Origin of the sequence: Nocardiopsis sp. NPDC006832, assembly GCF_040635885.1 — a bacterium.
Taxonomy (GTDB): Bacteria; Actinomycetota; Actinomycetes; order Streptosporangiales; family Streptosporangiaceae; genus Nocardiopsis.
In genome coordinates, this window is the sequence record NZ_JBEYLC010000026.1 from 1 (window position 1) to 57671 (window position 57671).

The 57671-nt window shown below is 69.6% G+C and carries 48 protein-coding genes and 2 pseudogenes; 32 read left to right on the top strand and 18 right to left on the bottom strand.

Translation table 11 applies throughout. The features are described 5' to 3' along the window. Window positions 1–234 precede the first annotated feature (234 nt). On the bottom strand, window positions 235–426 hold the full coding sequence (locus ABZ717_RS14270) for a hypothetical protein (protein WP_358509714.1): 192 nt from the start codon (window positions 424–426) through the stop codon (window positions 235–237). 421 nt (window positions 427–847) lie between these two features. Here ABZ717_RS14270 and ABZ717_RS14275 point away from each other — a divergent pair, with 421 nt between their 5' ends. Next, window positions 848–1972: a calcium:proton antiporter gene (locus ABZ717_RS14275; RefSeq protein WP_358509533.1), complete on the top strand. Its 1125-nt coding sequence runs from the start codon at window positions 848–850 to the stop codon at window positions 1970–1972. A gap of 7 nt (window positions 1973–1979) precedes the next feature. Here the strand turns inward: ABZ717_RS14275 and ABZ717_RS14280 are convergent, their stop codons facing one another. Continuing rightward, window positions 1980–2828 carry an SGNH/GDSL hydrolase family protein gene (locus ABZ717_RS14280; RefSeq protein WP_358509536.1) on the bottom strand — a complete coding sequence of 283 codons (849 nt, stop codon included), beginning with the start codon at window positions 2826–2828 and terminating at the stop codon, window positions 1980–1982. Between the two features lie 112 nt (window positions 2829–2940). On the opposite strand from ABZ717_RS14280, the gene ABZ717_RS14285 reads away from it, so the two are divergent. Genes ABZ717_RS14285 through ABZ717_RS14295 form a run of 3 tightly spaced genes read left to right on the top strand, consistent with a single transcriptional unit; the run spans window position 2941 to window position 5548 of the window. Next, window positions 2941–3615, top strand: a complete 675-nt coding sequence (locus ABZ717_RS14285) for a response regulator transcription factor (RefSeq protein WP_358509539.1) — start codon at window positions 2941–2943, stop codon at window positions 3613–3615. Continuing rightward, the gene (locus tag ABZ717_RS14290; RefSeq protein ID WP_358509542.1) at window positions 3615–5054 is read left to right on the top strand and encodes a HAMP domain-containing sensor histidine kinase; all 1440 of its coding nucleotides are present in this window, start codon (window positions 3615–3617) and stop codon (window positions 5052–5054) included. The genes ABZ717_RS14285 and ABZ717_RS14290 overlap by 1 nt, the downstream gene beginning before the upstream one ends. 35 nt (window positions 5055–5089) lie before the next feature. Further along, window positions 5090–5548, top strand: a complete 459-nt coding sequence (locus ABZ717_RS14295) for a hypothetical protein (protein WP_358509544.1) — start codon at window positions 5090–5092, stop codon at window positions 5546–5548. 16 nt (window positions 5549–5564) lie between these two features. Here ABZ717_RS14295 and ABZ717_RS14300 read toward each other — a convergent pair whose 3' ends face one another. Continuing rightward, a complete protein-coding gene (locus tag ABZ717_RS14300) occupies window positions 5565–6779 on the bottom strand; it encodes an acyltransferase (protein WP_358509547.1) in 1215 nt (404 codons plus the stop codon). 251 nt (window positions 6780–7030) lie between these two features. Between ABZ717_RS14300 and mtr the strand changes: the two genes are divergently transcribed. The 7 genes from mtr to ABZ717_RS14335 all read left to right on the top strand — a co-directional run bounded on the left by mtr (window position 7031) and on the right by ABZ717_RS14335 (window position 17766). Further along, window positions 7031–8440, top strand: a complete 1410-nt coding sequence (mtr, locus tag ABZ717_RS14305) for a mycothione reductase (protein ID WP_358509549.1) — start codon at window positions 7031–7033, stop codon at window positions 8438–8440. A 271-nt stretch (window positions 8441–8711) separates the two neighbouring features. Beyond that, window positions 8712–12143, top strand: a complete 3432-nt coding sequence (locus tag ABZ717_RS14310) for a phosphodiester glycosidase family protein (RefSeq protein WP_358509552.1) — start codon at window positions 8712–8714, stop codon at window positions 12141–12143. Window positions 12144–12352: 209 nt separating this feature from the next. Next, window positions 12353–13441, top strand: coding sequence for a hypothetical protein (locus ABZ717_RS14315; RefSeq protein WP_358509555.1), 1089 nt, complete (start codon window positions 12353–12355; stop codon window positions 13439–13441). Between the two features lie 398 nt (window positions 13442–13839). After that, window positions 13840–14865: an iron-siderophore ABC transporter substrate-binding protein gene (locus ABZ717_RS14320; protein WP_358509558.1), complete on the top strand. Its 1026-nt coding sequence runs from the start codon at window positions 13840–13842 to the stop codon at window positions 14863–14865. Next, window positions 14862–15908 carry an iron ABC transporter permease gene (locus tag ABZ717_RS14325; RefSeq protein ID WP_358509560.1) on the top strand — a complete coding sequence of 349 codons (1047 nt, stop codon included), beginning with the start codon at window positions 14862–14864 and terminating at the stop codon, window positions 15906–15908. Before ABZ717_RS14320 ends, ABZ717_RS14325 begins: the two co-directional genes overlap by 4 nt. Continuing rightward, window positions 15905–16957: an iron chelate uptake ABC transporter family permease subunit gene (locus ABZ717_RS14330; protein WP_358509563.1), complete on the top strand. Its 1053-nt coding sequence runs from the start codon at window positions 15905–15907 to the stop codon at window positions 16955–16957. Before ABZ717_RS14325 ends, ABZ717_RS14330 begins: the two co-directional genes overlap by 4 nt. Beyond that, window positions 16954–17766 (top strand): ABC transporter ATP-binding protein, encoded by an 813-nt coding sequence (locus ABZ717_RS14335; RefSeq protein ID WP_358509566.1) that lies wholly within the window; start codon window positions 16954–16956, stop codon window positions 17764–17766. Before ABZ717_RS14330 ends, ABZ717_RS14335 begins: the two co-directional genes overlap by 4 nt. 70 nt (window positions 17767–17836) lie before the next feature. Here the strand turns inward: ABZ717_RS14335 and ABZ717_RS14340 are convergent, their stop codons facing one another. The 3 genes from ABZ717_RS14340 to ABZ717_RS14350 all read right to left on the bottom strand — a co-directional run bounded on the left by ABZ717_RS14340 (window position 17837) and on the right by ABZ717_RS14350 (window position 22146). Further along, on the bottom strand, window positions 17837–18835 hold the full coding sequence (locus tag ABZ717_RS14340; protein ID WP_358509569.1) for an iron-siderophore ABC transporter substrate-binding protein: 999 nt from the start codon (window positions 18833–18835) through the stop codon (window positions 17837–17839). Window positions 18836–18937: 102 nt separating this feature from the next. Next, window positions 18938–19732 carry an ABC transporter ATP-binding protein gene (locus ABZ717_RS14345; protein ID WP_358509571.1) on the bottom strand — a complete coding sequence of 265 codons (795 nt, stop codon included), beginning with the start codon at window positions 19730–19732 and terminating at the stop codon, window positions 18938–18940. A gap of 11 nt (window positions 19733–19743) precedes the next feature. Continuing rightward, on the bottom strand, window positions 19744–22146 hold the full coding sequence (locus ABZ717_RS14350; protein ID WP_358509574.1) for an ABC transporter permease: 2403 nt from the start codon (window positions 22144–22146) through the stop codon (window positions 19744–19746). Window positions 22147–22520: 374 nt separating this feature from the next. On the opposite strand from ABZ717_RS14350, the gene ABZ717_RS14355 reads away from it, so the two are divergent. Both ABZ717_RS14355 and ABZ717_RS14360 read left to right on the top strand, forming a co-directional pair. Then, window positions 22521–24278, top strand: coding sequence for an ABC transporter ATP-binding protein (locus tag ABZ717_RS14355; protein WP_358509577.1), 1758 nt, complete (start codon window positions 22521–22523; stop codon window positions 24276–24278). A gap of 11 nt (window positions 24279–24289) precedes the next feature. Beyond that, the gene (locus ABZ717_RS14360; RefSeq protein ID WP_358509717.1) at window positions 24290–26083 is read left to right on the top strand and encodes an ABC transporter ATP-binding protein; all 1794 of its coding nucleotides are present in this window, start codon (window positions 24290–24292) and stop codon (window positions 26081–26083) included. 75 nt (window positions 26084–26158) lie between these two features. Here ABZ717_RS14360 and ABZ717_RS14365 read toward each other — a convergent pair whose 3' ends face one another. Both ABZ717_RS14365 and ABZ717_RS14370 read right to left on the bottom strand, forming a co-directional pair. Beyond that, window positions 26159–26458 (bottom strand): WhiB family transcriptional regulator, encoded by a 300-nt coding sequence (locus ABZ717_RS14365; protein WP_358509580.1) that lies wholly within the window; start codon window positions 26456–26458, stop codon window positions 26159–26161. Window positions 26459–26816: 358 nt separating this feature from the next. Beyond that, on the bottom strand, window positions 26817–27479 hold the full coding sequence (locus tag ABZ717_RS14370) for a histidine phosphatase family protein (protein ID WP_358509583.1): 663 nt from the start codon (window positions 27477–27479) through the stop codon (window positions 26817–26819). Between the two features lie 140 nt (window positions 27480–27619). On the opposite strand from ABZ717_RS14370, the gene ABZ717_RS14375 reads away from it, so the two are divergent. Next, a complete protein-coding gene (locus ABZ717_RS14375) occupies window positions 27620–28303 on the top strand; it encodes a GntR family transcriptional regulator (RefSeq protein WP_358509586.1) in 684 nt (227 codons plus the stop codon). Window positions 28304–28383: 80 nt separating this feature from the next. After that, the gene (locus ABZ717_RS14380; protein ID WP_358509589.1) at window positions 28384–29694 is read left to right on the top strand and encodes an MFS transporter; all 1311 of its coding nucleotides are present in this window, start codon (window positions 28384–28386) and stop codon (window positions 29692–29694) included. A gap of 68 nt (window positions 29695–29762) precedes the next feature. Here ABZ717_RS14380 and ABZ717_RS14385 read toward each other — a convergent pair whose 3' ends face one another. Further along, window positions 29763–30857 carry a cytochrome P450 gene (locus ABZ717_RS14385; RefSeq protein ID WP_358509592.1) on the bottom strand — a complete coding sequence of 365 codons (1095 nt, stop codon included), beginning with the start codon at window positions 30855–30857 and terminating at the stop codon, window positions 29763–29765. Then, window positions 30839–32164 carry a cytochrome P450 gene (locus ABZ717_RS14390; RefSeq protein ID WP_358509594.1) on the bottom strand — a complete coding sequence of 442 codons (1326 nt, stop codon included), beginning with the start codon at window positions 32162–32164 and terminating at the stop codon, window positions 30839–30841. Before ABZ717_RS14390 ends, ABZ717_RS14385 begins: the two co-directional genes overlap by 19 nt. 209 nt (window positions 32165–32373) lie before the next feature. On the opposite strand from ABZ717_RS14390, the gene ABZ717_RS14395 reads away from it, so the two are divergent. Further along, window positions 32374–33168, top strand: a complete 795-nt coding sequence (locus tag ABZ717_RS14395) for an SAM-dependent methyltransferase (protein ID WP_358509597.1) — start codon at window positions 32374–32376, stop codon at window positions 33166–33168. A gap of 169 nt (window positions 33169–33337) precedes the next feature. On the opposite strand, the gene ABZ717_RS14400 is transcribed toward ABZ717_RS14395, so the two are convergent. Together ABZ717_RS14400 and ABZ717_RS14405 are read right to left on the bottom strand one after the other, a co-directional pair. After that, window positions 33338–33595: a DUF397 domain-containing protein gene (locus ABZ717_RS14400; RefSeq protein ID WP_358509600.1), complete on the bottom strand. Its 258-nt coding sequence runs from the start codon at window positions 33593–33595 to the stop codon at window positions 33338–33340. Further along, entirely contained in the window at window positions 33582–34448 is an 867-nt protein-coding gene (locus tag ABZ717_RS14405) for a helix-turn-helix transcriptional regulator (RefSeq protein WP_358509603.1), read from the bottom strand. The genes ABZ717_RS14400 and ABZ717_RS14405 overlap by 14 nt, the downstream gene beginning before the upstream one ends. A 231-nt stretch (window positions 34449–34679) precedes the next feature. On the opposite strand from ABZ717_RS14405, the gene ABZ717_RS14410 reads away from it, so the two are divergent. Together ABZ717_RS14410 and ABZ717_RS14415 are read left to right on the top strand one after the other, a co-directional pair. After that, window positions 34680–35246, top strand: a complete 567-nt coding sequence (locus ABZ717_RS14410) for an ATP-binding protein (protein WP_358509606.1) — start codon at window positions 34680–34682, stop codon at window positions 35244–35246. Window positions 35247–35354: 108 nt separating this feature from the next. Beyond that, window positions 35355–35633: pseudogene (locus ABZ717_RS14415) on the top strand (hypothetical protein); the annotation flags it as partial. A gap of 409 nt (window positions 35634–36042) precedes the next feature. Here the strand turns inward: ABZ717_RS14415 and ABZ717_RS14420 are convergent. From ABZ717_RS14420 to ABZ717_RS14435, 4 genes and pseudogenes are all read right to left on the bottom strand, one after another. Then, a pseudogene (locus ABZ717_RS14420) lies at window positions 36043–36240 on the bottom strand (hypothetical protein); the annotation flags it as partial. Between the two features lie 78 nt (window positions 36241–36318). Continuing rightward, a complete protein-coding gene (locus ABZ717_RS14425) occupies window positions 36319–38283 on the bottom strand; it encodes an esterase-like activity of phytase family protein (protein WP_358509608.1) in 1965 nt (654 codons plus the stop codon). Further along, on the bottom strand, window positions 38280–38672 hold the full coding sequence (locus ABZ717_RS14430) for a hypothetical protein (RefSeq protein ID WP_358509611.1): 393 nt from the start codon (window positions 38670–38672) through the stop codon (window positions 38280–38282). Before ABZ717_RS14430 ends, ABZ717_RS14425 begins: the two co-directional genes overlap by 4 nt. A 320-nt stretch (window positions 38673–38992) precedes the next feature. Beyond that, window positions 38993–39376, bottom strand: a complete 384-nt coding sequence (locus ABZ717_RS14435) for a winged helix-turn-helix transcriptional regulator (RefSeq protein ID WP_358509614.1) — start codon at window positions 39374–39376, stop codon at window positions 38993–38995. Window positions 39377–39489: 113 nt separating this feature from the next. Between ABZ717_RS14435 and ABZ717_RS14440 the strand changes: the two genes are divergently transcribed. Beyond that, complete coding sequence (locus tag ABZ717_RS14440) at window positions 39490–40347, top strand: SDR family oxidoreductase (protein ID WP_358509617.1); 858 nt, start codon at window positions 39490–39492, stop codon at window positions 40345–40347. A gap of 57 nt (window positions 40348–40404) precedes the next feature. Here the strand turns inward: ABZ717_RS14440 and ABZ717_RS14445 are convergent, their stop codons facing one another. Beyond that, window positions 40405–43782, bottom strand: coding sequence for a hypothetical protein (locus ABZ717_RS14445; RefSeq protein WP_358509619.1), 3378 nt, complete (start codon window positions 43780–43782; stop codon window positions 40405–40407). A 161-nt stretch (window positions 43783–43943) separates the two neighbouring features. After that, entirely contained in the window at window positions 43944–44465 is a 522-nt protein-coding gene (locus ABZ717_RS14450; RefSeq protein WP_358509622.1) for a hypothetical protein, read from the bottom strand. A 468-nt stretch (window positions 44466–44933) separates the two neighbouring features. Here ABZ717_RS14450 and ABZ717_RS14455 point away from each other — a divergent pair, with 468 nt between their 5' ends. The 13 genes from ABZ717_RS14455 to ABZ717_RS14515 all read left to right on the top strand — a co-directional run bounded on the left by ABZ717_RS14455 (window position 44934) and on the right by ABZ717_RS14515 (window position 57656). Beyond that, window positions 44934–46196: an ABC transporter substrate-binding protein gene (locus ABZ717_RS14455; protein ID WP_358509625.1), complete on the top strand. Its 1263-nt coding sequence runs from the start codon at window positions 44934–44936 to the stop codon at window positions 46194–46196. Further along, entirely contained in the window at window positions 46193–47176 is a 984-nt protein-coding gene (locus ABZ717_RS14460; RefSeq protein ID WP_358509628.1) for a sugar ABC transporter permease, read from the top strand. Before ABZ717_RS14455 ends, ABZ717_RS14460 begins: the two co-directional genes overlap by 4 nt. Continuing rightward, window positions 47173–48042: a carbohydrate ABC transporter permease gene (locus ABZ717_RS14465; protein ID WP_358509631.1), complete on the top strand. Its 870-nt coding sequence runs from the start codon at window positions 47173–47175 to the stop codon at window positions 48040–48042. The genes ABZ717_RS14460 and ABZ717_RS14465 overlap by 4 nt, the downstream gene beginning before the upstream one ends. A 261-nt stretch (window positions 48043–48303) precedes the next feature. Then, a complete protein-coding gene (locus ABZ717_RS14470) occupies window positions 48304–48612 on the top strand; it encodes a hypothetical protein (RefSeq protein ID WP_358509634.1) in 309 nt (102 codons plus the stop codon). Between the two features lie 234 nt (window positions 48613–48846). Beyond that, window positions 48847–49875: a Gfo/Idh/MocA family oxidoreductase gene (locus ABZ717_RS14475; RefSeq protein ID WP_358509637.1), complete on the top strand. Its 1029-nt coding sequence runs from the start codon at window positions 48847–48849 to the stop codon at window positions 49873–49875. Further along, window positions 49859–50737 carry a sugar phosphate isomerase/epimerase family protein gene (locus ABZ717_RS14480; protein WP_358509640.1) on the top strand — a complete coding sequence of 293 codons (879 nt, stop codon included), beginning with the start codon at window positions 49859–49861 and terminating at the stop codon, window positions 50735–50737. Before ABZ717_RS14475 ends, ABZ717_RS14480 begins: the two co-directional genes overlap by 17 nt. Then, entirely contained in the window at window positions 50734–52032 is a 1299-nt protein-coding gene (locus ABZ717_RS14485; RefSeq protein ID WP_358509643.1) for a M20/M25/M40 family metallo-hydrolase, read from the top strand. The genes ABZ717_RS14480 and ABZ717_RS14485 overlap by 4 nt, the downstream gene beginning before the upstream one ends. Continuing rightward, a complete protein-coding gene (locus ABZ717_RS14490; RefSeq protein ID WP_358509646.1) occupies window positions 52029–53165 on the top strand; it encodes an Ldh family oxidoreductase in 1137 nt (378 codons plus the stop codon). Before ABZ717_RS14485 ends, ABZ717_RS14490 begins: the two co-directional genes overlap by 4 nt. Further along, entirely contained in the window at window positions 53162–54082 is a 921-nt protein-coding gene (locus tag ABZ717_RS14495; protein WP_358509649.1) for a Gfo/Idh/MocA family oxidoreductase, read from the top strand. Before ABZ717_RS14490 ends, ABZ717_RS14495 begins: the two co-directional genes overlap by 4 nt. Further along, window positions 54079–54549, top strand: a complete 471-nt coding sequence (locus ABZ717_RS14500; protein WP_358509652.1) for a hypothetical protein — start codon at window positions 54079–54081, stop codon at window positions 54547–54549. The genes ABZ717_RS14495 and ABZ717_RS14500 overlap by 4 nt, the downstream gene beginning before the upstream one ends. Before the next feature lie 154 nt (window positions 54550–54703). Next, window positions 54704–55234, top strand: a complete 531-nt coding sequence (locus ABZ717_RS14505) for an EF-hand domain-containing protein (protein WP_358509655.1) — start codon at window positions 54704–54706, stop codon at window positions 55232–55234. Between the two features lie 74 nt (window positions 55235–55308). Next, window positions 55309–56514 carry a DegT/DnrJ/EryC1/StrS family aminotransferase gene (locus ABZ717_RS14510; protein ID WP_358509658.1) on the top strand — a complete coding sequence of 402 codons (1206 nt, stop codon included), beginning with the start codon at window positions 55309–55311 and terminating at the stop codon, window positions 56512–56514. Then, a complete protein-coding gene (locus ABZ717_RS14515; RefSeq protein ID WP_358509661.1) occupies window positions 56511–57656 on the top strand; it encodes a DegT/DnrJ/EryC1/StrS family aminotransferase in 1146 nt (381 codons plus the stop codon). Before ABZ717_RS14510 ends, ABZ717_RS14515 begins: the two co-directional genes overlap by 4 nt. Window positions 57657–57671 lie beyond the last annotated feature (15 nt).

Below are 57671 nucleotides of genomic sequence, written 5' to 3' on the forward strand. Positions count from 1 at the left end.
GTGCGAACCCGTGCTCTGGTGCGGGTCACCGCTATCTTGAGAAGCGATTCCTCCCGGGCGTGAACGCCCGGGGTTCCTCGCTAGATCAGGCTGAAAACGCCGCGAGGACCTCCTCGGAGGTCCTCGCGAACCCCGCCTGAGCCGGGGCGTCGAAGGAGGGCGGGTCCTCGGGGTGTCCGGGCGTCGGGACCCCGTTCCCGCTGTGCGCGGGACGACCGCCGCCCGGACGCGGCACTAGGCCCGCTGGTGCGCCTTCCATGACCGGTGGAGTTCACGCCGACGCTCGTACTCCCTCTTCAGGCGTTGCCGCGGATCGGTTTCAGTGCTCAACGCAGGCGGGCCCATGACGTGCAGGAGCGCGTAGTTGATGCGGAACCCCGTCCTGTACAGCAACGAGAACGAGTCTTTTCCACGCGGCTTGTCCATCGCCGTCCATTCACTGTTCGCCGGGATCGCGGAAGCGGGCCGCGAGGGTGTCATCGAGCAGGGAATCCATCGCCGTGAAATCTGCGGCCTTCCCCGTCCAGCAGCGTATCCGCCCGGTTCTCACCGTCCTGGTCGGCCCGTCCCATACGAGAGTCGAGCGGAGGACGTGGCGCGGGAAGGTGGCCGTTCCGGTGGTGTCCTGGCGGGGGACCCGACTGAAACGGGCCAGGGTCGGAGCACGGTTACACGACCCGACCACCGCGAGCGATCCGTGGGTGGGCCGGGTACCATCGGGCGTTGAAGAGCCCCGGTCGGGACGACCCACCGGTGATAGCGCGAGCAGGGACGACCCAGCAGAAACGGACACCTGTCTGTGTCTTTGTCTTTCACGGCTACTCTCCGCACCGTCATCACCCCCGGTGTGATCCTCCGCCTCCTCCTGGGCTGGGGCGCGTTCCTCGCCCTCCTGGTCGCGCGACCGTTGCTGTCCACACATCTGCCGACGCCGGTACTGGTGAGCGCGCTGGCGGCGATCATCACCGTGATCGTGGTGTGCGCCTTCGGTGTGGTCGGCGAGGCCGAGCACCTGGCACGCCGTCTGGGCGACCCGTACGGCACGTTGGTGCTGACGCTGTCGATCGTGCTCATCGAGGTCATCCTCATTTCCGCGGTGATGCTCGGCCCGGGTGAGCACGCCACCATCGCCCGCGACTCCGTCATGGCGGTGTCGATGATCATCTTGAACCTCGTCATCGGCGTCGGCCTGCTCGTCGGCGGGATGAGGCACCGCGACCTGCGCCCGAACCGCACCGGCGTGTCCGCCTACCTGTCACTCCTGGTCGTCCTCATCACGGTCGCCTTCGCGCTGCCCGGTCTCATCGGCGTCGACGGTGCCTACACCGCCGGGCAGGCGATCCCGATCATCCTGCTCACGGTGATCCTCTACGCGTTCTTCCTGTACCGGCAGATGGGCGCCCAGCGCGAGGACTTCCAGGAGGTCGCCCCCGGGCCGGGTCCTTCCGAAACCGTCGACCCCGCCGCCGGGCAGGTCACCGAAGAGCGCCCATCGGTGCTCGGTGTGATCTCCCGACACCGGGCGGAGGTGACCCTGCGAGCGCTCGTCCTGGTGACCACGGTGATCCCGATCGTGCTGCTCTCCCACGACATGGCCACGCTTCTCGACGACGGCCTCGATCGGGCGGGCGCTCCGGTCGCGCTCTCGGGCATCCTCATCGCGATGATCGTGTTCCTGCCCGAGACGATCACGGCGATCCGCGCCGCGCACATCGGGGAGATCCAGCGTGTGAGCAACCTCTGTCACGGTGCCCTCGTCTCCACGGTCGGGCTCACCATCCCCGCCGTGCTCACCACCGGTCTCCTGACCGGGAAGACGGTCGTCCTGGCGGAGAGCCCGGCCGACCTGGCGCTGCTCGCGGTGACGCTGCTGTTGACCCTGACGACCTTCTCGGGAAATCGAGTGACCGCGCTGCACGGCGCCGCCCACCTTCTGGTGTTCGTGCTCTACGGGCTCACCGTCTTCGCTTGAGGGCCGGTCAGCACGCTCCGAACCGGTCGTCCGAGGCCCAACCGGTGTCGGCCCACTCCTCGGGCGCCGCCGGGGTGATGTCGGGGAATCGACCTTGCAGCTCGTCGAGCATCCAGTGGGTCAGCCGGGCGGCGCCCTGGGGGCACAGGTGGATGCCGTCGGGGTTGCGGTCGGGTTCACCGTCCCTGCTCGCCCGGTAGTCCTCTCCCCAGACCTCACCGGCCTCCAGGACCTCGGCCCGGCCCTCGGAGTCGGCCGCGACCGAGCGCGCCACCTCCGGGGCCCGGTCCAGGTCCTCCATGTGGGGTTCGTAGAACTCGTCGGGTTCGATCGGTGGCATGGTGACGAAGAGCAGCGTCGCGTCGACCTCGGTGACGGTGTCCACCAACTTCTCGTAGCCCTCCCGTTGCTCCTTTTCGGTGCCCCAGTCGTATCCGGTGATCTGGTAGATGACCAGGCCGGGTTCGGCGGTCTCGACCTCCTCGGGCAACGTCTCCCACTGTTCCTCGGAGAACGGCCCGACGACGTTGCCCCCGCCATCGGAGGCGAGTGACTCGAACTCGACCCCGCTCGCTTCGAAGGCCGCGTCCAAGGCGAGTGCGACGTCCTGGCCAACGGAGTCGCCGAGCAGGAGGACCTTGGGCGGTGCCGTCGTGGTCCGTGCGTCCGAGGCCGGGGGCGTGGACGGGGCGTCCGCTTCGGAGGAGCCGGTACAGGCGGTCGACGCCAGAGCCAGCGAAGTCAGGGCGGCGGTCGTGGCCAGGGCCGTTCGACCGCGGGGAGAGATGGAGGCGGGCCCGGTGATCGTCCCGGTCCGCGTGGGTGACGTCGTGTCGGGGTTCTGTGTCGTGGTCATGGCACCGATCCTCCCCAGGCGGTGTCCCGGTGCCTGCGCCGTCATGTCGCGGATGTGTCGCAGAACCTCCGCCGCCCCGCCCGGGAAGGTCACGACGACCCATACTGGACGCGTGACGGAGATCCTGCTCATCGAAGACGATCCGCTGCTACGACGCGGAATGCAGCTCGCCCTGTCCAGGCACGGCCACGAGGTCCGCACGGCGGACACGGGCGAGGAGGGGCTGCGCGAGTTCCGCGAGAGGAGACCGGGCATCGTGGTGCTCGACCTGATGCTGCCGGGCATGGACGGGTTCCAGGTCTGCCGTCGCATCCGGGCCGAGGGTGAGGTGCCCGTGATCATGCTGACCGCCCGAGGCGACGACTTCGACGTCATCGGTGGCCTGGAGGCGGGTGCCGACGACTACGTGGTCAAACCGGTCCAACCCACCGTGCTCGACGCACGCGTTCGCGCCGTGCTGCGACGCACGGTCGACGTGTCGAACGAGGTGCGGGTCCACCGCGACCTGCGCGTCGACACGGTGTCGCTGACGGTGACGGTGGGCGAGGCGCCCGTCATGCTGACCCCGACCGAGATGCGCCTGCTGCTCACCCTGTCCCGGTCGCCCGAGCGGGTGTACAGCAGGCAGCGACTGCTTGAGGAGGTCTGGGAGCACGACTACCTCGGCGACTCCCGGCTCGTGGACAACTGTGTGCAGCGACTGAGGGCGAAGATCGAGGCCGACCCCGCAGCGCCGGTGTACGTCCAGACCGTGCGCGGGTTCGGTTACCGGTTCGGGCCGGTGTGATGGGTCGCTGGTGGCCCCGAGGTCTGCGCCCTCGCCTGTTGGCGGGCTTCGCGCTGGTCACGGTACTGGGGTCGCTGGCCGCGACCTGGGCCATCACCGAATCGGCCGGCGAGGCGCTGGTGGCCTCGAACCAGCGGCGAATCTCGGAGACCGTCTCCGCGCAGATCGGCGCGGTCGCCCACGAGGTCTCCCATCCGCCCGACCAGGCCGCGCTCGACCGTCTACGCGACAGTGTGGGCACCGACACCCTGGTGGTCTTCGAGGACCTGCGATCGGTCGACGGGACGGAGACCGACCTGATCACCGACGGGTTGCGCGAGGCGGTGCGGGAGGGGGACCGCGTCGTCACCCAACGCGTCGTCGACGCGGACCGACCATGGCTCCTGGTGGGCGCCCCCGTCATGATCACCGCGCCGGACGGTGAGCGCACCCCGTCCGGGATCGAGGTGTACGCCGTGCGGGACCTGTCGGCGGTGCAGGAGGAGGTCGACGCCCTGGTGAGGGCGGCGGCAGTCGCGGGCGCGGCGGTGCTTCTCCTGGCCGCCCTTTTGGCCCTCTTCACCGCACGTGGGGTGCTCCGCCCGGTCCGCGAGCTCCGAGACACCGCGCGGAGACTGTCCGCCGGTGACCTGGACGCGCGGACCGAACCACAGGGGGTGGACGAGCTGGCCGAACTCACCGTCACGATCAACGAGATGGCGGAGTCGGTCCAGGGCTCCATGGCGACCATGGAGAGGATGCGGGCCGACGCCAGGAGGTTCGCCGCGGACGTCTCCCACGAGCTGCGCACCCCGCTGAGCACGTTGACGGCGGTGACCGAGGTCCTGGCGGCCTCAACGGAGGACATGGCGGAGGACGCCAGGGAATCGGCGCGGATGGCCATCAGCGAGACCCGACGGCTGGTCCGATTGGTCGAGGACCTGATGGAGGTCTCCCGATTCGACGCCGGATCGGCCCACCTGCGAGAGGAGGAGGTGGACATGGTCTCGGCGGTCCGCGACACCCTGCGGGCCCGAGACCGGCTCGACCAGGTCGAACTCCACGCTCCTGAGGAGTTGCCCGTGCGCGTGGATCGTCGACGGCTGGACGTGATCGTGGCCAACCTGGTCGGCAACGCCCTGCGGCACGGGGAACCTCCTGTGCGGGTGGGCGTCTTCGCCGACCGGACCCATGTGAACCTCGTGGTGACCGACGGAGGACCGGGCTTGGCCGAACACGTGGTGCCGCACGTGTTCGACCGGTTCTTCAAGGCCGACGCCGCACGTACCCGCACCCCGGGCAGCGGGCTCGGACTGGCCATCGCGCTGGAGAACGCCCGCCTGCACGACGGTGACCTCACCGCCGGTAACGGTGACGATGGTGGTGCGCGTTTCGTACTGCGGCTGCCCAGAGCACCCGGGGACATCGATCCGGGCCGGGAGCGGGGGGTGCGGGGGTGAGATCGGACTTTTCTGCGACGGTGGTGTGTGCGCTGGTGTCGGTGCTCCTGGTCGCCGCGGTGGGCTGCGGGGTCCGGCCCTCCGGTGTCTCCGACGCGGGTGAGGCGCCCACCGGTGTGGCCCCCGGGATGACGTTGTACTTCGTGGACGACAACGATGAACTCCGGCCCCAATTTCGGCGAACCCAGCGCCTGGGCACGGTTTCCGACGCGGTGTCGTTGTTGTTGACCGGCCCGGGCGATTCCGGGGTGCGAACGGAGATCGCGTCGACGTCGGTCACCAGCGTCGAGGTGACGACCCACCCCGAGGCGATCGAGTTGCGGGTGCCCCTGGACATCGGCGACGTGACCCCGATGGGCATCGACCAGATCGTGTGCACCGCGCGGACCTCTCATGTGCAGAACGGCGGATCCGAGCGAACGCGTGTACGGATCCGCTTCGTGCAGTTCACCCCCGAATCGGAGGTACACCGCACCTGCCCCCTGTACGAGTGAGCGCCGCGTCGGAGCGTCAATCCAGTTTGGTCACGTCCACCGTGGCCGGTGGGGGAGCGGGGAGGAGCAGCCACAGCAGGGCGAGGGCGACCATGACGGCCGCGAACGCCACCAGGCCCCCGCGTCCCCTGGCCCATTTCGCGTGGAACCGGACCGGATCCTCGACGAGGTACTTCGACAGCACGGCCGCACCGATGGACACGGCGCTCACGACCAGGGTCCAGGTCCATCCGTGGAGCCCGGTCACCTCGGGGGAGAGCAGCACGATCACCGGCCAGTGCCACAGGTACAGGCTGTAGGAGATCAGTCCCGTCCACCGCAACGGCCCCCAGGCCAGGATCCGCGCGACGGTGGTCCGCGGCGCGTGCGCGATCACGGCGATCAGCATGGCGGCCGCCATCGAGTGCGCGAACAGGCCGCCGGTGAACAACCATGGCGAGGTCGTGCCGTCGACCAGGACCCAGGACACACCGAGTCCGAGCGCCGCCACGACCAGTGCGGCTCCCGCCCATCGATCGACCCCTCGGGCCAGAGCGTCACGGACGGGAGGTGTGGCGACCAACGCGCCCAGCAGAACGGAAAAGGCCCGGGTGTCGGTACCGATGTACACACGGGTGGGGTCCGCCGGGTCGACCAGACAGATCATCAGGACGAGGGAGAGGGCCGAGCCCGCGGCGGCGACCCCCGCCACCCAACGGTCGGGAGCGCTGAGGAGCCGCGCGGCCACCAGCAGCAACACCGGCCACACCAGGTAGAACTGTTCCTCGACCGCGATGCTCCACAGATGTTCGAACACGCGGGCCGAGCCGAAGGCGTCCCAGTACCCCGCCGACTCCGCGATCAAATGCCAGTTGAGGACGTTGAGCTGTACCCACGGTCCGTCCGCGAGCGTGGTGCGCACCATGTCGGGCGGCCCGAAGGACCAGACCAGCAGGGTGACCGTGGTGAGCATGACGACCAGGGCAGGTAGCAGTCGGCGGATCCTCCGCCCCAGGAACGCTCCGAGCGACACGTTCGCGCTCTCCCGGATCTCGCGCAGCAGCAGGTCCGTGATGAGGTAGCCGGAGAGGACGAAGAACAGGTCGACCCCGAGGAAGCCACCGGACAGGTGGCCGGTGTGGAACAGCAGCACCCCGATGACCGCCACGCCCCTGAGCCCGTCCAACGCGGGTACGTGTGTTCTGCGGGTGGGAGGGGCCGGGGAGCGCGCGGTGGTCGGGTTCCGAGTCATGTGGAGAAGGGTGTCCGGCGCCGATGTTCGCCTCGTCCCCGGGATGTCCCGACTCCGTCGCAGAGCCCCTCGGGTGGTCGGACGAGGGGCTCTGCGACGGATCGGAATATCGCCGTCCGGGCCGTCCTTGGGTACTCGTGTGCGCTCGGATCGGGTGTCGGGGTCCCTGAGACCCTGGGGTGTCCAGGGTGGGGCCGGGCATCGGGTCCACCCTGGACGCGCACGCGCAGAACCCGTAGTGAGGACATGACATGGACGCCCCTGCCAGTGACATCGTGGTGGATCACCACTACGACCTGGTCATCATCGGTACCGGATCGGGGAACTCGATTCCCGGCCCCGAGTTCGAGGACCGGTCGATCGCGATCATCGAGAAGGGGACGTTCGGCGGTACCTGTCTCAACGTCGGCTGCATCCCGACGAAGATGTTCGTCCACGCCGCCGACACCGCGCTGGAGACCGCCCAGGCCGGGCGGCTGGGTCTGAACGCCCGGGTCGACTCGGTGGACTGGCAGGGCATCGTCGGCCGGATCTTCGAGGACCGCGTCGACCCGATCGCCGCCGGTGGCGAGGAGTACCGTCGCGGCCCGAAGACCCCCAACATCGACGTCTACGACCAGCACGCCGTGTTCGTGGGCGAGCGTACCCTGCGCACCGGTCAAGGCGATGAGCAGAAGATCATCTCCGGTGACCAGGTGGTCATCGCCGCCGGTTCTCGACCCTTCGTCCCCAACGCCATCGAGGCCTCGGGGGTGCGCTACCACACCAACGAGGACGTCATGCGGCTGCCGGAGCCGCCGAAGTCGCTGGTCATCGTGGGCGGCGGCTTCATCGCGATGGAGTTCGCCCACGTCTTCGACGCGTTGGGCTCCGACGTCACGATCATCTCCCGCTCGGCGCTGATGCGCGGACTGGACAAGGACCTGGGCGAGCGGTTCAACGCACTGGCCGCGGAGCGATACCGCCTCATCTGCGGCCCCACCGCGATCGGCGCCGACGAGTCGGAGGGCGAGGTGACCGTCCGTCTCGACGACGGCTCCTCCGTGACCGGTGACGTGCTGCTGGTGGCCACCGGGCGGGTGCCCAACGGCGACCGATTGGACCTGGCCTCCGGCGGGATCGAGATGACCGACGAGGGAGGCGTCGAGGTCGACGAGTACGGCCGCTCGACCTCGGCGAAGGGCGTCTGGGCCCTAGGCGACGTGTCCTCGCCCTACATGCTCAAACACGTGGCCAACGCGGAGATGCGGGCGGTGCGCCACAACCTGCTCCACCCGGACGACCTGCGTAAGATGCCGCACGACCACGTTCCCGCGGCCACCTTCACCCACCCGCAGATCGCCACCGTCGGGATGACCGAGGCCCAGGCCCGCGAACGGGGCCACAACGTGACGGTCAAGGTGCAAAGGTACGGGGACGTCGCCTACGGCTGGGCGCTGGAGGACACCACCGGTATCTGCAAACTGATCGCCGACCGCGACACCGGCAAGTTGCTCGGCGCGCACTACATGGGTCCTCAAGCGGCCACCCTGATCCAGCAGATGATCACCGTCCTGGCCTTCGACCTGGACGTGCGTCGGGTCGCGACGGAGCAGTACTGGATCCACCCGGCGCTGCCCGAGGTCACCGAGAACGCCCTACTGGGCCTGGAGTTCGATTGATCGAGCGTTCCGACGGGTCGCGGTGACCGTTCCCGCGACCCGTCGGGTACATGACGAGCACGCCGCCTCCAGGTGAAATCTGCCTGAGAGGCGGCCCGCCCGGCGGCGACGGTGAAGAGGCCTCTGTGCAGGTGCCCGGCGCATCGCCGGTCCGGGCCGAGGAGTCGATCGGAATTCGGGGTGCGTTGGCTTCCTACCCAAGAGGGTCGCCCGGTGGTAGGAAGTCAACGCAAAGGGTTCCCCCCGTACATCCCCCGCCCGGAGGCTTCCCATGGATCGCCGGTGGTCGATTCGTTCACGCACGCGTGCCATCGTGGCCGCGGGCTCCGCTCTGGCCCTCACCCTCACCCTCACCTCGGTCGCGAGCGCGGACACCGATGATCCGCGCGAGCGCACCGGGTTCAGCGAGACCGTCGAGATCCCACCGGCCGGCTCGGTCGCCCGGGCCGAGGACCCCGCGCCGAGACTGGAGACCTTCGACACCGAACGCCCGGTCGCCCCCGGTGTCACGCTGACCTCCTTCGACGCCTACGGGCCCGACGCCTACACCGGGACGCCGAACTGGTTGCAGGGCGACCTGCTGACCACCGACCTCACCGGCGGAGTCAGCGTGGACTACCTGTTCCCCGGACAGGTGACCGAAACAGCGCCGGTGAGCGAGCAGGCGGACGAGGTCGAAGCGGTCGCCGCGGTGAACGGCGACTTCTTCGACATCAACGCCTCCGGTGCCTCGCAGGGCGTGGCCGTGCGGGACGGTGAACTGATCCAGTCGCCGATCGCCGGCGACTACCGGGAGTCCGCCGCGATCTTCACCCCCGACGGGCTCGGCTCGATCGGTGAGGTGTTCTTCGAGGGCACCGTGGAGCTGCCCAGCGGCGAGGCGCCGTCGCTGGACGCGATCAACAAGCCGGCGCTGGGCACGGGCGAGATCGCCGCGTTCACCCCGCTGTGGGGAAGCTACTGCCGTTGCCGGGCCACCGAGGACGCGACGCGGACGCTGGAGGTCGTGGTCACCGACGGCGTGGTCGCCGAGATCGTGGACGAGCCGCGCGAAGGAGAGATCGCCCACGACGCCTTCGTCCTGGTCGGTCGGGAGGACGGCGCCCAGACCCTGTCCGCACTGGAGGTGGGCGACGCGGTCGGTATCGACTACGACGCGAGGGCCGCCCAGGACCAAGAGATCCACGCCGCGCTGAACGGCCGTCAGATGCTCGTCGTCGACGGGCAGGCCCAGGAAGCGAGCGAGAACGACAACACCCCGGGCGCCCCGCGCATGGCCATCGGCTTCTCCGAAGACGGCTCGCGGATGTACCTGCTCAGCGTCGACGGTCGGCAGCCGTCCTTCGCCGAGGGGGTGGGCCTGGACGAGTTGGGTCGGATGATGGTCGAGGCCGGCGCGCACACCGCGGTCAACCTCGACGGCGGCGGCTCGGCCACCATGGTCGCGCGCACCCCGGGTGGGGACCGTGTCCAGGTCGAGAACCGCCCCTCCGACGGGGAGGAACGCTCCGTGCCCAACGGGCTCGCCCTGTTCGCCCCCCAGGGCAGCGGCCGGCTCGACGGGTTCTGGGTGCGGACCCGGGTCGAACCCGAACGCGCCGAGGGCTCCGGCCACGTCGCGCCCGGCCGCCCCGACCGCGTCTTCCCCGGCCTGACCCGGACACTCACCGCGGCCGGCCATGACGAGACCTACGCGCCGGTGGAGAGCGACCCGATCTGGCGCTCCGACGACAACGGGGTCGGTTCGGTGGATCGGGAGGGCGTGTTCACCGCCCACGCGGCCGGTACCGCCACCGTCACCGCCAGGGAGCGCGGCGCCACGGGCGACGTCGACCTGACCGTGCTGGGCGAGCTCACCCGGATCGAGACCACCCCCGAACGGGTGGGACTCACCGACGCCGAGGCCGCCACCGTGATCGAGGTCATCGGCTACGACGCCAACGGATTCACCGCGCCGATCGAGGCCGCCGACGTCGAAACGAGCATCGACGAGTCCGTCGCGGAGGTCTCGGTGACCGAGGACGGGAGGTTCGAGATCCGGGCCGTCACCGACAGCGGAGCGACGCTCGCCACGATCCGGGTCGGTGAGGTCGAGACGACCCTCGCGGTCACCGTCGGTCTGGACGAGGTCGTCGTCGCCGACTTCGAGGACGCGGCCGACTGGTCCTACTTCGGTGAGCGCGCCGAAGGGGAGGTCGCGGTGGCCGAGGGGCGGGAAGGCGACGGGGTCGGTCTGACCTACGACTTCACCACCTCCACCGGGACCCGTACCGGCGGCGCCCTGCCACCCGGTGAGGAACTACGGATCCCCGGCCGGCCGCGGGAGCTGCGTGCCTGGGTGCACTCCGAGGGCAACGGGGAGTGGGCGAGCATGCAGGTCTGGGACGGGACCGGCCAGTTGCTGCCCGCGATGCGCGCCGGATACCTGGACGAACCGGGCTGGCGGCAGGTGGCCTTCGAAGTGCCACCGGGCACGCGATACCCGATCTCACTGCGCCGGATCTACTTCGCCGAGACCGAACCCGACGCGAGTTATCACGGCGAGGTGATCGTCGACGACCTGACCGCGATGGTGCCGCCACCGTTGGACGTGCCGCCCACCGAACCGGTCGTCGACCCGGTGGTGGCGCCCGGCGAGACCGTGGCCGGGCAGGACTGGCGGTTCGCCGTGTTGTCCGACGCCCAGTTCGTCGCCCGAGACCCCGACAGCGAGATCGTCGCCAACACCCGGCGCGCGCTCCGCGAGATCCGAGAGAGCGACGCCGAGTTCCTCATCATCAACGGTGACCTCGTGGACGAGGCCGCGCCGGAGGACTTCGCGCTGGCCCGACGCATCCTCGACGAGGAACTGGAGGGTGAGCTGCCCTACCACTACGTACCGGGCAACCACGAGGTGTCCGAGGGGACGTTGGAGAACTTCCGGGACGCGTTCGGGGAGACCCGTCGGGTGGTCGACCACCACGGCACCAGGTTCATCCTCCTGGACACGGCACGGCTCTCCTACCGGGCCGGCGACTGGTCGCAACTGCCGCTGCTGCGCGAGGAACTCGACGCCGCGGCCGAGGACCCCGCCGTGACCTCGGTCGTGGTGGCCCAGCACGTGCCCTTCCGCGACCCGCTGCCCTCCAAGGCCAGCGAGCTGTCGGACCGCAAGGAGGCGACCACCGTCGAGAACTGGCTGGCCGACTTCCAGTCCGACAGCGGCAAGGGCGTGGCGTTCATCGGAGCGCACGTCGGCGTCTTCCACGCCGACCGGGTGGACGGTGTGCCCTACGTCATCAACGGCAACGTGGGCAAGAACCCCTCGGCCGGTCCCGCGGACGGCGGCTTCACCGGCTGGTCGTTGTGGGGGATCGACACCGGTGGTGACCCCACGGCGGACTGGGTGACGACCCAAACGCGCCCCCACGTGGACGGGCTGGAACTGGACGCGCCGACCTCGGTCGCGGTCGGAGAAAGGGCCGAGGTCACCGCGACGGTGGACAACGACGGCACCGCGCTGCCGGTCACCTACCCGGTGAGCGCGGACTGGTCCGGTTCCGAGGACGTCCACATCGGGCCGGTCGACGAGGCCGACGCCGATCACGTGGCCGCCTTCGATCCGCGGACCGGCCGGTTGAGCGCGTTGGCAGAGGCGACCATCGAACTCGACGTCACCGTGAACGGCGTCACCGAAGGGGTCGTCATCGAATTGACGCCCTGACCTCGGGCTTGCACGGGAGCGCCTCAGGGCCGTCCGCCGGTAGGAGGAGACCCTGAGGCCCCCGGTCTCGGTTCGGCGCCTGTCGGCACCCAGGGAAAGCGCATACCCGCCAGGAAAGCGCACGTCATCCCCGCAGCGGAGAGAAGGCGCTTACCTGGGTCGGTCTCACATCGAGACGGGTTGTCGGCGCGAGCCCCTAGCCTCTCGCCATGACGCGATTGGTGTGTACCGACGAGACGATGTCCGGCGATCGTGAAGAGGCGCTGATACACGACTTCGACGGGTTCTACGAGTTCGAGACCGCGTTGGTGGCCACGATCGAACGGGAAGGCGCGCCGGCGGCGTGCGAAATGCTCCTCGCGGACAAGGAGGGGATCGGCACCTCGGAGAACCTGAGGAGACTTTCCGAGAACATCCGACTCCTGATGCTCGAAGCCTTCACGGACCTGTACGAATCGGCTGGTTCGGCGGCCCGACGCGAGTCCATTCTCCTCACGCACGCGTTGCTGTCGTTTTCCTCGGGCAGGCCGGATGATCGTTTGGCGAGCGCACGCCAGGAGGCTTTGAAGGCCGTTCCGAGAAGACGCCACGGTATCCACTTCGCAGTGGAAATGGCATGGGTCGAGCTGGCCTCCGGGCGGGGTGTCCCAGTGGACTTGGGCGCGGAAATGCGACGCGCGGACGCCGCCGGCAACTCCTTCAAGGTGAAAGAGCTGAAGAAGACCGTGCCGATGCTGGACGATCACCACCCGCCGCTCAACGAGGGCCAACCGTGGACGGATCGCGCGCTCGCCGAACTCGTGGAGTTGCCGGCCGCATGGACCGATCTGCTCAGGCACGCGGTCACCGCGAGGGCCCCTCGTCCTGGCGCGGCGTGGGAGAGGAAGGGTCGGGCGCTGCTCGCCGAGCTCGACGCGGAGGCGTTCCGGGACCGGTCCCTGGGCTGGCTGTCGTTGGCGAGCGATCCGCGCACGGTCGAGAATTTCGACGACCACAACCACTTCGCGACCCGTGGCCTGGTGTGGCTGCTGTCGTTCCTGCCGCAAGACCCACGGACGGTTCGCGGTCTGGGGTCGGTGCTGGAGGAGTCCTTGCGAAAGGCGCCGGGCATCGGGCCGGCCCTGCCCAAGCTCGCCAACGCCTGCGCGAACGCCCTGGGCGCGATGGAGGGACAGGCGGCTCTGGCCGAGCTCGCCCGGCTCACCACCCGGGTGACCTACAAGTCGACCCTCAGGCTCCTCGAAAAGGCTTTGGACGCGCGGGCTCAGGCCTTGAACGTGAGTCGTGAGGACCTCTAGGAACCGACCGTGCCGGCCTGCGCTGGTACAACGCCACCGGCAAGCGGGTGAAATCGGTTTCGGCCCCGGTCCGTGGTCGTGAGCGCCGTCGCGGCCACGGACTCGGCTGACCGGAACGTCGGCTGGAGCCGGTGTTCCGGGGGCCGAACGCTGCGATTTGTCCGTTTCGCGAATGTCTGTGTCACATCTGCGTGATTGCACGGTCGGGCCTTGCGCTCTAAGTTCGGTTAGGCAACCCTTACCTTTCGGGGTGGTCCTCGGTGCGCGCACCGAGCGGCCTTTCTCGGCGCATCCCCATGACCTCACCGAACGTCGCCGCGTCGAACCGATGAGTCATGCGCTCAAGGGCGGGTTGCGCCGACTCCAGGGGCATCTGGCCCCACAACCGAAAGGACACCATGCGCCACGTGACAAGGACGGTCGCCCTCTCCACGGCCGCGCTGTTGGCGGTCGGACTCGTGGCGTGCTCCTCGGACACCCCCGACGAGGAGGCCCAGGCCTCCGGGGACTGGACGCCGATCACCATCGAGCACGCCCTGGGCACCACCACCATCGAGTCCCAGCCCGAGCGCGTCGCCACCGTCGCCTGGGCCAACCACGAGGTCCCCCTCGCGCTGGGCGTGGTCCCCGTCGGTATGGCCGCCGCCAACTTCGGCGACGACAACGACGACGGTGTCCTGCCCTGGGTGGAGGAGAAGCTGGAGGAACTCGACGCCGAGACCCCCGTGCTGTTCGACGAGACCGACGGCATCGACTTCGAGGCCGTGGCCGACACCGCCCCCGACGTCATCCTGGCCGGCTACTCCGGCCTGACCCAGGAGGAGTACGACACCCTCAGCGAGATCGCCCCCGTCGTCGCCTACCCCGAGACCCCGTGGGGCACCGCCTGGCGGGAGATGATCGAGTTCAACAGCAAGGGCCTGGGCCTGGAGGAAGAGGGCCAAGAGCTCATCGGCGAGCTGGAGACCGAGATCGAGGCCACCGCGGCCGAGTACGCGCAGATCGAGGGACGGGCCACCATGTTCCTCACCCACGTGGACACCACCGACCTCAGTGAGGTCAGCTTCTACACCGCCCACGACACCCGGGCGATGTTCTTCGAGGACCTGGGCATGGCCACCCCCGGCAGCATCGCCGACGCCACCGCCGAGACCGACCAGTTCGCCCTGACCCGCACCGCCGAGCAGGCCGACGTCTTCGACGACGTCGACATCATCGTCACCTACGGCGGTGACGACCTGGTCGAGTCCCTGGAGGGCGACGAACTGCTGTCCCAGATGCCCGCCGTCGAGAACGGCGCCGTGGTGAACCTGCCCGGCGACGACCCCCTGGGCACCGCCGCCAACCCCACCCCGCTGTCCATCTCCTGGGTCCTGGACGACTACCTGTCGCTGCTGGCCGAGGCCGCGGACGGGGCGCAGTGACCTCGACCCTCACCCCGCCGCCCGCCGGGGACGTCGCCGCCGTGCGACGCCCCCGGCGGCTGCGGGCCCTCTGGCTGCCCGCCGTGGCCCTGGTCCTGGTCGCCCTGATGTTCGCCTCCGTGGCCGTGGGATCGCGCGAGGTCGGCTGGGCCGACATCGTGGCCGCCCTCGGCGGTTCGGCGGAGGGCTTCGACCAGGCCGCCGTCGCCAAGCGCATCCCCCGCACCCTGCTGGCCGTGCTCGCCGGCGCCGCCCTGGGCGTCGCCGGCACCGTCATGCAGGGCGTGACCCGCAACCCGATCGCCGATCCGGGCATCCTCGGTGTGAACATGGGAGCCTCCCTGGCCGTGGTCGTGGGCATGGCCACCTTCGGTCTGAGCTCGGCCGCCTCCTACGTGTGGGTGGCCATCGTCGGCGCCGGGGCCAGCGCCGTGTTCGTCTACGTGATCGGCTCCCTGGGGCGGGGCGGAGCGACCCCGCTCAAGCTGGCCCTGGCCGGAACGGCGACCTCCGCGGCCCTGGCCTCGTTCATCAGCGCCGTCGTGCTGCCGCGCAACGATCTGGCCGGAGGAGTGCGTTCCTGGCAGATCGGCGGGGTGGGCGGCGGAACCTACGACAGCCTGAACCAGATCCTGCCGTTCGTCGCGGTGGGCTTCGTGCTGTGCCTGTTCTGCGCGCGCGGGCTCAACATGCTCGCGCTGGGCGACGACCTGGCCGCCGGCCTGGGCGAACGCGTCGCCGTGGCCCGCGGGACCGCGGCCCTGGGCGCCGTCGTGCTGTGCGGGGCCACGACCGCGGTCACCGGCCCCATCGCCTTCGTCGGTCTGGTGGTGCCGCACGTGTGCCGGCTGCTGGTGGGTCCCGACCACCGGTGGCTGGTCCCCTTCTCCGCCTTGGGCGGGGCCGCCCTGCTCACCGCCGCCGACATCGTCGGCCGGATCGTGGCCAGGCCCGCCCAGATCGACGTGGGCATCGTGACCGCGCTGGTCGGCGCCCCGTTCTTCATCTACATCGTCCGCCGTCAGAAGGTCCGTGCCCTGTGATTCCGTCCCTGCCCACCACCGGGTCCACCCTGGAGTCCGTGACCCGGGGCCGCCTGCGCCGCGCGCGCAGGCGGGGCACGGTCATCGTGGTCCTGGCCGTGCTCGTCGTCGCCGTGTTCGTCCTGACCCTGATGGTCGGCAAGACCTTCTACCCGCTCGGTGACGTGTGGCGGGTGGTCTTGGGCCAGGACGTGCCCGGAGCCTCCTTCACGGTCGGTCGACTACGGCTGCCCAGGGCGGTGCTCGCCGTGGTGGCCGGGATGAGCTTCGGCCTGGCCGGTGTCACCTTCCAGACCATGCTGCGCAACCCGCTGGCCAGCCCCGACATCATCGGGATCAGCTCCGGGGCCAGTGCCGCCGCCGTCTTCGCGATCGTCGTGCTCGGGCTGAGCGGCACCGCGGTGTCGGTGGTGGCGATCGTCGCCGCGCTGGGCGTGTCCACCCTCGTGTACCTGTTGTCGTTCAAGGGAGGGGTGGCCGGGACCCGGCTCATCCTCATCGGCATCGGTGTGGCCGCCATGCTCGACAGCGTCGTCTCCTACATCCTGGACCAGGCGCCCGACTGGGACCTGCAGGAGGCCATGCGCTGGTTGACCGGCAGCCTCAACGGCACCGACTGGAACCAGGTCCTGCCGGTGGTGGTCGCCCTGGCCCTCATCGGTCCGGTGCTGTTGTCCCAGGCCCAGAACCTGGCCCTGTTCCAGTTGGGCGACGACACCGCCTCGGCCCTGGGCGTACGGGTGAACCGCACTCGGTTGCTGGCGGTCACCGCCGCAGTGGGACTCATCGCCTTCGCCACCGCCGCGGCCGGTCCCATCGCGTTCGTGGCGTTCCTTTGCGGCCCCATCGCCGCCCGCCTGGTGGGCCCCAACGGGTTCCTGCTGCTGCCCTCGGCCCTGGTGGGGGCGTTGCTGGTGCTGGTCGCCGACCTGGTCGGCCAGTTCCTGTTGGGCACGCGCTTCCCGGTCGGTGTGGTCACCGGCGTGCTCGGTGCCCCCTACCTCGTCTACCTCATCGTCCGTACCAACCGCGCCGGAGGATCCCTGTGACCACGGACCACTCGCTGATCGTCGAGGACCTCACCCTGGGGTACCAGGACCGCGTCGTCATCGACGCCCTGGACCTGGCCATCCCGCCCGGCCGGATCACCGCGATCGTGGGCGCCAACGCCTGCGGCAAGTCGACCCTGCTGCGGTCGATGTCGCGGCTGCTGGCGCCCAAGGGAGGGCGGGTGCTGTTGGACGGCGAACAGGTGCACCGGATGCCCTCCAAGGAGGTGGCCCGCACGCTCGGTCTGCTTCCGCAGTCGCCGATCGCCCCGGAGGGCATCACCGTCGGTGACCTGGTCGGACGCGGTCGCCACCCCCACCAGCGGGTGCTGTCCCGGTGGAGCCGTGAGGACGACGAGGCCGTCGCGGAGGCCTTGGACGCCACCGGCATCGCCGACCTGGTCGACCGGCCCGTGGACGAGTTGTCGGGGGGACAGCGTCAGCGGGTGTGGATCGCGATGGCCCTGGCCCAGCACACCGACCTGTTGTTGCTGGACGAGCCCACCACGTTCCTGGACGTCAGCCACCAGGTGGAGGTGTTGGACCTGCTCACCGACCTCAACCGGTCGCTGGGCACCACGATCGTGCTGGTGTTGCACGACCTCAACCTGGCGGCCCGCTACGCCGACCACCTGGTCGCCCTGGCGCGGGGGAGACTGCACGCGGAGGGGACGCCCGAGCTGGTGCTCACCCCCGAGACGGTGGAGGCGGTGTTCGGGCTGCGCAGTCGCATCATCGTCGACCCCACCTCCGGCAAGCCGCTGATGTTGCCCATCGGCCGACACCACGAGGTCGTGGAGGCCGGCTGACCCCGATCGGCGCACGAAGAAGGGGGCTCCCACCACGTGATGGGAGCCCCCTTTCGGTGTTCGCGGGGGATCAGTCCTCCAGGGACTCCTGGATCATCGGGACGACCTCGTCCAGGGCGTGGTGGACGCCCAGGGTGGAACCGCTGGAGAAGGCGTTGGCCAACTGCGGGTCGTCCAGGACGATCAGTCGGCCGTCCTCGGCGGCGGGGATGCCCTGCAGGACCGGGTCCTCGTTGAGGAAGTCGGCGGTGTCACCGATGGGGAAGACCACGGTCAGGTCGGCGTCCAGCTCCTCGACGAGCTCCGAGCTCAGGTCGACGTAGAACGCCCCGTCGGCCATCTCCTCCAGCTCGGGCTTGTACTCGAAGCCCAGCTCGGTGAGCACGTCCACGCGGGTGTCGCCGGGCACGTAGGCGCCGTACTGGCCGTCGAAGTAGGCGCCGACCGCGATGGTCAGGTCCTCGAACTCCGGGTTCTCCTCGCGCAGCTGCGCGAACCGCTCCTCCAGCTCGGTGATGAGTTCCTCGCCCCGCGGCTCCTCGCCCAGGACCTGGGCGACCTGGCGGGTCTGACCCTGCCAGGTGGTGCCGTAGGTGACCTCCACGTCGGAGGGAGGGCCGACCACGGGGGCGACCGGGGAGAGCAGGTCGTAGCGCTCCTGGGAGTTGTCGGATCGGGTGTCGAGGATGACGTCCGGCTCCAGGGAGGCGATGGCCTCCAGGTTCGGTTCCATGGTGCCGACCTCGGCCGGCTCTGAGTCGAGCAGCTCGGCGGCCCAGGGACCCACGTAGGGCGCTCCGTAGGCCTGCCAGTCGGCCACGCCCACCGGCTGCACGCCCAGGGCCAACGCGGTCTCGGCGTCCGACCAGCCCATCGCGACGACGTTCTCGGGATGGTCCTCGATCTCCACGTCACCGAACAGGGTATCGACGGTGACGGGGTATCCCTCGGCGGTGGGGCCGGAGGAATCGGAGGAGTCCGTGCCCCCGCCACCACAGGCGGCGAGCAGGACGGTGGACAGGGCGCCGGCGGCGATCATGCCGACACGAGTGGGCGGACCGGGGATCAATGGAACCTCGCTGAATGGCGTTTAGCTTAGCCTTGCCTAAGCGTGATTTGACCAGGTTATCGCCATCCCGAGGCCTATGTGAACACGGGGCCCGCGGCCTGGTCAGAACCCCAGGCCACGCAGCCACGCGATCAGGTCGTCCTCACGCTCACTCGCCCGTTCCGGACTCCAGGACCCCATCTCACGCGAGTCCACCAAGGCCCCGTCGCGCAGGTAGACCACACGATCCGCCCGCGCCGCGCAGCCCGGGTCGTGCGTGACCATGACCAGCGTCGTTCCCGACAGGTGCACGTCGGTGAGCGCGTCCATCACCTCCTCGGTCATCCTGCTGTTCAGCGCGCCGGTGGGTTCGTCGGCGAACAACAGGGACGGTTCGCACACCAGGGCGCGGCAGATCGAGGCCCGCTGCAACTGGCCGCCGGAGACCTGGGTGATGCCATGCCGGCGCACGTGTGCGATCCCGAACCGCTCCAGCAGCGCGTCCACGCGGGCGATCGCCCCCTTCTTGTCCTTGGGGGCGGCCTGGAGGGCGGGCAACAGGATGTTGTCGCCGATGTTGAGATTGGCCAGGAAGTGCGCCTGCTGGAAGACGAATCCCATCCGAGTCAACCGGACCCGGCTCATCTCCCGGTCGTCCAGGGACGTCAGGTCCCGCCCCTCCAACAGCACGCTCCCCTCGGTGGGGCGGTCCATGCCGCTGATCGTGTAGAGCAGCGTCGACTTGCCCGAACCCGACGCGCCCATCACGACGAGGAACTCCCCGCTCGCCACGGACAGGTCGACATCGTCGATGACCCGGGTGGGCGGGTCGGTGGAGTGGTAGGTCTTGGTCAGACCCCGAGAGGCCAGCGCGATCCGCGCCCGCTCCGTCAAGGGCTCTGTCGTGGGCTGTGTCATGGAAGGGCCTCTCAACCTCGGAGCCACGTGCTCTTGTCCACGCGGCGGAGCGGCGCGGTGAGCGCCACGGCGATCAGGTGTCCGGTGGTGATCAGGGCCAGGGGATAGGCCACGTACACCAGCCACGGGTTCGGCAGGAACTCCAGGTGCGCGAGCCCCAGCCCCGCCGCGGACAGCAGCGAACCGACCATGGGTTCCCCGGCCGTGGCCGCGAACACCGTGCCCAGGACGGTGCCGACCACCACGGCGAGGAAGGTCTTGCCGCGCACCTGGGCGATGATCTCCCCGGTGGAGAAGCCGATCGCGGACAGTACGCCCATCCGCGTGCGCTCCCGCGTCAGGCGCAGCCGCAGGAACAGGCCGGTGATGAGCGCCGCGACCCCGAGCGCGAAGACGAAGGAGACCAGGGCGGCGCCCTGCAGGGCCCCGGTCACCTGCGACAGGGTCTGGCGCACGTACTCGCGCATCGGGATCACCGTGGCGGTGTCGAAGCGTTCGTCGTACTCCGTCGCGATCGTGGCGGCGTCGGTGCCCGGGTCCGTGTTCGCGTAGACCATGTGGCCCGCCGCCCCGGTGACCTCCTCACCATGGGCCTTGGCGGTGAACCCTCCGCTGGTGACGTCCTGGTAGACGCCGCTGACGGTGAGCGTGGTCTCCTCCCCACCTCGGCGCACGGCCAACCCGTCACCGATCGAGAGCCCGTACGCGTCCGCGTTCAGCACCGACAGGGCGATCTCGCCGGGGCCGGGGCTCCCGCCGCGCGCGTACGCGATCGCGTCGGGGTCGTGCTCGCCCACCTCCACCCGCAGGGTCTCCCACCCCTCCTCGCCCTCGGCCTCGTACAACAAGGTGGAGAAGGCGCGCACGTCGGTCAGTCGTTCGTCCTCGCGCATGCTCCTCAGCAGTTCGTCGCGGACCTCGTCGACGTCCTCGGAGAAGAGCAGGTCGGCGCGCAGGTCGCTCTCCGCGGCCCCCATATAGGTGACGAAGCGAGGGCTCTCGAAGGTGCCGAGCAGGTTGGCGGGCAGCGTCATCAACACGGTGGCCAGGAAGAACACGAGGGGGAGCAGCACCCACTGGCCGGCCTCGGCGCGCAGGTCCAGCAGGGCCAGACGGCCGTTCACCCCCAGCCCACGGGTCGAGGCGAGGGCGGTGCCGCGCACCCGTCGCGCCCGCCTCCGGTCCCGGCGCGCGGCCCGTTTCTCGTCCAGGACACTGCCGTGGACCAGGGCGCCCACGACCTCGATCCGACGCACCCGGCGCAGGACGGCACGACACAGTAGTAGGACGAACGCGTACACCAGGGCGAGCGCGGCCACCGGCACCACGAACGAGGCGAGGCCCAGCGGCGCTTCGGCGTAGTCCATCCGCGCGCCCCGTGTGAGCAGACCCGTGGCCACGATCGCCGACAGACCCCCGAGGACACACGCCAGGGCGGTCAGGACGCTGTACTTGGTCAGGTACAGCCCGGAGATCGCCCGATCGGGCAGACCGATGGCCTTCATCGCGCCGATCTCGCGGACCTCGTCCTCCAAGGTCCCGCGGATCACGAAGCGCACGTTGAGCAGCGCGATCACGATGAGCAGCAGACTCACGAACACCAGCGCCATCGCGACCAGTCCGTCGCCGAACGCGTTGACCAGGCGGATCATCTGGTAGGTGACGGCCTGTCCGTTCTTGGGCAGCGCCTCATCGGCCTCATAGGCGCGCTGGAGGTCGGCGGCCGAACCGGCGTCGTTCAGTCGGTACTCTACGATGCTCTCGGGGGCGCCTACGCCCGCGTCCTCCAGAGTCTCGAAGTCGGCCTCGGAGACCACGAATCGGGTCGCCGAGGACAGTGACGAGGCCATCTGCGCGTCGCGCACGAACCCGGCCACGCGCAGCTCCAGGGAACCGGAGTCGGTGGCGATCCGGAGCACGTCGCCGACCCGCAGGTCGAAGGCGGTGCGGTGGGCCACCGGGAGGTGGATCTCGCCGGGGGAGGGGTGCGGGGCGGCGCCGGTCTCGTCCAGGAGGAGGTCGAACTCCTCGTTCTGGGTCGTGAAGAGTTGGTCGATGAGACTGTCGGAGAGGTCACCGGACTCACCGGTGTGGGAACGCTCCCAGGACAGGGCCGCGCCATCGAGTCCGATCGCCTCGACGACGTGCCAGGCCTCGATCTCCGGGTGCCGGTCGGCGAAGCGCTCCAGTGCGTCGGTGTCGATGTCGCCGACGTGCATCTGCAGGAAGTGGGGCGGCCTGGCCTGTTCGAAGAGTTCGTCGACCGACCCGAGCATGCGCTCCATGACCATGGCGCCGGTGGCCATGAGGAACGCGCTGAGCGTCAGGACCACCAGGAGCGCCAGGTGCACGCCCTTGTTCCCGGTCAGGTCGTTGTAGGCGTAGCGCAGATATAAGGAGCCCTTCGTCTCCACCGTGATCTCCCTGCCTCGTCCGGCCGCTGGAGTACCGGTCCGTGGGTTCCGGGAAGGGAACCCGTCCGATCAACGTAGGCCGATGCGAGGGTCGGGCGCATCGGGGGAGGACCCCGCACTGTGACGGAGACAACCCCGATTATACCGAGGGTCCGTGCCCTGGTAAGGGTCCGGGACGAGGCGGCTTCCCGGGCACGTCGACACCCACCGTGAGTGAGGTTAGGCTTACCGATGGTCTGCCGGGAGAAGCGGGCATACGGCGTCGAATCGCACATCCCATGGTCGGGTGTGCCACCCGACCCGGCTACCCTGCCCGAGGATCGACCACCCCGGGCGGCCACCGAGAAAACGACGATCAGGGACGACGGACGAACATGACCACAGCCGAGGGACGGGCCGCTCCCGAACCCGCCTCCCCCACCTCATCCGCACCCGTCCCCACCAGCGCGTCCGCCCTACGTTCACGCTCCCTGCGCCGGCATCGCGGCCGCATCACCCTCGGCGTCGCCCTGCTGTCCACGCACCAACTGTGCGAGGTGCTCGTCCCCGTCGTCATCGGCCTCACCATCGACACGGCCGTCGCCACCGGCGACATCACCGCCCTGCTGTGGTGCGTGTCCGGGCTGATCCTGCTCTTCACCTGCCTGGCACTGGCCTACCGCACCGGCGCCCGCCTCACCCTGGGCGTCGTCGAACGCGAGGCCCACCTGCTGCGCCTGGAATCGGCCCGCCGCGTCCTGCATCCGCGAGGACAACGCAGCGGTCTGCGCTCCGGCGAACTACTGTCCGTGGCCACCTCCGACGCCGAACAGGCCGCCACCTATGCCCGCGCCTGGGCCGCGGGCATCGCCCAGGTCACCGCGATCGTGGTCACCACCATCGTGCTGCTCACCATCAACGTCCCGCTCGGTCTCGGAGTGCTCCTGGGCCTGCCCCTGATGCTCCTGCTGCTGCGTGTGCCCGCCGCACGCATCGCCCGACGCACCGAGGCCAAGCAGGCCACCGCCGCGCGTGCCACCGCCATGGCCACCGACCTGGTCGGCGGCCTGCGCGTGCTCATGGGTATCGGTGCCCGCCACAACGCCTCCCTGCGCTACGGCCGGTCCAGCGACCGCGCCCTGACCGCGTCGGTCGGCGCCGCCGCCAGCAACGGCGTCTACAAGGGACTGGTCACCGCGTCGGGCGCCGTCTTCCTGGCCTGCGTGGCCGGTGCCTCCGGATGGATGGCCCTCCAAGGACACCTCACCATCGGCGAACTCATCATCGTCGTGGGCCTGGCCCAGTTCCTCGCCGAACCCATCCAGGGGTTGGGGATGGTCGGCCAGATGTTCGCCATCGCCCGAGCCTCCGCCCGACGCCTGGTGCGACTGCTCAACGCCCCCGACGCCGTCACCCCCGGCGAGCGAGACCTGCCCCAAGGCCCGCCCGAACACGAACCCCTGGTCGAACTCCGCGAGGTCGGCCACCGCACCCTGGACGGCGTCGACCTCACCCTGCGCCCCGGAGAGTTCCTCGGCGTGCTCGCCACCGACCCCCGCGACGCCGAGGCCCTCGTCGACCTCCTGGCCGGTCGCGCCGCCGACGCCCGCGGAACCACCCTGGTCGCCGGTGTCCCCCTCGCCGAACTCGACCTTGCCTCCCTGCGCGGTACCGTCCTGGTCGAGGAACACGGCAGCTTCCTGTTCGAGGGCACCCTGCGCTCCAACCTGACCACCGGCGACCTCGACGAGGACCACCTGCTCACCGCACTCGACGCGGCCGCCGCCGGTGAACTCGTCACCGGCCACCTCGACGGCCTCGACCGTCCCATCACCGACCGCGCCGGCAACCTCTCCGGCGGCCAACGCCAACGCGTGGCCCTGGCCCGCGCGCTGGCCGCCGCCCCGCCCGTGCTCGTCCTGCACGACCCCACCACCGCGGTCGACGCCGTCACCGAGGAGGCCATCGCCCAGGGCACCGCCGCGCTGCGCGCCGCCCACGGCGGCGGCACCATCGTCATCGCGAGCAGCCCGGCGCTGCTCGCCCGCGCCGACCGCGTCCTGGTCCTGCGCGAGGGTCGCGTGCGCGCGCAGGACACCCACATCCGACTGGCCGAGGACGACCCCCACTACCGCGAGGCGGTCCTGCGTTGAGCACCGAAACCATCCACCACGAGGTCGAGGACCCCCTCGAAGGCCCCCGAACCCCGACCGCGACCACCGAACTGCTGCCCACGGCCACGGCCCGCCGCACCTGGGCGGTGTTCCTCCAAGGGCTGCGCGCCCGCCCCGGAACCTCCGCCCTGGCGCTGCTCACCGTCCTTGCCGGCAGCGCCGCCGGACTCGTCGCCCCCTGGGTACTGGGCGGCATGGTCGACGACATCAACGACGGCGCCGGGGCCGAGGCCATCCTGCGCTCGGCCGCGCTCATCGCCGCCGCCGCGGCCATCGGTGGCGTCCTCGTCGGACTGGGGGCCTGGCAGGTCAGCCGGCTCGGCGAGACCATCCTGGCCCGCCTGCGCGAACGCGTCATGCGCCGCGTCCTGCACATGCCCGCCGTCCGTCTGGAACGCGTGCGCATCGGGGACCTGCTCTCCCGCGTGGGCGACGACGTCGCCGTGGTCACCAACGCCATCGCCCGCAACGGTCCGGAGGTCGTCACCGCCCTGGCCACCGTCGTGCTCACCACCGCGGGCATGGCCGCCCTGGACTGGCGTCTGGGCCTGGCCGGACTGGCCGCCCTGCCGTTCTACGTGTGGGCGGTGCGCTGGTACATGCCGCTCTCGGGCCCCTTCTACGCCCGCGAACGCGTGGCCATGGGCGAGCGTTCGCACGCCATGATGGGCGCCCTACGCGGACGCGACACCGTGCGCGCCTACCGGCTGGAGGCCGAACACGAGGAACGCATCGCCGACCGTTCGCTGAGCGCCATGCGGCTCACCCTGGACGTGTTCCGCCTGTTCACCAGGCTCGGAGCCCGCATGAACGGCTCCGAACTGGTCGGCCTGGGCACCGTGCTCGTCGTCGGGTTCTGGTTGGTGCGCGGTGACCTGGCCACAGTCGGGATGGTCACCGCCGCCGCCCTGTACTTCCACCGGCTGTTCGGACCCGTCGGGTTCCTGGTGATGACCTTCAACGACGTCCAGCAGGCGGGGGCGAGCCTGGCCCGCCTGGCCGGGGTGGTGGACCTGCCGGAGGCGGAGGACCCCGGCGCCGAGGAGGGGCCGGCCGGGTCGTCCTTGCACGTGGACGCGGTGAGCCACGTCTACGCCACCGACGCGCCCAAGGCCCTGGACCGGGTCTCGCTCACCGTCGCCCCGGGCGAGCGCGTCGCCCTGGTGGGGGCCAGCGGCGCCGGAAAGACCACCCTGGCCGCCGTGGTCAGCGGCCTGCGCACACCCACTTCGGGCACCGTGTGCCTGGGCGGGATCCCCCTGGAGGAGATGGGGGAGCGGCGAGTGCGCGAGCACGTGTTCCTGGTCAGCCAGGAGACGCACGTGTTCGCCGGAACCCTCCTGGAGGACCTGCGCCTGGTCCGGGCCGAGGCCACCGCCGCCGAGGCCGAGGAGGCGTTGGAGACGGTGGGCGCCCTGGACTGGGTGCGCGCCCTGCCCGAGGGGATCGACACCGTGGTGGGCGAGGGCGGACACGCCCTCACCGCCGAGCAGGCCCAGCACCTGGCCCTGGCCCGGTTGGCGCTGGCCGACCCGGACCTGGCGGTGCTGGACGAGGCCACCGCCGAGGCCGGCAGCTCCGGCGCCCGTCGACTGGAGGAGGCCGCCGTGGCCGCCACCAAGGGCCGCACCACCCTGGTGGTCGCCCACCGGCTCACCCAGGCGGCCACCGCCGACCGGGTGGTCGTCATGGACCAGGGCCGGATCGTGGAGCAGGGGCCGCACGAGGAACTGGTCGCCCTGGAGGGCCGCTACGCACGTCTTTGGCGCAGCTGGCAACGCTGACCCGTGTCGATACCGCTCCGGCCCCGCGCTCAACCGAGCGCGGGGCCGGAGCGTGGGGTAAGACCCTCCAAGGACTCAGGCGGCGTTGGCGCGGCGCAGACGACGGCGACGCTCGGAGGTGCGCTCGTCCTCGTTCTGGCCGCCCCAGGTGCCGTACTTCTCCGGGCGTGAGACCGCGTGGTCCAGACAGGAGGTGCGCACCGGGCACCCCGCGCAGACCTGCTTGGCCCGGCGCTCACGCATCTCGCGCTGTGGCCAGGACTCCTCTTCGGGACCGAAGAAGAGCGCGAGGTCCTCGCCTCGGCAGGCTGCGGCGTCCTGCCACCCCCAGCTCGGGGTCGGGAGCAACGCGGAACGACGACGGGGCCGGGACATGTGGGAACCACCTTTTCGAACAACACAGGCCAAGAGGGCGATTACGGGTCACCGATGGCTGATCGCCGTGCGATCGCCAATACGCCGGAGGGACGCCTACGGCGCGAATATCGTGCGATGTGCGGGTGCGGAGAATGGCGGCCGCTGAGGCAGGTGCGGTCGGCGGGGATTTCTCACGCGAATCGGCGGCGGAAGTGGTGACGGCTTCCGCCCGCCTTGTGCCCGTCATCATGCCACCATTGCTTCGGGCTGTCCGGTCAATGCGCGATGGGTCGACCGAACGTTATGGAAATCTGACCTCGTGTGTCGAGCGCGTGGTGCCGAGTCGTATCAAGTCGACCGTTCCGGTCGATCGGGCTCAGGCGCTGACGGCCTCGCCGGTCGGATCGCTGCCGTCCTGGTTCAGCAGGTGGGCGCCGCCGACCGGGCCGCTGCTCCAACCGAGAAGACGCCAACCCGAGTCGGGGTCGCCCTCGATCTCGACCAGGCCGGTGTTGGCCAGCGGGGTGCGCGCGACCGAGGTGACGTCGATACCGGCGACGCGGGCGCAGGCCCAGGACCGGATCGCGGCGCCGTGGGAGACCACGACGACGTCCTCCCACCCCTGCTCGGCGATCCGACGCACCGCCTCGTCGTAGCGGTCGAAGAAGGCGCGCCCGTCCGAACCACCCGGCATACGCAGGTCCACGTCGCCGCGGGCCCAGGCGAACACCGTGTCCACGTAGGTCCGGTGCGCCGCCGGATCCGCGCCCATCTCCAGCGAGCCGGCCTCGACCTCGCTCACCCCCTCCATGATCACGGCCTCCTTGCCGAAGGCGTCGACCAGTGGAGCCGCGGTGAGGTGGGTGCGCAGCAGCGGAGAGACCACGAGCGCGTCGATCTCGCGCTCCTGGAGCGCGTTCGGCACCGCCGCGGCCTGCCGGTGGCCCAGGGTCGTGAGTCCAGGCCCGGGAGCGAGTGTGTCGAGGAGGCCGGCGACGTTCGAGGGGGTCTGACCGTGACGAAGAAGGGAAAGGCGCATGCCCCCATGGTCGGCCATCGGCGCCGCGAAACCCGAGTACGGGTGAGGTGGGTTTGGTCTCAGCCGCACGGTACCGATTCCACGGCCGAAGCTCCTGGTGTACGACTAGTATCTATGTTGTATCCAACCTGGGAGGTCTCGTGGGCGCGAGTGGTGTCGAAGGGCAAGTGCCGCTGGTCGGAGCGGCCACCGCCCCCGAATCGGCGGCGGGTCGGGCCTACACCGTGGTCCGCGACCGGATCCTCGACGGGGAGTACGAGGACGGCAGCATGCTCAGTGAAGGAGGGATCGCCACGGAACTGGGGATGAGTCGGACCCCGGTGCGCGAGGCCTTCCTGCAACTCCAGGCCGAGGGCTGGATGCGCCTGTACCCCAAGCGCGGTGCCATGGTCCGGCCGGTGCCGCCGCACGAGTTCCGCGAGGTGCTCCAGGCGCGCCAGATCATCGAGTCCGCCGCGGTCCGGAGCGTGTGCGTGTCCAAGAGCCGTTCCAAGCGCCTGGTGCGACGCCTGCGCGAGGTGACCGAAGCGCAAAGGCGTGCCTGGGAGGCGGACGACCTCGCCGCCTTCACACGCGCCGACGTCGAGTTCCACCGGGAGGTGGTCGCGGCCGGCGGAAACTCGATCCTCCAGAACTTCTACCAACTCCTCCAGGACCGCCACCGGCGGATGACCACGCAGTCGATCAGCGATGACACCGACCGGGCGGAACTCGTGCTCGCCCAGCACGCCGGGCTGACGGAGCTCATCGAGGCGGGCGACGCCGAGGGGTTCGCCCAGGCCACCGCCGAGCACCTGAACGACATCCACGGTTCCACCGTGTGACCCCCGCCCCCTGAACCCTCGGACACGAATCCGACCCCGACCCCCTCCCTGACCCCGAAACGCAGGAGGAAACAGCGACCATGGCCACGATCGAGGCCCACAGACCCCGGCCCGCACGCGATCGAAGGAACGCGGACGGGACCGCCCGACGTCGACTTCCCGGGTGGCTCGCCGCCTGCGGGATGCTCGTCGCCGTCGCCTGGGGCGGCAACGAGTTCACGCCGCTGCTGGTCATGTACCGCCTCGACAGCGGCATGAGCGTGCAGGTCGTGAACATCCTGCTCGGCGCCTACGTGCTGGGGATCGTGCCCGCGCTACTGGTCGGTGGCCCGCTGTCCGACCGTTACGGGCGCCGCCCCCTCATGATCCCGGCACCGATCCTGTGCGTGATCGGCAGCGCCCTGCTGGCCTCGGGCCCTGACTCGGTGGCCCTGCTGTTCGCCGGACGCGTGTTCTCGGGACTGGCGCTCGGCCTGGTGATGGCGGTGGGCACGAGCTGGGTCAAGGAACTGTCCCAGGCGCCGTTCGACCCCGAGGCGTCGGCGGGGGCCGGGGCGGTCCGGGCCTCGCTCTCGTTGACTCTCGGGTTCCTGTTGGGGGCCGTGGCCGCCGCCGCCATCGCCCAGTTCTCCCCGTTGTCGGCCGTCCTGCCGTACGTGGTCAACATCGTGCTCACCGTGATCCTGGCGGTGGTCATGCTGGGCGCCCCCGAGACCCACTCTCCACGGGCGCGTGGAGACGGTGCCGCTTCGGGGCGTCTCCTGGACGACATGCTGGTCCCGGCCGCGCTGCATCGCCGGTTCCTACTGGTGGTCGTGCCCATGGCACCGTGGGTCTTCGGCACCTCGGCCACCGCCTACGCGGTCCTGCCCAACCTGGTCGCCCACCGGGTGCCCGGCTACGAGGTCGGCTTCTCCGGACTGCTGTGCCTGGTGGCGTTGGCCTGCGGTGTCCTCAGCCAGCAGGCGGCCAAGTGGGTGGACAACCCGCACTCCTCCCGGGCGGTCGTGCTCGCCCTGGGACTGACCGCGCTCGGCATGGCCCTGGCCGTTCGGGCGGCGAGCACCCTGACCGTCCCGATGGCGCTGGTGGCCGCCGCGGTGCTCGGCGCCGCCTACGGGCTGCTGCTGGTCTCCGGTCTCCAAGAGGTCCAGCGCATCGCGGGGCCCGACCGGTTGGCCGGGCTCACCGCCGTCTACTACTCGCTCGCCTACCTGGGCTTCTTCGTCCCTGCGGCGTTGGCGGGACTGGCCCGCCGGTTCGACTACCCGACCATGTTCGCGGTCGGGGTCGCGCTCGCAATCCTGAGCGTCGTGGTGGTGGCGTTGTCGTGGCGCCGCCACCTGCCCACCGCACTCGACCCGGAGGACCTTCGAACGTCCCGGGTCTGACCCGGTCGGGTGTGGACGACCCCGGGCCGATGGACACATGGTCGCGTCCCCGGCCCAGGGCCGGGGGTTCAGGAGGTGCGGACGGGCAGGACGGACCAACCACTGGCCACGATGGAGGGCTCGCGCACGGCCTCCCCGGACAAGGCCAGACCGGGGAAGCGCTCGAAGAGCATCTCCAGGGCGGTCGTCCCCTCCAGACGGGCCAGACCCGCGCCCAGGCAGAAGTGCGGCCCGTAGGAGAACGCCAGGTGGCCGCGCTGCTCGCGGGTCAGGTCGAACCCCTCGGCGTCGGCACCGTGGTGCTTCGGGTCACGCCCGGCCGGGCCGAAGCCCATGAGCAGGGCCTCCCCGGCCGGCACGGTGACGCCGCCCAGGGTGACCTCCTCGGCGGTGTAGCGCAGCGGCAGGTACTGGATGCTCGCGTCCCAGCGCAGGGTCTCCTCCACCACGTCCGACCACGAGGCCCGGCCGGAGCGGACCAGTTCCAGCTGGTCGGGGTGGGTGAGCAGCGCGTACACGGAGTTGCCGATGAGGTTCATCGTGGTCTCGTAGCCCGCGCCGATCATCAAGATGAGCGTCCACACCAGTTCGCTCTGGGAGAGCCGCTCCTCGCCCTCGGCCCGCGCCTCCAACAGGGCGCTGGTCAGGTCGTCACCGGGGTTCTTCGCCTTGGCCGCGGCCAGGTCGGCCAGGAACGTCTGCATCTCGCCGTGGAGGCGGACGGCCTCTTCGGGGGTGGTGCTCGCGTCGAAGACCGTGTGCATCATCCGGTGCAGGACGTCCCGGTGCTCGGGGGCCACCCCGAACAGTTCGGAGATGACGGTGATGGGCAGTGGTAGGGCCAGTGCCTCCTTCAGGTCCACCGTCTCCGTCCCGGCCGCCGTGATCTCCTCCAACAGCTCGGAGGTGATCTCCCGGACCCGAGGCCGCAGCGCCTCCACCCGGCGCGGGGTGAACGCCTGAGAGACCAGTGTGCGCAACCGGCGGTGCCGGTCACCGTCGGCGGTGAGCATGTTGTCGGGCGCCACCCACGACACCAGCGGCCAGTCCATGGGGATCTCGCCGTCGTTCCACGCCCGCCAGTGCCGCAGCTCCTTGCGCACCCCGGGGTGGGCGAGCGCCTCGGTCAGCACCGCGTGGTCGGTCACCGCCCGAACAACCACCCCACCAACGATCTCCACCTCGACGACGGGTCCGAGCTCGCGGAGGCGGGCGGCCTGTCGGGGGAGGTCCTGGGGGAGGAGGACGGGGCGCTGTTCTGCCATGACGGGGTTCCCTTCGAAATGCCGGGTGTGAAGGTGACGGGCAGGGTGGACAGGGCTCGGGCGAACGGCGAGACCCGCCAGTGCGGGGTCGGATCGCTCGGCCGGAGTCGGGGCAGGCGCTGGACCAGTGACTGGACGGCGACCTCGGCGATGGCCTGGCCGAACCCGCGCGCGGGGCAGCGGTGCGGACCCACACCGAAGGCCAGGTGGGCACGGTTGTGCCGTTCGACGTCATCGGAGGCGCCGGCCATCGCGTGGTGCGCCGCGGCGTAACCGAGCAGGATCGGTTCTCCGGCCCTGATCACGCCGCCGCGCTCGACGGGAACGTCCCGGGTCGGGTACAGCACCGGGTAGTTGGTGATCGGTGGTTCGCGCCACAGCACCTGGTCCACGAGCTCGGCCACACCGACCCGGGTGCCGCCGAGGGCACTCGCGGTCTCGGGGTCGGTGAGCAGGACGTGCACGCTGGAGGCGACGAGGTTGGCGGTGGGTTCGGCGCCCGCACCGAAGGTCACCACCATCTGGTGCAGGATCTCCTCGTCGGAGAGCCCCGCCCGGTGCTGGAGAAGCCACGTGGTGATGTCCTCGCCGGGTTCGGCGTGCTTGGCGGAGACGGCGTCGGACAGGGCCCGCTCGTACTCCTGGTTGGCGCGCAGGACGTCGGTCCCGTCCCACAGTTCGCTGATGGAGGTGAGGACCCGTTCGGCCACGTCCCTGGAGAAACCGAACAGGTCGGCCATCACCATGAGGGGCAGCATCCGGGTGTACTCGGCGACCAGGTCGGCCTCGCCCTGTTCGACGAAGGCGTCGATGAGCGCGTCGGCGTGTCGTCGCGTGACGTCACCGACTCGGCTCTCGGGCACTCGCCCCAGGGAGTCCACCACGACCCGCTTGAGCCTGGCATGCTCCTCGCCGTCGGCGTACAACAGGTTGGGGCGGTGGGCCATCATCGCGGCGACGGGGGAGTCGTCGGGGACGCGGCCTTCTCTCCAGTCGCGCCAGAGCCGTGAATCGCGGCGGAAGGTCCGGGTGTCGCGGCACCAGGCCGTGATGGTGGCGTAGTCGGTGACGATCCATGCGTTGACGCCGGGGGCGATCTCCGCGGGGTGAACGCCGCCGTGCTCAGTGGTCAGGTGACGGTGGATCGTGTGGGGGGCGGCGTGGTACTCGGGATCGAACAATCGAGCGTGGGGGCAGGTGGTCACACGTGTCCTGAACTACGTGGGCGGCTGGTGGGCGGGACAAGTGTAAAGGGAGTTTCGGGATTTTTGTCCCATCCCGCGGGTGGTCCCGGAACCGGACACCACCCGTTCCGTTCGATGCGTTGGAATCCCTTGCGGCGTAGGGGTTTGCGTGTGGTGCAGGGTCCGTAGGATCGGAACATCCATGACACGCCGACCGACGATGGGACGCAATGAACGAAAAGGACACGGACATCGACACCACGGTTCCGCATTCGGCCCGGGTGTGGAACTACTGGCTCGGAGGTAAGGACAACTATCCGGTCGACCAAGAAGCGGGGGACCGGTTCCTGAAGGTCTTCCCCGGTATCGCTCGCATGGCGCGCTCCTCACGGTCCTTCCAAGGGCGCGCCGTCCGTCACCTCGCCGGTGAGCGCGGTATTCGCCAGTTCCTGGACGTGGGTACCGGGCTTCCCACCGCCGAGAACACCCACGAGGTGGCCCAGGCGGTGGCTCCGGACGCCCGGATCGTCTACGTGGACAACGACCCGCTCGTCCTCACCCACGCGCGCGCCCTGCTGACCAGCACGCCCCAAGGGCGGACCTGGTACGTGCACGAGGACCTGTACAAGCCCGAAGCCATCCTCGAACAGGCCGGACGACTGCTGGACCTGGAACGGCCGGTGGGCCTGATGCTGATGGGGGTCCTGGGGCACGTCCAAGAGTACGACGAGGCCGTCTCCATCGTGCGCCGGCTCTTGGCGGGCCTGCCCCCGGGCAGTCACCTCACCATCAGCGAGGGCAGCAACGTGCACAGCCAGGAGAACGTTCAGGCCCAAGACGAGTACAACGAGAGCGGCGCGGTCCCCTACATCCCGCGCAGCCCCGAACAGATCGCCGGATACCTGGAGGGTCTCGAACTCCTCGATCCGGGCGTGGTCTCGGTGACCCGCTGGCGACCCGCCGTCGCAGGTGACGAGGGACCCGCTGAGGTCGACCAGTACGGGGGTGTCGGTCGCAAGGTCTGACAGCTGGTAGGGGAGTGGGACGACCCGGCGGGGGTTCCGTCCTAGAGGTGGCCGGCTCTGGCGCCCTTTGGCGATGATCTTGCTCGTAGCGCCCATTTGGGCGCCCGAATGGGAGCTACAAGCAAGATCATCGCAGTTCAGAGCCGGATGTGGGCGGGGTCAGGCCGGGTCAGGGCTGAGGGGCGCGGGCGGTGGTGAGGAAGGCGTCCCACTCGGAGGAAGAGAAGGGGATGTGGCCGTTGGCGGGGTGCTTGGAGTCGCGGATGACTGCGCCGCAGGGGAGTTCGGCCACCTCGACGCAGTTCTGGCCAGCGCCGCTGTAGCTGCTCTTTTGGAATTTGGTGGGGGTGTGTGCAACCTCTACGCACTCCGCGCGGTCGCCGCTGTAGCTGGACTTGAAGAAGGTCAGATCGTCAGTCGTGGACATGCTGTGTGTACGACTCCAGGGTCTGCTGTAGGAACTGAATACTCTCCGCTGGGCGGTGAGCGGCTGCGTTCAGGTTAGAGAAGATCGTTACATATCGCTGTACTGAGGCACTCTCTTGGACAAAGAGGCTGTCCGTCGAGGTCTCGGTGTAGACGATGCTCGGATCGAGCTCGCTAGGGAAGTCCAGGAGAAAGAACGACCCGGATAGCGCTGCATGCATACCAGCCTGAAACGGCAAGACCTGGATGTTCACGTTATGACGCATCGCCATGTTGATCAGGTGCTGAAGTTGTTCCTGCATCACGGACAGGTCGCTCACCTGCCGGTGGAAGGCTGCTTCGTCGATCACCGCCCACAGGTGTAGCGGATTGTGTCTGGAGAGAACGTGCTGACGCTGGATACGAGCGTCGACATGGCGCCTGACTTCTTCATCTGTGTAGGCACCTCCGCCACGGAAGACGGCTTCAGCGTAGTCCGGCGTCTGAAGCAGGCCGGGGATGACCTGGCACTGATACATGCGGATCATCGAAGCCTCAACCTCGAAGTCTGGCAGGGCGTTACCGCCGAACACATCCTTGTACTTTGACCACCAGCCCTTCTCCTTCGACTCCTGAGCCAGTTCTTGGAGGGCGGCGCGTATGTCAGCGGAAGCTCCATAAAGCTCAGCGAGTGCATCGATGTCGCGGGGCTTGACGCGGCGGGCTTCAGCGGACTCGATGTTGCTCAGTGTGGAGGGAGGGACGGAAGCTTCCTTGGCGGCTGCGGAGAGTTGGAGGCCGCGATCCTCTCTCAAGCGGCGGAGTTCCCGGGCGAGCCTTTGTCGTCGCACGGTGGGACTGATCGGATGGTTCATGGGGGAAGCCTATCCAGAAAGTTTTCGTATATCGAGTTTTAGTATTGACAGCATGTATATCGCGATTCATGATGGGGGTGTAGTCAGTGACCAATGGATCACTCAGGGTTCATCTGTCCAGGCTATGCCTTGCCCGTTCCGCGCGTCACGGCCTCCGTGAGACTCCTTCAACGGGTGCTTCGCACGATCCCCCGACTCATGTGTCCAACCATGCCAAGGAGTGTGTTCGTCATGCCTGAAACCGCCTTCGCGCCCACCGTCCCGGTCCCGGTCCCGGGAGAAGCCATGGTGCCGTTGGCCAGCTTCATCCGGCCCTTCCAGCGCCACTACTTCTCCGGTCTCCCGGAGCGTCCCAACTACCGGGCGCGCAGCTACGACTTCGCCGGCGTCCCTGCCCTTATGCCGCTGGTGCGGGCGTTCCTGGACACCTGCGCGGCCACCGAAACAGGCGACTACCGGTACCTGTTCACCCTGCTGGGCAGCGAACTCGCCAACAACGCGCTCCGACACAGCCTGTCCGGACAGCCCGGCGGCACCTACACCCTGCGGGTGCGCCGCGACAAGGAAGGACTCCGCCTGGCCTGCCGCGACCGGGGCGGGCTGTGCACCCGCAACGCCCGCCTGATCCCGGCCCCGGGCGGGCTGAACCTGGGAGCCGAATCCGGGCGGGGCCTGGCCATGGTCGATGCCTTCGCCACCACCTGGGGCGACAACGGCAACGCCGAGTACCGCACCGTCTGGCTCTACCTGGCCTACGACCTGACCGCCGGCGGCTGGAACACCGCCGCCCACAACTGATCGACGTGTCGCAGACATGAGACGGGCCCAGGAGAGCGCGCCAACGCTCTTCCGGGCCCTGAACCCCCAGAAACCAAACAGAGCATGTGTCAGGAAAACGAGGATCTGATGAACCACCCTATCCCCGCACCCCGTCGCCCCGTGGACACCCGCCCCACCAACTCCACCGGCACGACCTTCACCCCCACCCCACCGCGCCCGACACCCACCACCGGCCCGGCCTGCGCTACCTGCACCCACCGCACCTGCCGCACCCAACGCGCCCGCACCCTGCCCCGCCTGGGCGGACACCGCTCCGAGTACGCCCGCGAACACGCCCAAGCCGCTCAGATCCAGGCCCAGAACAGCCACCTGCTCATCTACTTCGGCGAAGCCACCCAGTCCTTCTAGATCGCCACCCCCTCCGGCCTGGCCGAGGTGCCCGACGCCGCGACCCTCGCCCGACTTCTGACCCTCGACCCCGTTCCTACGGCCCTACCTGAATCCGACGAACCCGAACCTGAACCCGGTCCTGATCTGACCCTCCCCGTACCCGGGCCGGGCGATGCCGGCGCGCATCACCCGGCCCGGGGAAAGCCCGGGGCATCCCGTTGTACCGGCCACCATCTCGCACCCTGAATCAGGGTGCCGTCAGAAGCAGCCCAGATATGGGACGACCTCACGAGGCCAACAACAGGCGGCCCTGATCTCGCGGTGGTTTCGTGATGCCACGGCCATCGATGCTCTGTCCAGGGACAACCACATCTCCCAAGCCACCGGCTACCGCTGGATCGTTGATGGAGGTTTGGTGTCCTGGTCAGTCGTCGTAGGCGATCAGCGACCGCTTGACCGGGGCACCGGTCAGCCAGTTGTGCCAGATCGATGCGTTTAGCGCGCAGATTTTCTGGCACACCCGGGCCCACAACCCCTCGGTGGTCCGGGCACGGTGCCGCTCCAGGCCGAGCTGGTCCTTCAACGTCTAGATGATCGCCTCGATGCACTGGCGTAGCCAACCGGGAACCCCCCGAAGGGACCTGACCACGTTTCCTCTCCGGCCCCAGAACCCGGTCACCTACCCGAAGGGCTTTCGGGATCAGCCAAGACTGACGGCGAGCGAGTAGAGGCGGGTCGTCTGAGCGTCGCGCCCGTTGTTGTCGGAGACGAGATAGAGGGTGCGCCGGCCCTTGTACGGCCCTTCCTCCACCTCAGGGCCCAGAGCCATGCCCTCGACGTTGTCCAGGATCTGGTTCGGCTGGGTCTGCTTGGAGACGATATCGCCCTCGGGGCAGTCAGCCATGTCGAAGAGGAGTTTCTTCTGCGTGAGTAGGTCGACGGTGTCCTTGCGCAGAGCCATGCCGGTCACGTCTGGTGACTCGCCGAGGTCCACTTCATAGACGCGGATGCTACTCCCAAGCCCGGTGAGGTGGCCACGTTCGAGGGCGAGCAGGCGGTTCTCGTCGATCGCGACCAGCTCCACGAGATAGAGGCCCACTTCTGTCCGGTATCCGTACTGGCTGTCGAGCTCGTATTCGCCTCCGGGCTCGCCCCGATAGCGCTGGACACGTAGTTGGTGGCGTCCGTGTACGTCTTCGTCACTGAGTAGTGGGCCCTCCAAAGCCGTGTACAGGTAGTCCCCGTCGGGGGTAACGGTGAGGGATTCGAGATTGCGCCCGCGTTGCGCTTCTCCGTCCGGGGCGGGACGGAAACTTTCTGGGAGAGGGAGCTGGTCGCCTATCTGCTTGCCGTCATCGATTCCGAACCGGCGGATGGAGGGTTGGCCCTCCGCGGCGACCAGGATGGTTTCGCCGCCATTTTCGATGACCAACCCCTCGCCGTCGAATTCGTCGAACTGCTCGCCGTCCGGCCCGTACAGCGCCGTCATGCCGGTGACAGTGGGCTCCAGGTCCTCTGCGTCTCCGAGTGTGAGGGTGAAGAACTGGGCGGGCTCATTGTCGCGGAGGACGAGTGCCTGGGAGTCGTCCCCTGTGAGGGCGAGGGCGGAGAGGCCTGCGACCGGACTCCCCATGTACTCGTTCTGGGGTGGCTGATCGAGTTCATCCGAGACAGCGAGGAGTTGTGCCCGACCCTCCTCATCACAGGGGCCGGGGATCGGTGCGGTACCGGAGAGCGGATCGTTCCATTCGCGCACTTGATAGCCGCTCACAACCCCAAGAGCGAGACCGAGGAGCAAGGCGGTGGTGGCTGCGATGAACATCGTGCGGCGTGACGCGGTCGCGGCGGGCTGCGGGCCGGGAGGCGGGTTCTGCCGGTTGCGGACGAAGAATAGGTTTCCAACACCGTTCTCATCCAGTCGTTGTGGCTCAGGAAGGCCTTTCTTGAGCAGTCTCCTTTTGAGCAGGGCATAGACCTGGTTGAGAGTGAGTAGTTCTTCTTGCCTGACCTCAGGATCACCGTGGGCGAGAACATCGATGAGTGCCCCGGTGAAGGCGGTGTGTACAGATCGCGGAGGAGCCTCGGCCTTCTCCTTGTCAGTGGTGGAGGTCAGTACGTAAGAACCTTCGATCTCGACCTGCCGTTTGTCCGGAACGGTCGTTCCGGCGCCGGCCATCGCTCCGTCCAGCGCTTTGCCGCTGTAGCAGCAGTCAAGGATCACGATTCGCCGTTTGACGCTTTCTCTGGAATCCCTGAGAATCTCGCGGAGTACCCCATATGTGAGCGAGGTTTCCCTGTGACCGTGCACCGAAGTCGTGAGTGTCAGAAAGAGTTGGTCGTCACCGAACTCCAAGAGACCGTGTCCGGCGTAGTAGACAAGTAAGGTGTCTTCGGCCTGCTCTGCGGCTTCACGCACGGGACCGGTCAGATCGCCCGCTCGGGAGGGGTTCCGCACCACCCAGATCCGATCATTGGGGATTCCCCAGATGTCCGGGTCCGTCAAGATGCCTTTGAGGTCATCCAGATTCCGTTCCACGGACCTCAGGATCGGCAGATCCTGATAGTCATCGACTCCGATCAGGATGCACGCCGACCGTGTCGGATCCAGCCGACCTGGCCCGTTCTCCGCCGTGTCCAGCGGCTCCGAGGGCGTCTGTGCCGTCATTCCTCTTCCTCCCCTTCCTCCCCGGGGTCGTCCTCCTCGCTCAGTTCTTCGAGGGCACGTAGAACCGTGGACATGTCACGGAGCTCTACCTCGGTGAGGGTGATCTTGATGTCACCTCGCTCAAGCGTGAACGAGCAACGCGAGGGGTAGGCGCGGCGCCAGGACGCGATCGCCACGGCGAGCGCACCGTATTGGGCCACGGCGTCGAAGGCGAACTGGACAATTTCAAAGGTACCGCCCATGGTGTCCGGTCGTTCGGGGGTTTCGACCGTTTGTTCCATCGCGATGCCCGCGGTGCGCAGTTCTCCCCCCTTCGCCTTCAACCAACGATGTAGCGATGTGAGCTCGGTGATGTTGTTCGGACCGTGAACTGACAGTTGGACGTTCATGCCGTACCCCATGGATTCTGGTTCGGTGCTGAGTGTCTACATCGCTGGTCTGAGCTGGACCAGGGCCGAAAGTGGGAGGGCTGAGGTGGAAGCTGCCGGAACCGATGGCTACCTTCACAACGAAGGAGGCCGTACCTACGTTCCCTGACTCCAGGATACGGAGAAACAACGCGGGAATCGGATCCTTCATGAAGGAGAGTGATAGAAATTGGCGTGCGGCTGTTTTGGTTCTATTGTTTGAGTGCTTCTTGGGGTCCGTAACGGAAGGAGTGGTCCGAAAAATCTCTTGTGAGTCAGGGGGCTCATGTGTAAGCCGTTGTTCACTCCTCCCGCTGCTCGGAGTACTCGCCCGCCCATTCCAGGAGGGGGATGAGCAACGCGGTCACCTCTTCGCCGGGGGCGGTCAGTCCGTACTCCACGTAGGGCGGGACCACCGGGCGCGAGTCACGATGGACCAGGCCGTCCGCCTCCAGGGTGCGCAGCGTCTGGGCGAGCATCTTCTCGCTGATGACGGCGATGCCGTGGCGCAGTTCGCTCCACCGGCGCGGCCCCTCGGACAGGGCGACCAGGACCAGCAGCCCCCACTTGCCGGTGACGTCGCGGATCAGGGCGCGGGAGGGGCAGTCGCTGCTCAGGATGGGGCCCCCGATCAGGGGAAGCGCGCGCCGGCCCACGGCCTCTTCTTCGGTTTCCGTTCGACTCATGATCACAACTTACCAAAAGGTGCGTACCCCACCCAAGGAATGTGGTGTCGGCCGGTGCCGTTGTCGATCGACAGGACACACCGTCCCCAACCGTCACAGAACAGAGGAACAGCATGTCCGTCGTCGTCACCGGTGCCACCGGCCACCTGGGCCGCCTCGTCGTCGAATCCCTCCTGGAGCGCGGCCTGCCCGCGGGTGAGATCACCGCGACCGGCCGTGACACCACCAAGCTGGCCGACCTGGCCGAGCTCGGTGTCGCCACCGCGCGCGCCGACTTCGAGGACCCCGCCTCCCTGCGCGCCGCCTTCGCCGGGGCCGACACCCTCCTACTGGTCTCCGGCAGCGAGGTCGGCGAGCGCGCCCGCCAGCATCGCAACGCCATCGAGGCCGCCAAGGAGGCCGCTGTGGGCCACATCGCCTACACCAGCGTCCTTCGGGCCGACCGGAGCGCACTGTCCCTGGCCCCCGAACACAAGGCGACCGAGCAGATCCTCGCCGAGTCCGGTCTGCCCCACACGCTGCTGCGCAACGGCTTCTACAGCGAGGTCTACGTCAATCAGTTGGAGCAGGCGCGCGAGCACGGTGCCGTGGTCGGCAGCGCGGGTGAGGGACTCCTGTCCAGTGCCTCGCGGGCGGATTACGCCGAGGCCGCCGCCGTGGTCCTGCTCGACCCCGCCGCGCACGCCGGCGCCGTATACGAGCTGGCCGGTGACCAGGCCTGGACCTACACCGACCTGGCGGCGGCCATCGGGGAGGTCCTGGGTCGTGAGGTCGCCTACAACGACCTGAACGAGGAGCAACACCGCAAGGTGCTCACCGGAGCGGGCCTGGACGAGGCCACGGCGGAGTTCGTCGTCGGCCTGGACACCTCCGCCCGGGAGGGTGAGCTGTACGGCGAGCCGGGCCATCTGTCCAAGCTGATCGGCCGGCCCACCACCCCGATCGTGGACACCCTGCGCGCCGGCGCCTGATCCACGTCAGCCCGACCGGGGCCGCCCCGGAACGACGTCCTTCCGGAGCGGCCCCGGTCAGGCGGGGGAGGGGACCTCGGTGCGGGAGCGGTGGAGTTCCAACAGGAGCCGGGTGGTGTCGGCGTCGCGCTCGACCCCCGGGCGCCCCCGTCCCCGCAGCAGGTCGATGGCCTCCTCCACCCGTCCCGACTCGGCCAGGTGGCGGGCCAGCCGCCGCCTGGCCCTGACGTCGTTCCGCGCCAGGCGGCGCAGCCGGCGCACCCGCCCCAGGCGCGCGTAGGCGTCGGCCAGCGCGGCGCCGATCTCCTCGGCGCGGTGATCGAAGCCCAGTTCGAGGGTGCGCAGCGCGCGATCGGGGTGCCCATCGGCCGTCTGGGCGTCGGCCAGGGTCAACGCCGCGCCCGCGTCACCCTGCTTGGCGCGCCGCTCCAACTCCTGCCACCGGCCCAGGTCGCGCAGGACCACGGCGAGCCGACGCCCGGCCCACTCGCGCCCACGGTCGGCCTGACGACGCAGCTCCGGCAAGGCCGCCTCCGGCCTGCCATCGCCCAGGTGCAGGTCGATGATCTTGGCGTCGATGCTCCACAGGTGCGTGCCGACCTGTTCGCGGTGCCGATCCTTGATCTCCTCCAAAACCTGGACGGCCTTCTCGGTGTCGCCCGCGCGGGCGTACAGGTCGGCCTGGCCCAGGAACGCCCAACAGTGCTCCCTGACCTGGTAGGACTCCAGGACCCGGGCGGCGCCGGCCAGGTCCCCGCGGGCGATGAGCGCCGGGGCCAGACGCTGGGCCGACCACCAGTCACCCCGCTCCGCACGGGCGGTTAACGCCGACAGGTTCCCCTCCTTGGCGAGCGAGGACGCCAACCGTTCCGAACTCCACCAGTCGCCCTCGGCCGCACGTACGGCCAGCCCCTCCAGGTCGCCGCGCTCGGCCAGCAGCGCCGCCAGGTTGTGCGCGGCGTGCCAGCGGGGCGCGTCGGCCAGGGCCGAGGTTCCCAACCGCTCCAGCGCGTGCGCGGCGGTCCACAGCGCTCCGTCCGGCACATGGTGCAGGGTCGGCAGCCGCGCGACCTGGGCGGCCGGATCCTCCCACCCGCCGCGGTCGGCCATGGTGGCCAGTTCCCCGGTGGCGCCACAGGCGGACAGGGCGTCGGCCAACCGTTCGGTGACGACGTGGTCACCGGTGGCCGCCAACAGGCGCACCTGGTCGAGTTCGCCGCGTTCGACGAGGTCGTCGGCCCACCGAATGCGTGCCGGGTGGCTGCCCTCGCGCGCCAGGTCGCGCAGCCGCCGTCGCCCGCCGCGTTCGGTGAGCACGTCGGCCAACCTGACCTCGGCGGTGGAGCTCTCCCGTTCGGTGACCAACCGGTGCAGCGCCTCCACGTCACCGCGCTCGGCGTACAACTCGACGAGGTTGTGCAACTCCACGCTCTCGTCCAGGCGCCGCCCCTGGGGGTCTCCGCCCTGCCCCGCCGCCCCGTACAGGCTCTGGACGTGCGCGGTCAGCCGGGCGATCTCGACGTCGTCGGCGAGGTGGTCGCGAACCAGGGGGTGATGGAACCACCAGGCCGACCCGTGTCCGCGCACCAGGCCTGCCTCGCCGAGCCGGTCGACGAATCGGTCCAGCCGCAGGGGCAGCCGCCCGCGCGCGGCCAGGAGCAGGTGGCTCACCCGGAAGCGGAACCAGGGCCACAGCCCGAACGGGTGGGCACAGGTGAGCGCGCACACCAGGAACGCCGAACAGGCGACCGACAGGGGACCGGCCACGCTCGGGACGGCCCAGGCGGCGACCGCGAAGCACACCCCGCCGAACAGACCGAACCCGAGACCGAGCCGCAGGGCGGCGGCCGGCGCGTCGCCGGGACCGACGTCGATCGGAGGACCGTTGCGGGGCCGGTTCAGCAGGCCCTGGACGAACCCGAGCACGACACCGAACAGGGCACCCAGCAGCGGCCCCATCGTCCCGCCGACCACCGCGACGCCGACGAGGGTTCCGTACGTCAGGGCCGAGAGCGCGTGCGCGGGGCGATCCCACTCCATCCCCCGGGTGTTGTCCTTCGGGTGCCCCTCCGTGCACAGGTCGGTGTTGCGCCACAACGGGGAGAACACGCCCAGGGCACCGAGGACGAGGAGCGCGGCCAGCGCGATCGGAGACTCGGGGGAGGCGCCGACGGCGCCCGTGCCCAGGACCGGGGCGGCGAGCGCGGCGATGGTCACCGCCGTCAGGGCGGGCAGCAGGGCGTGGGTGAACCACCGGGGCACCAGCCCGACGTGCATGCGCCACCAGTGGAAGCGCTGCCGCCCGGTGAAGTACAGGTGGTAGGCCAGGTGCGCCGCCCACCCGCGGGCGCGCCCCGGGTCGATGTCGTCGTCATCGAAGGCCTGTCGGAGGCGTTCGTGGACCAGGTGGCGCAGCGGGGAGGAGCGTTCGGCGACCTCCGCCAGTTCGGCCGGTTCGGTGCCCGGTGAGCGATGGACGACGCGGGCCAGGTCCAGGGCCAGGGGCGAGCGCAACGCGTGGGCGAGGGGGCCGCGGCGGTGGTGTTCGAGCCGCTCCACGACCGGTGCCCACCGGGGCTCGTCGACGGCGATGCCCGGGGCGGGTTCGGTGTCGGTGAGGAGGTCGAGCGCTTCGGAGGGCTCGACCGGGGCGAGCGTGATCCGGGCGAAGCCGGGCAACGCGTGGGGCGAGAGCCGTTCGAGGGCCGCGAACTCCCGTGTGCGACAGGTGAGGACCACAGGGGCGCCGAGGGCGCCGAAATCCTCGATGGCGGCCAGGGCGGTGGGACGCCAGGCCGGTCGGACCCGGTCCAGGCCGTCCAGAACCACGAGGACGCGCCCTTGGTGGATGAGCGTGTGGAGTTCCCGCTCCGAGGGCGGATCGGTGCCGGGATGGAACCCGCGACGGGTGGTCCGGGCGGCGTGCAGGGCCACGTCCTCGTTTGCCTCGGGGTTCCAGACACCCAGGTCCAGGACGAGCGCGTGCCGTTCGGGGTCGCGTCGGGCGAGCCGTCGGGCCAGGGTGGTGGCCAGGTAGGACTTGCCGGAGGCGGGTTCGCCCAGCACGAGCAGGTGGGGACGATCGAGGTCCTCGAACACGGCGTCGATGTCGTGGAGGGAACCCTCGCGGGCGGATTCGTCCGGAGAGGTGAAGACGGAACGGAGCGGGTGGGCCGGTGCGGGCCCGGGATGGTGCGGCCCGAGGCCTTCCGGCTCTCGTGGGCGGTCGTCGGTATCGGCACCGGCCCGCGGCGACCGGCGCGGGCCCACGACGGCCCAGGCCGTGTAGGCCGCCACCGCGGCCGCGGCGACCCACACGGCGGGTTCGCCACCGGGTGTGATGGCCTCCCCCTCCAAGAGGAAGGGGCCGGCCGTGAGGACACCCGCGAGGATCGCGCCGAAGGCGATCCGGGTCTTCTTCCCCGCTTCGCGCATGGGGCACATTATGTACCGATCGAGGCGACCCTATCGGGGTGGTTCCGATTATTGGTCGCACAATCGCGACCTAGCGTGGTGCGGAGGTCATGGGTGGGACTTCTGGGGCGCGAGTTCCCTTTTCGGCGGTGGACGATGCTTCGTCCGAGGACGTTTCGGACTCAGCACTCCGGTGGAAAGTCGTCGGGGCTGATGACGGTTCCCTCGTCGCTTTCGTGGGTGCCCAGGAGCACCCCGTCCTCGGCGGCCAGGGTGTCGGTGTCGAAGCGCAGGGACGCGATGTCGTTCTCCCGGTCGTCCTCCGCCCCCTTCGCCGAGGTCACGCCCAAGGTGTACTCGGTGTCCGCGCCCTCGGGGACGACCCGGTAGGCGGGAGCCCCTGATTCGTCGGTGATGTCCCAGGCCTCGCCGGGGGCGGACAGGTCCACCTCCACCGGGCTCTCCGAGAACTCCTCGTTGGCGGTCAGCCGCCACCGGTGATCCTCCGAGGACAGGTCGATGCGCGCGGGAGGGCTCTCCCCGCACCAATCGATCAGGATGACGGGGAAGTGGTGGCGGGCGGAGAAGTGGCCGGTGGCCACGGCCCCCACGGCACCGCCGTCGGCGCCGCACGAGGTCAGCAGCAGGGCGGTCAGCGGCAGGGCGGCCAGTCGTGGTGTGGTGGCTCTGTCGATGGCGGACATGCCGCGATTGTGCCAAGGTTCGTGCCCCCGAGGTGGGCCGGTTCCGGCGCGCGGTGCCGCCCTCGCGAGGGAGAGCACAGGTCAGGGTGGGCCTGGGTGCCGTTCGTGATGTGGGGTCGGCTTCGGCGTGTCTTCCGGAGACCTTCCCGGCCATGCCCTTCCGTGTGCCCGGGGAAGACGTGAACGAGAAAAGGATATTCGGTATTTTGTGGGTCGAATGTCCAATAATTCGGACTGAGTGGTCCGATGTTCTGATCCGGTCGATCGGAGCGTTATCGAAAGGTCGCGTGAAGTTTTGTCTCGGTGATCGAGTCTCCTGTCAGGTCACGCCTCGGATTCGGATTCGTCCGCCTCTTGACCCTGATCGACCTGGATGCGAAAGATGGCACCGCAGTCAACTTCTGTGATGTGGGACACGAGGGGCGGGAAGCGGTCGTGGGACGGCCCGCCTCTACGAGAGGACAACTCATGCGTGCACGAGGGTGGTCGGTCGCGGCGGGGGCACTGGGTCTGGTGCTCATGGCTTCGGCGTGTGGCGACGGCGGTGATGGCGGCGGTGCCCAGGTCGAAGTGTTCTCCTGGTGGACCGGCGGCGGCGAAGAGGCGGGCCTGAACGCCCTCATCGAGCAGTTCGAGGAGGACAACCCCGACGTCGAGTTCGTCAACGCGGCGGTGGCCGGTGGTTCGGGCACCAACGCCCAGGCGGTCCTGGAGGGGCGCCTGCAGAGCCAGGACCCGCCGGACTCCTTCCAAGGACACGCCGGAGCCGAACTCCAGGACTACATCGAGGCCGGATACCTGGCCCCGATGGACGACTTCTTCGACGAACAGGGGCTGCACGACGCGCTTCCAGACCAGCTCGTCGAACAGATCACCTACGACGGGTCCGTCTACTCGGTGCCGGTGAACATCCATCGCTCCAACGTCATGTGGTTCAACCCCGGGGTGCTGGAGGAGGCCGGGGTGGACGCCCCGCCCGAGACCCTGGACGAACTCCTCGAAGCGCTGGAGGCGGTCTCGGAGGAGACCGACGTCATCCCCATGGCGGTGGGCGCGCAGTGGACCGTCTCCCATCTGCTGGAGTCGGTGCTGCTGGCCTCGCTGGGCCCCGAGGGCTACAACGCGCTGTGGGAACCCGGCGCCTCCTGGGACACCCCCGAGGTCGCCGACGCCCTGGGCACCTTCGAGGAGATCATGGAGTACACCCAGGAGGAGTCGGCGGCCGAGGACTGGCAGGAGGCGGCGCGTCGCGTCTCCGACGGCGAGGCCGCCTTCAACATCATGGGGGACTGGGCCGCCGGTTACTTCGACGAATTGGGAGCGCTCCCCGGCGAGGACTACGACTGGGCCGCGTCCCCGGGCACCGACGGCACCTACATGTGGCTCTCCGACAGCTTCACCCTGCCGGTGGGGGCGCCCAACGAGGAAGCGGCGATGACCTGGCTGGAACTGGTCGCGAGCCAGGAGGGCCAGGACACCTTCAACCCGCTCAAGGGTTCGATCCCCGCACGCGAGGACGCCGACCCGGCCCGCTACGCCGACAGCCCCTACCTGGAGTCGGCGCTGGAGGAATGGCAGTCCGGCCCCGAACTCGCGGGCTCCTTCTGGCACGGCGTGACCGTCGGCAATCGCTGGAAGAACGACATCGACACCGCCGTCGGCCTGTACCTCGGCGACGGTGACACCGAGGCGTTCAACGCCGCACTGAACGAGGCCGCGCAGTCCGAATGAGCAACTCGAACAACCCGCCCGGGGTCGCACCGCGCGACCCCGGGCGCACCACCGCGCCCGCGCGCCCGAGCAGGGTCCGTCGGGCGTTGACCCGTGCCCGCACCTGGCTGCCCGGACTCCTGCTGGTCTCCCCGTCGATCCTGCTCATCGGGGTGTTCGTCTACGGCATGATCGGGTGGAACACCCGGTTGGCGCTCAGCGACAAGCACGCGCCGATCCAGGACGGGGAGTTCGTCGGTCTCGTCAACTTCGTGGCCCTGTGGCAGGAGGCCCGTTGGCCGGCGGCCGTGGGCAACGCGATCGTCTTCACCGTGGTCTTCGTCGGCGGCGCGCTGTTCATGGGCTGGCTCCTGGGGCTGCTCCTGGACAAGGGCATCCGCGGCGAGGCGGTCTTTCGCACCCTGTTCCTGGCACCGATGGCGGTTTCCTTCATCGCCACCGGTGTGGTGTGGCGCTGGCTGATGAACCCCGCGCCCGCCGAACGCGCCACCGGGCTCAACGCGCTGTTCGTCCACTTCAACCTGGACTTCCTGGTCAACGACTGGTGGACCGCGCCGGACCTGGGCATGGCGGCCATGGCGCTGCCCGCGATCTGGCAGTTGGCCGGGTACATCATGGCGTTGTTCCTGGCCGGCTTCCGCGGTGTTCCCGAGGACCTGCGCGAGGCGGCCCGCGTCGACGGATGTTCCGAATGGGGCGTGTACCGGCACGTGGTCATGCCCCAACTGCGGCCGGTCCTGCTCAGCGCGATCATCATCCTGGGCCACATGTCGTTGAAGGTGTTCGACCTGATCATCGCGATCGCCGGGCAACAGATCATCGCCGACGTCCCGGCCGTGTACATGTGGGCGATGGTCTTCGAGGTCCGTGACCCGGCCAAGGGAGCCACCATCGCCTCCTACCTGTTGTTCGCGGTGGCGGTGTTCGTCATCCCCTACCTGGTGTGGACCGTGCGCAAGGAACGGAGCGAGGGCCGATGACCCAGAGCGCACCCGAACGGGTGATCGCGCCCGGAGGCGGGGTCGCCGGCACCACGCGGCGCGGACAGGCGGTCAAGTTCACCGTCCTGTTCGCCCTGGCGGTGCTGTTCCTGCTGCCGATGTACGTACTGCTGGTGACCGGGTTCAAACCCTTCGAGGAGGCCACCGCGGCCCGGGCCTGGTCGCTGCCGCAGGTCTGGAGCGTCGAGGGATGGGCCACGGCCTGGGAGGCCCTGGCCCCGGGGATGTACAACAGCGTCCTGGTGGCGGTGCCCAGCGCCGCCATCTCGGCGGTGTTGGGCTCCATGAACGGGTTCGTCATGGCGCGCTGGCGGTTCCCCGGCGCGGACACGGTGTTCACGCTGTTCCTGTTCGGGATGTTCATCCCCTACCAGGCGGTGATGATCCCGCTCCAACAGATGTTGGTGAGCGCGAACCTCATGGGCGGGGTGCTACCGCTGATCCTGGCGCACACCGTCTACGGCATCCCGATCTGCACGCTCATCTTCCGCAACTACTACGCGAGCATCCCCCAGACGCTCATCGAGGCGGCCAGGGTGGACGGCGCGGGCATGTTGCGCACCTACGCGTCGGTGGTGCTGCCGGTGTCGGCGCCGGCCTTCGCGGTCACGCTGATCTGGCAGTTCACCTCCGCCTGGAACGACTTCCTGTTCGCGGTCTTCCTCACCGGTCCCAACAGCTGGCCGGTGACGGTGCAGCTGAACAACGTGGCCGGGTCGATGGTGGTGCCCTACAACCAACAGATGGCGGCGGCGGTCCTGGCGTCGCTGCCGACGTTGATCGTCTACCTGGTCCTAGGCCGCTACTTCATGCGCGGTCTGATGGCCGGGGCGCTCAAGGGCTGATCCACGCACGGGCGTCGTCTCCGATCACGGGAGGCGACGCCCGTTGTCCTTTTCGGTGGAAAAAAGGGGAATGTGAATTCCCGTGTTCGTGCCATTGTGGTTTTATTCGTCGCTGATCGGTGGACCGAAACCGTCCGTTCGAGTATCGGTCTTGCGCGGGACCCCTGCTTCGGAGAAGATCTTCCTGATCATCCTCCGTGTCGCGCGTGAGGGAGGGGATCGTTTCCGTGAAACGTGCACGAAATGCGAAAGGAAGGTGGAATGAGGATTCCTTCCGCCATGGCCGCGCTGGTTCTGGGGAGTCTCGTTCTGGGTGCGGCGCCGGCTCACGCCGCCACCGGTGAGGTCGTGGTCTTCACCACCGAGTTCGAGGACCTGGTGCGCTACGCCGAACCCGCGTCGGGTGACTGCGTGCGCCTCCCCGCCACCGCGCACGTCCTGGTCAACCTGACCGACACGGACGTGAGCCTGCACGCCGGACCCCGGTGCGGCGGGCCCGGGGTGACCGTGGAGCCGGACCGTGGATGGCACGCGCCGCCCAGCGGACTGTTCAGCTTCTTGGTGGCGTGACCTTCGAAACCGAAGAAAAGGGATGGAACGCACTATGAGTCCATAGCGTCCTTTGTCCCTTTGTTCTCGGCCGATTGGGTATGGGCTCCTCCGGGTTCGGGACATGAGGGTCCGTTCTCGGAATTGACGCCCTTTCCCGCAGTGCACCAAACTGGCTCCTCGTTCGATGGTTCCGTTCGTCCAGAAAAGGACGCGGGCCTACGGGAACGGAGAACGGAAAGGTGCCCTCCCTTCATGCTGCACACCCTCATCGTGGGTCTGGGGAGAGCGGGACGAGGACTGCACGCGCCGTCGCTCGCCAAGGTGCGGGCGGCGGCCCCCGCCCTGTTCGCACCCGGGCCGGTCATGGGTCACGACCCGCACGCCGCCGAGGTCGACGGCATCCTCCCGTTCTCCCGCCTGGACGACGCGGCCCGTCATCGACCACCACGGGACACCGTGGTCCACCTGTGCACCCCGCCCCGGCTGCGGGCCCGGACACTGGAGCGACTGGCCCGACTCGGCTACCGCCGGATCATCGTGGAGAAACCCCTGGCCCCGGACCTGGTGGAACTGGCCGCGATCGCCCGGCTGCGCCGCCGTTGGGACCTGGACCTGACCGTCACCACCCCTTGGTCGGCCAGCACCCTGAGCGCCCGTCTCATGGCGGTCCGCCGCTCCCACGACTTCGGAGCCCTGCGCGCCATCACGGTGTTCCAGCACAAACCCCGGTTCAGTCGGACCCTGGAATCCCCCGCCCACCCCACCGCCTTCGACATCGAGGTGCCCCACGCCCTGGCCATGGCCGTCACCCTGGCGGGCGGGGCGGACGTGGTCGCCGCCGAACTGGACGACATGGTCCTGGGCCGCACCCGGCTGCCCGGCCTGGGCGGGGCGCGGCTGGACCTGCTGCACCACACAGGTGTGCGCACCCGCATCGAATCCGACCTGACCGCGCCCCTGCGCGAGCGGCGCATCGTGCTGGAGTTCGACGAAGCCGTCCTGACCGGCCACTACCCGTGCAGCGAGGCCGACCACACCGCGCAACTGATGGTGGCGGTGCCCGGCCGGGAACCGGTCCGTTCGATCTTCGTCGACGACGCCCTGCCCGAACTCCTGCACTCCTGTTACGCCCGCTACTCCCGGCATCGACGGGAACCGGGCGAACTACCCGTCCACGTGGAGGCGGTCCGACTGCTCTCCGAGGCCAAGAACCGCTGTTCCCTCCAGCCGTACTCCCCGCACACCACACGATGGGAGGTGGCCGATGTCGTCGGCGCCTGAACGACCTCGCCTGGCCGGAATCGGTGACGAGGCCGCCCCCGGACTATCGAGTCAGCTCACCGCCGTGCGCGAGCTCGAATGGGACCTGTTGGAGCTGCGCACCCTGGACCGCGTCCCCCTCGCCTCGTTGTCCGAGGCCGACTTCGCGTCGGCGGCCGAACGCATCCGGGCGGCCGGTGTGGAGGTCGTCGCCGTCGCCGCCAAGATCGGTGACTGGTCGCGTCCCATCACCGGTGACTTCGCGCTGGACGTGGCCGAACTCGACGTACTGGCCCGACGCTGCGCGGTCCTGGGGACGCGCACGGTGCGGATCATGTCCTATCCCTCCGGCGGGTCGAACGAACCCGAGTGGCGCCGCGAGGTGCGTACCCGGGTACGTGAACTGGTCCGCCGCGCCGAGGACGCGGGACTGGTCCTGGCACACGAGAACTGCGCCGGTTGGGCCGGAGAGGACGCCGACCGTGCCCTGGACCTGATCTCCCACGTCGACAGCCCGGCGCTACGGATCCTGTTCGACACCGGTAACGGGGTCGCCCACGGCTACGACGCGGCCGCGATGCTGCGCCCGCTCGTGGAGTACGTGACCCACGTCCACGTCAAGGACGCCATCGCCGCTCCCGACGGCGAAACCGCCTACGTGGCGCCCGGGGAGGGCGAGGCCGGGGTGGAGGAATGCCTGGCGATCCTGGCCGGCCACGGCTACCGGGGCGCCCTTTCCATCGAACCCCACCTGCGTCTGCGCCCCCACCTGGGAGCCCAGGGCATCGATCCCGGTCGCGGGGAGGAGGCCGCGTTCGTCGAGTACGGACGGACCCTGGAGAAGTTGGTGGACCGGGTCTGGCGCGGGGAGGTGATCCGATGACGCTGACCGACCGGGACCACTCCCTCCTGCTGCGCTTGTTGACCACCCCCACCGCGGGCCCACTGGAGGTCGGCGCCACCGGCCCGCCTCCCCGGCTGTGGCGGGCCCAGCACGACTACGCCGAGGCCGCGGCGCGGATCGGTTTCCGCGTGGTGCGTCACGCCCCCGCCGACCACACCGACCTGAGCGTCCCCGGTGTGCCCGAAACGGTACGCGAGGCCGCGGCGGACCCCGACTTCCTGACCTGCCAGCCCAGCCTGGTCCTGCGATTGGGTCCCGACACCGTCCCACCCGAGCGCACCGTGATGTTCAACGTGCACCTGGACACCGTCGCGGGCGGGCCCCCGGCCCACTTCGACGGCGAGGTCTTCCACGGCCGGGGCGCCATCGACGCCAAGGGCCCCGCCGTGGCGCTGCTGGCCGGGGTGCGCGCGGCCGGGGAACGTTCGGCCGCCCTGGGGCGGGACAGCGCGGTGATCATCCAGGCGGTCGCGGGCGAGGAGGGCGGTGCCATGGGTGTGCTGGGCACCCGACCGCTGGTGGAACGCGGCCACGTGGGCCGCCTCAACGTGTTCTGCGAACCCACGTCCGGGCGCTTCCTCACCCGCTCGACGGCGTCGATGACCGCACGGGTGTCCGTACGCGGCGACGACGCCATCGACGATCGCCCCCACACCGGGCACAACGCCTCGGTCCTGTTGGGCTTCATCGCCCAGAGCATGGGCCGATCCCTGGACGGGCGCGCCCACGACGGGGCGGTGTGCGTGGCGGGCCTGCGCACCGGGGACCTGCACAACCGTGTCTACGGCACGGGTGACCTGCTGCTCAATCTGTCCTACGCCGAACCCGAGGCCGGTCGAGCCCTGGAGGCGGCGGTCACCGACGCGTTCGAGATGGCCCTGAAGGAGTTCACCGACCTCTTCGGCGACGGAACCCTGTTCGCCCGCACTGCGGCGGACGCCCCGCGCATCACCCGACTGACCTGGCCCAAGCGGGGCCTGCCGGTCCTGGACGACCACGATCGATGGGGCCACGACCTGTTGCGGGGGATCGGCGTGCCCACCTGGCCCGCCGACGAGGCCGCCTTCACCTGTGACGCCATCTGGATGGCGGGGATCGCCGGCACCTGCACGGTCGTGCTGGGACCGGGAGACCTGGCCGCGGACGGGGCCCACGGGGACGACGAGCGCGCCCACCTGAGCGACCTCGACGGGTTCGCCGACACGGTGGCCCGCATCCTCGCCGCCTTCACCGACGAGGCCGGCGAGCCGGACGAGACCTACGGAGGACCGTGACCACACTGCCCGCACCACCGGAACCCTCCCCGACACGAGAGAGGGTCCTGGTCGACCACGACGCCCTGCTGGACTTCCTCACGGAGATCCTCGTGGGCCGGGGCCTACCCCGAGCCCGTGCGCGCGAGGCGGCCCGCGCCCTGTGCCACGGTGACCTGACCGGGATGGACTCCCACGGCGTGGCCAACCTGGCCCGTCTCTACCTGCCCCTGCTCGACGAGGGGCGGGCCGACCCCGACGCCGAGCCCCGGGTCATCACCGACCTGGGCGCGGCCGTGCTGATCGACGCCCGCCGCGCCCTCGGGCTGTGGGCGGCCTCGGAGGCGATGGACCTGGCCGCGGAGCGGGCCGAACGCCACGGGGTCGGGCTGGTGGCGGTGCGCGACGCCACCCACCTGGGCTGCGCCGGACACCACGCGCTGCGCGCGGTCGAACGCGGCATGATCGGCGTGGTGACGAGTAACTGCGGTGGTCAGCGCATCGCCCGACCACCCGGTGGCACCGTGGCGGTCCTGGGCACCAACCCGCTCAGCGCGGCGGCACCGGCCGGTTCGCTCCCCCCGTTCCTGCTGGACATGAGCACCACGGCCGCGCCCACCGGGCGGATCCGGCAGGCGGCCCGGGAGGGGCGGTCGATTCCGGAGGGGTTGTTGCGCGACGACCGGGGCGCACCGGTCACCGATCCGGCCGCCTTCGACGCCGGCCTGGCGCACCTGATGTGGCTCGGTGGCGAGGTGGGTCGGTTCAAGGGGTTCGGGCTCGGTGTGCTGGTGGAGGTGCTCTCCGCCGTGGTCTCCGGCTCCGGCCGGGGACCCCACCCGGACGCCCTGACGGGGGACGGCGGGCCCCACGGGCGAGATGACGACATCGGCTTCCTGATGTTGGCCATCGCCCCCGACGCCTTGCGCGAGGGCGCCCGCACCGACGCCGAGGAACTGTTCGGGGTCCTGACGGACTGCGAGCCCGTCGACCCCGACCACCCCGTGCGCTACCCCGGCTGGCACGAGTACCACCTGGCGGCCGAGCGCCGTGTACGGGGCGTGCCACTGCACGTCGACCTGTACGAGGAACTGGTGGAGACGGCCCGCCTGGCCAAGATCCGAGCCCCCGCGACCCTGGAGGAGGAGCGATGAGGACGTTGCGCGTGGGAGTGGTCGGCCTGGGGGTCATCTCCCGCTTCCACCTGAGGGCGCTGGCCACCTCCCCGGACTGGGACCTGGTGGCGGTGTGCGACCTGGACCCGAACGAGGTCGCCGCGCCCCCACCCGGCGCGACCGGCTACACCGACCACGCCCGGATGCTGGCGGAGGCGGACCTGGACGCGGTCGTGGTCACCGCCCCCAACGACGCGCACGCCCGGATCTGCGCGGACGCCATCACGGCCGGGACCGCCGTGTGCGTGGAGAAACCGCTGGCCCTGGACCTGGCGGAGGGGGAGGCGTTGAGCGTCCTGGCCCGGGACCGGGGGGTGCCCCTGTTCACGGCCTTCCACCGCCGGTACAACTCCGAGTTCGAGGCGTTGCGGGAACAGGTCGCGGACAGCACGGTGACGGAGGTGACCGTGCGCTACCTGGAACGGATCGAGGAACACGCGGGACGGGACACCTGGTACCTGGACCCGGCACGGTGCGGGGGCGGATGCGTGGCCGACAACGGCCCCAACGCCTTCGACCTGGTGGAAACGCTGCTGGGTCGGACCCAGGTGTCCGGGGCGCGGGTGGTGTGCGATGAGGCGGGTGTGGACCGGTGGGCGGAGATCACGTTGACCGGTGGCACGGGCCGGGCCCGGGTGGTCCTGGACTGGTCCCACCCGGGGGAGCGCAAGGACGTTCGGGTGCGCACGGCCGACGGTCGTGAACTGACGGCGGACATGCTGGCCGACCGACCGGCCTTCAAGGAGTCGCTGTGGCACGAGTACGAGGGCGTGGCCGCCGATTTCGCCCGACGGGTCCGTCAGGGCCGGGTCGAGGACGGGGGCGGGACGTCCGCGTTGCGGTTGGTGGGCCAGACCTACCTCGCGGCGGCCGACGGAGAGCGGGTGGGGCGGTGAATCCGCACGAGGACGGGGCCAAACGGGAGGTGGCCGCGACCCTGGTCAAGGTGCTGAGGCATCGCAGGACCGAACGGGGGATGCGGTTGGAGCCGTTCGCGAGCCGGTGCCTGCGCGCGGGCGAGGTCCACGAACTGGTCGCCACCGAGCACACCGAGACCGCCGAGGGAACCCGGATCGACCGGGTCGGTTTCCTGGGGTTCGCCGAGATCACCGCGGCCGGGGTCGTGGATCGAGGGGACCAGGTGTGGATCGGCCCGCGCCGGGTGGGGGTGGTGCTGGGGTTCGACGCCTGCCACACGCCCAACCACTACAACGTGCTGATCCACGCCTCCCCGATGCCCACCGGAGGCGACCTGGGGTTGTGCCCGAACGAGCCCGTGGTGTTCCGGCAGGGGAGCGCGGACATCGTCGCCGAACTTTTCTCCACACCATACATAAACAATGTCGGAGAATGTCCGATATAAAATTAGAGTAGTCTCGGTGGTTTTCCCTGTGGGGTCATTGTCGGGCGCTCGATATTGGTAGGCTTCGAGTCGAGGGGGCGATTCAAGAATCGCCTTTATATTCCCCGCCCGGGGAGCTCCTTGTTTTCTCGCATTCATTATTGAAGGAGAACAGATGACGACTGCCGTCAAGGCCAACGACCGTCTCGAAGAGCGCTTCCGTCTCTGGGACCACAACAGCAACGGCGTGATCGAGCGCTCGGACTTCGAGCAGGAGTTCGAGGGCATCATCGAGCGCTTCGGCGTCGACGCCTCCGCGCCCGGTGCCGCCGCCCTCCGGGCCGCCTACCAGGGCCTGTTCGACCGTCTCGCGCAGGCCGCGGGTACCGAGGAGATGTCCAAGGAGGACTTCATCCGGGCCGCCGAGAGCGAGATCGTCAGCAGGGGCGACGCCGGCTTCTCCGAGGTCCTGCAGCCGACCATCCAGGCGATCACGACCATCATCGACACCGACGGTGACGGCGAGATCAGCCCGGTGGAGATGCAGCGGTGGTTCTCCGCCATCGGCCTGACCCCGGAGCAGTCCGACGAGGCCTTCCGTGAGATCGACACCGACGGTGACGGAACCCTCACGGTCACCGAGCTGGTCGCCGCGGTCCGCGACTACCACCTCGGCAAGAACGACATCCCCCTCCTGGGAGTCTGACACCCCCGCGGCGTCGACCCCCTTCGGTCCGGCCGCGTCCCGCGCGGCCGGACTCCGCCCCAAGGAAAAATGACATGAAGACGACATTCTCCTCCCCGGCCCCCAGAGAAAGGGGCGGGGAGCACACGGGTGTGCCCTTCTTCGACCAGTCCGAGTCCTTTCGAAGACTGTGGCCGGAGATCGAACACCACTGTGTCCGCGTCATGGACGACGGTAAATTCTCCCACGGCGCCATGGTCGCCGAATTCGAGCGCGCCCTGGAGGATTTCACCGGCGCCCGACACGTCGTCGGCGTCAACTCCGGAACCGACGCCCTCGTGCTGTTGCTGCGCGCCGCCGGGCTGAGCCCCGGCGATGAGGTGATCGTCCCCGCCTACACGTTCGTCGCCACCGCCACCGCCGTGGTGCACGCCGGTGGCGTCCCCGTCTTCGCCGACATCGAGGAGCACGGCTACGGCATCGACCCCGACTCCGTCGAGGCCGCCATCACCGAGCGCACCCGCATGGTCATGCCCGTCCACCTCTTCGACCGTCTCGCCGACATGGACGGTGTGGGCCGCGTCGCCCGCGCCCACGGGCTCACCGTGGTGGAGGACAGCGCCGAGGCCATCGGTATGCGCGCGAACGACGTACACGCCGGCCTGCTCGGCGCCGGCGGTGTGCTCTCCTTCTTCCCCACCAAGACACTGGGGGCCATCGGCGACGCCGGTGCGCTGCTCACCGACGACGACACCATCGCCGAGACCGCTCGGATGCTGCGCCACCACGGCCGGTCCGGGCGCACCCTGGCGGCGTTCCCGGGGATCTCCAACCCGACGGTCGTCACCGGCGGCAACAGCAAGATGGACGACATCCAGGCCGCCGTGCTGCTGGCCAAACTCGCCCGCCTGGACGTGGACATCGCCCACCGCGCCGCGCTCTCGCGCCGCTACGACGACCGGTTGCGCGAACTGCCGGGGGTGCGGGCCGTCCCCGGCGACACCCCCTCCCGCCCCGGCGAGGAACGCGTGGTCTACGTGTACCTGATCGAGGTGGAGGACCGCGACGGCCTCGTCGCCCACCTGACGGCCGCGGGCATCGACACCGAGGTCTACTACCCGCGCCCGCTGCACCTGCAGCCGTGCTTCGACGATCTGGGATACCGGCCCGGCGACCTGCCCCGTGCCGAGTCGGTGTGCGGGTCGGCCGTGGCGCTACCGCTGTACGCCGACCTGACCGGGGACCACGTCGACCGGGTCTGCGACGAGATCGAACACTTCCTCACCGGGAGGACGCGATGACCGTCACCGCCGAACAGACCATCCCCTTCTTTCCGGCCGACCTGTTCGAAGCCGATCGCGAAGCCCTGCTGGGGGCGCTGCATGAGGTCGGTACCGACCCCGAGCAGAAGTTCATCCTGGGTCGGCGCACCGCGCGGTTCGAGGACGCGCTGCGCGCCCGCCTGGGGGCCTCCGACGTCGTGGCCTGCTCCAGCGGCACCTCCGCCCTCACCCTGATCCTCTCCGCCATGGGCATCGGGCCCGGTGACGAGGTCGTCGTGCCCGCCTTCGGGTGCGCGCCGCTGGCGAGCACGGTCCTGTCCCAGGGCGCGACCCCCGTGTTCGCCGACATCGACCCCCGCACGCTGACCATGGACCCCGAGCACGCGGAGGCCCTGGTCACCGACCGGACGCGGGCGTTGATGCCCGCGCACATGTTCTCCGTCATGGCCGACATGCCGCGTCTGCGCGCTCTGGCCACCAAGGTCGGGGTACGGCTCGTGGAGGACTCCGCGCTCGCCCAGGGAGGCGTGCTCGCGGGCCGTCCGGCCGGCCGGTGGGGCGACGCCGGTGTGTACTCCTTCGTTCAGGTCAAGGTCTTCGGGATGCCGGGTGAGGGCGGCGTGGTCCTCACCGACGACACCGACCTCGCCGAACGGGTGCGTATGTCGCGCAACCACGGTCAGGACGGCCGCAACCGCTTCCTGCACCACCACGTCGGCCACAACAGTCGCTTCGACGAGGTGATGGCCGCCTTCCAGCAGCACCGCCTGGCGGGCCTCACCGAACGGATCGACCGCCGCACCGCGATCTGTTCGTACTACTCCGAACGCCTGGCCGACCTGGCCGACGCCGGGATCGTCGCGCCGCCCGTGGGCGGGGACGGCCGATTCCCCTACGTCTACACGCTTCTGTGCGAGGACCGTGAGGGACTGCGCGACCACCTGGCCGCCGAAGGGGTCGCCGCCCACGTCTACTACCCGCGGATCCTGCCCGAACAGCCGGCCTTCGCCCCCCACGCCCGACCCGACGGAACCTGGCCCCGGGCACGGGAGGCGGCTCGCCGCAACATCTCCCTGCCCCTGTACCCGCACCTGAGCGACGCCCGCGTCGAACACGTGGTCGAGGCCGTTCGGTCGTTCGTCCACACGCGGAACCGCTGACGGGACCCACCCCCA

Bases quoted from the DNA above. Each gene is read 5' to 3' on its own strand.
- ABZ717_RS14270 (WP_358509714.1), bottom strand. From the start codon at position 426: ATGGACAAGCCGCGTGGAAAAGACTCGTTCTCGTTGCTGTACAGGACG.
- ABZ717_RS14280 (WP_358509536.1), bottom strand. From the start codon at position 2,828: ATGACCACGACACAGAACCCCGACACGACGTCACCCACGCGGACCGGG.
- ABZ717_RS14290 (WP_358509542.1), top strand. From the start codon at position 3,615: ATGGGTCGCTGGTGGCCCCGAGGTCTGCGCCCTCGCCTGTTGGCGGGC.
- ABZ717_RS14300 (WP_358509547.1), bottom strand. From the start codon at position 6,779: ATGACTCGGAACCCGACCACCGCGCGCTCCCCGGCCCCTCCCACCCGC.
- mtr (WP_358509549.1), top strand. From the start codon at position 7,031: ATGGACGCCCCTGCCAGTGACATCGTGGTGGATCACCACTACGACCTG.
- ABZ717_RS14310 (WP_358509552.1), top strand. From the start codon at position 8,712: ATGGATCGCCGGTGGTCGATTCGTTCACGCACGCGTGCCATCGTGGCC.
- ABZ717_RS14315 (WP_358509555.1), top strand. From the start codon at position 12,353: ATGACGCGATTGGTGTGTACCGACGAGACGATGTCCGGCGATCGTGAA.
- ABZ717_RS14320 (WP_358509558.1), top strand. From the start codon at position 13,840: ATGCGCCACGTGACAAGGACGGTCGCCCTCTCCACGGCCGCGCTGTTG.
- ABZ717_RS14345 (WP_358509571.1), bottom strand. From the start codon at position 19,732: ATGACACAGCCCACGACAGAGCCCTTGACGGAGCGGGCGCGGATCGCG.
- ABZ717_RS14355 (WP_358509577.1), top strand. From the start codon at position 22,521: ATGACCACAGCCGAGGGACGGGCCGCTCCCGAACCCGCCTCCCCCACC.
- ABZ717_RS14365 (WP_358509580.1), bottom strand. From the start codon at position 26,458: ATGTCCCGGCCCCGTCGTCGTTCCGCGTTGCTCCCGACCCCGAGCTGG.
- ABZ717_RS14370 (WP_358509583.1), bottom strand. From the start codon at position 27,479: ATGCGCCTTTCCCTTCTTCGTCACGGTCAGACCCCCTCGAACGTCGCC.
- ABZ717_RS14380 (WP_358509589.1), top strand. From the start codon at position 28,384: ATGGCCACGATCGAGGCCCACAGACCCCGGCCCGCACGCGATCGAAGG.
- ABZ717_RS14395 (WP_358509597.1), top strand. From the start codon at position 32,374: ATGAACGAAAAGGACACGGACATCGACACCACGGTTCCGCATTCGGCC.
- ABZ717_RS14400 (WP_358509600.1), bottom strand. From the start codon at position 33,595: ATGTCCACGACTGACGATCTGACCTTCTTCAAGTCCAGCTACAGCGGC.
- ABZ717_RS14405 (WP_358509603.1), bottom strand. From the start codon at position 34,448: ATGAACCATCCGATCAGTCCCACCGTGCGACGACAAAGGCTCGCCCGG.
- ABZ717_RS14410 (WP_358509606.1), top strand. From the start codon at position 34,680: ATGCCTGAAACCGCCTTCGCGCCCACCGTCCCGGTCCCGGTCCCGGGA.
- ABZ717_RS14425 (WP_358509608.1), bottom strand. From the start codon at position 38,283: ATGACGGCACAGACGCCCTCGGAGCCGCTGGACACGGCGGAGAACGGG.
- ABZ717_RS14430 (WP_358509611.1), bottom strand. From the start codon at position 38,672: ATGAACGTCCAACTGTCAGTTCACGGTCCGAACAACATCACCGAGCTC.
- ABZ717_RS14435 (WP_358509614.1), bottom strand. From the start codon at position 39,376: ATGAGTCGAACGGAAACCGAAGAAGAGGCCGTGGGCCGGCGCGCGCTT.
- ABZ717_RS14440 (WP_358509617.1), top strand. From the start codon at position 39,490: ATGTCCGTCGTCGTCACCGGTGCCACCGGCCACCTGGGCCGCCTCGTC.
- ABZ717_RS14445 (WP_358509619.1), bottom strand. From the start codon at position 43,782: ATGCGCGAAGCGGGGAAGAAGACCCGGATCGCCTTCGGCGCGATCCTC.
- ABZ717_RS14450 (WP_358509622.1), bottom strand. From the start codon at position 44,465: ATGTCCGCCATCGACAGAGCCACCACACCACGACTGGCCGCCCTGCCG.
- ABZ717_RS14455 (WP_358509625.1), top strand. From the start codon at position 44,934: ATGCGTGCACGAGGGTGGTCGGTCGCGGCGGGGGCACTGGGTCTGGTG.
- ABZ717_RS14460 (WP_358509628.1), top strand. From the start codon at position 46,193: ATGAGCAACTCGAACAACCCGCCCGGGGTCGCACCGCGCGACCCCGGG.
- ABZ717_RS14465 (WP_358509631.1), top strand. From the start codon at position 47,173: ATGACCCAGAGCGCACCCGAACGGGTGATCGCGCCCGGAGGCGGGGTC.
- ABZ717_RS14470 (WP_358509634.1), top strand. From the start codon at position 48,304: ATGAGGATTCCTTCCGCCATGGCCGCGCTGGTTCTGGGGAGTCTCGTT.
- ABZ717_RS14475 (WP_358509637.1), top strand. From the start codon at position 48,847: ATGCTGCACACCCTCATCGTGGGTCTGGGGAGAGCGGGACGAGGACTG.
- ABZ717_RS14480 (WP_358509640.1), top strand. From the start codon at position 49,859: ATGTCGTCGGCGCCTGAACGACCTCGCCTGGCCGGAATCGGTGACGAG.
- ABZ717_RS14485 (WP_358509643.1), top strand. From the start codon at position 50,734: ATGACGCTGACCGACCGGGACCACTCCCTCCTGCTGCGCTTGTTGACC.
- ABZ717_RS14495 (WP_358509649.1), top strand. From the start codon at position 53,162: ATGAGGACGTTGCGCGTGGGAGTGGTCGGCCTGGGGGTCATCTCCCGC.
- ABZ717_RS14505 (WP_358509655.1), top strand. From the start codon at position 54,704: ATGACGACTGCCGTCAAGGCCAACGACCGTCTCGAAGAGCGCTTCCGT.
- ABZ717_RS14510 (WP_358509658.1), top strand. From the start codon at position 55,309: ATGAAGACGACATTCTCCTCCCCGGCCCCCAGAGAAAGGGGCGGGGAG.
- ABZ717_RS14515 (WP_358509661.1), top strand. From the start codon at position 56,511: ATGACCGTCACCGCCGAACAGACCATCCCCTTCTTTCCGGCCGACCTG.